At 71.9% G+C, this 55,748-nt stretch carries 54 protein-coding genes; 26 read left to right on the top strand and 28 right to left on the bottom strand.

All coding sequences use genetic code 11. The features are described from left to right. Positions 1 to 83 precede the first annotated feature (83 nt). The 10 genes from AC5L3Z_RS19125 to AC5L3Z_RS19080 all read right to left on the bottom strand — a co-directional run bounded on the left by AC5L3Z_RS19125 (position 84) and on the right by AC5L3Z_RS19080 (position 8,861). Entirely contained in the window at positions 84 to 812 is a 729-nt protein-coding gene (locus AC5L3Z_RS19125) for a RibD family protein (protein WP_494843831.1), read from the bottom strand. Beyond that, positions 809 to 1,465, bottom strand: a complete 657-nt coding sequence (locus tag AC5L3Z_RS19120; protein WP_494843829.1) for a GTP cyclohydrolase II — start codon at positions 1,463 to 1,465, stop codon at positions 809 to 811. Before AC5L3Z_RS19120 ends, AC5L3Z_RS19125 begins: the two co-directional genes overlap by 4 nt. 13 nt (positions 1,466 to 1,478) lie before the next feature. Further along, a complete protein-coding gene (locus tag AC5L3Z_RS19115; RefSeq protein WP_494843827.1) occupies positions 1,479 to 2,522 on the bottom strand; it encodes a lysylphosphatidylglycerol synthase domain-containing protein in 1,044 nt (347 codons plus the stop codon). A gap of 30 nt (positions 2,523 to 2,552) precedes the next feature. After that, a complete protein-coding gene (locus tag AC5L3Z_RS19110) occupies positions 2,553 to 3,374 on the bottom strand; it encodes a methyltransferase domain-containing protein (RefSeq protein WP_494843825.1) in 822 nt (273 codons plus the stop codon). Then, positions 3,371 to 4,405: a glycosyltransferase family 4 protein gene (locus AC5L3Z_RS19105; RefSeq protein WP_494843823.1), complete on the bottom strand. Its 1,035-nt coding sequence runs from the start codon at positions 4,403 to 4,405 to the stop codon at positions 3,371 to 3,373. Before AC5L3Z_RS19105 ends, AC5L3Z_RS19110 begins: the two co-directional genes overlap by 4 nt. 3 nt (positions 4,406 to 4,408) lie before the next feature. Then, entirely contained in the window at positions 4,409 to 4,807 is a 399-nt protein-coding gene (locus AC5L3Z_RS19100) for a 6-pyruvoyl trahydropterin synthase family protein (protein ID WP_494843821.1), read from the bottom strand. Positions 4,808 to 4,811: 4 nt separating this feature from the next. Next, entirely contained in the window at positions 4,812 to 5,789 is a 978-nt protein-coding gene (locus AC5L3Z_RS19095; RefSeq protein ID WP_494843819.1) for a zinc-dependent alcohol dehydrogenase, read from the bottom strand. 141 nt (positions 5,790 to 5,930) lie between these two features. Next, on the bottom strand, positions 5,931 to 6,725 hold the full coding sequence (locus AC5L3Z_RS19090) for an ABC transporter ATP-binding protein (RefSeq protein WP_494844162.1): 795 nt from the start codon (positions 6,723 to 6,725) through the stop codon (positions 5,931 to 5,933). Positions 6,726 to 6,768: 43 nt separating this feature from the next. Beyond that, positions 6,769 to 7,794, bottom strand: a complete 1,026-nt coding sequence (locus AC5L3Z_RS19085; protein WP_494843817.1) for a FecCD family ABC transporter permease — start codon at positions 7,792 to 7,794, stop codon at positions 6,769 to 6,771. Next, positions 7,791 to 8,861: a FecCD family ABC transporter permease gene (locus AC5L3Z_RS19080; protein WP_494844161.1), complete on the bottom strand. Its 1,071-nt coding sequence runs from the start codon at positions 8,859 to 8,861 to the stop codon at positions 7,791 to 7,793. Before AC5L3Z_RS19080 ends, AC5L3Z_RS19085 begins: the two co-directional genes overlap by 4 nt. A gap of 74 nt (positions 8,862 to 8,935) precedes the next feature. Here AC5L3Z_RS19080 and AC5L3Z_RS19075 point away from each other — a divergent pair, with 74 nt between their 5' ends. Continuing rightward, on the top strand, positions 8,936 to 9,967 hold the full coding sequence (locus AC5L3Z_RS19075) for an ABC transporter substrate-binding protein (RefSeq protein ID WP_494843816.1): 1,032 nt from the start codon (positions 8,936 to 8,938) through the stop codon (positions 9,965 to 9,967). A gap of 5 nt (positions 9,968 to 9,972) precedes the next feature. Next, positions 9,973 to 10,824, top strand: coding sequence for a siderophore-interacting protein (locus AC5L3Z_RS19070; protein WP_494843814.1), 852 nt, complete (start codon positions 9,973 to 9,975; stop codon positions 10,822 to 10,824). Here the strand turns inward: AC5L3Z_RS19070 and AC5L3Z_RS19065 are convergent. Then, positions 10,821 to 11,129 carry a hypothetical protein gene (locus tag AC5L3Z_RS19065; protein WP_494843812.1) on the bottom strand — a complete coding sequence of 103 codons (309 nt, stop codon included), beginning with the start codon at positions 11,127 to 11,129 and terminating at the stop codon, positions 10,821 to 10,823. The two genes, AC5L3Z_RS19070 and AC5L3Z_RS19065, sit on opposite strands and share 4 nt — an antisense overlap. Positions 11,130 to 11,250: 121 nt before the next feature. Between AC5L3Z_RS19065 and AC5L3Z_RS19060 the strand changes: the two genes are divergently transcribed. The 4 genes from AC5L3Z_RS19060 to AC5L3Z_RS19045 all read left to right on the top strand — a co-directional run bounded on the left by AC5L3Z_RS19060 (position 11,251) and on the right by AC5L3Z_RS19045 (position 15,002). Further along, the gene (locus AC5L3Z_RS19060) at positions 11,251 to 11,691 is read left to right on the top strand and encodes an EVE domain-containing protein (RefSeq protein WP_494843810.1); all 441 of its coding nucleotides are present in this window, start codon (positions 11,251 to 11,253) and stop codon (positions 11,689 to 11,691) included. Between the two features lie 44 nt (positions 11,692 to 11,735). Continuing rightward, positions 11,736 to 12,287: a PadR family transcriptional regulator gene (locus AC5L3Z_RS19055; protein ID WP_494843807.1), complete on the top strand. Its 552-nt coding sequence runs from the start codon at positions 11,736 to 11,738 to the stop codon at positions 12,285 to 12,287. Positions 12,288 to 12,311: 24 nt separating this feature from the next. Continuing rightward, complete coding sequence (locus AC5L3Z_RS19050) at positions 12,312 to 14,030, top strand: acyl-CoA dehydrogenase family protein (RefSeq protein ID WP_494843805.1); 1,719 nt, start codon at positions 12,312 to 12,314, stop codon at positions 14,028 to 14,030. Positions 14,031 to 14,153: 123 nt separating this feature from the next. Continuing rightward, positions 14,154 to 15,002 (top strand): ATP-grasp domain-containing protein, encoded by an 849-nt coding sequence (locus AC5L3Z_RS19045; RefSeq protein ID WP_494843803.1) that lies wholly within the window; start codon positions 14,154 to 14,156, stop codon positions 15,000 to 15,002. A 3-nt stretch (positions 15,003 to 15,005) separates the two neighbouring features. On the opposite strand, the gene AC5L3Z_RS19040 is transcribed toward AC5L3Z_RS19045, so the two are convergent. Both AC5L3Z_RS19040 and AC5L3Z_RS19035 read right to left on the bottom strand, forming a co-directional pair. Further along, positions 15,006 to 16,508, bottom strand: coding sequence for a hypothetical protein (locus AC5L3Z_RS19040; RefSeq protein WP_494843801.1), 1,503 nt, complete (start codon positions 16,506 to 16,508; stop codon positions 15,006 to 15,008). 153 nt (positions 16,509 to 16,661) lie between these two features. After that, positions 16,662 to 17,240 (bottom strand): TetR/AcrR family transcriptional regulator, encoded by a 579-nt coding sequence (locus AC5L3Z_RS19035; protein WP_494843799.1) that lies wholly within the window; start codon positions 17,238 to 17,240, stop codon positions 16,662 to 16,664. An 86-nt stretch (positions 17,241 to 17,326) separates the two neighbouring features. Here AC5L3Z_RS19035 and AC5L3Z_RS19030 point away from each other — a divergent pair, with 86 nt between their 5' ends. After that, positions 17,327 to 17,698 (top strand): DUF4267 domain-containing protein, encoded by a 372-nt coding sequence (locus AC5L3Z_RS19030; RefSeq protein WP_494843797.1) that lies wholly within the window; start codon positions 17,327 to 17,329, stop codon positions 17,696 to 17,698. An 83-nt stretch (positions 17,699 to 17,781) separates the two neighbouring features. On the opposite strand, the gene AC5L3Z_RS19025 is transcribed toward AC5L3Z_RS19030, so the two are convergent. The 3 genes from AC5L3Z_RS19025 to pgi all read right to left on the bottom strand — a co-directional run bounded on the left by AC5L3Z_RS19025 (position 17,782) and on the right by pgi (position 21,079). Continuing rightward, a complete protein-coding gene (locus AC5L3Z_RS19025; RefSeq protein ID WP_334614299.1) occupies positions 17,782 to 18,612 on the bottom strand; it encodes a sterol desaturase family protein in 831 nt (276 codons plus the stop codon). After that, positions 18,609 to 19,331, bottom strand: a complete 723-nt coding sequence (locus tag AC5L3Z_RS19020; RefSeq protein ID WP_494843795.1) for a FadR/GntR family transcriptional regulator — start codon at positions 19,329 to 19,331, stop codon at positions 18,609 to 18,611. The genes AC5L3Z_RS19025 and AC5L3Z_RS19020 overlap by 4 nt, the downstream gene beginning before the upstream one ends. Before the next feature lie 110 nt (positions 19,332 to 19,441). Then, on the bottom strand, positions 19,442 to 21,079 hold the full coding sequence (pgi, locus tag AC5L3Z_RS19015) for a glucose-6-phosphate isomerase (protein ID WP_494843793.1): 1,638 nt from the start codon (positions 21,077 to 21,079) through the stop codon (positions 19,442 to 19,444). 241 nt (positions 21,080 to 21,320) lie between these two features. Between pgi and AC5L3Z_RS19010 the strand changes: the two genes are divergently transcribed. Further along, a complete protein-coding gene (locus tag AC5L3Z_RS19010) occupies positions 21,321 to 23,255 on the top strand; it encodes an ABC transporter ATP-binding protein (RefSeq protein WP_494843791.1) in 1,935 nt (644 codons plus the stop codon). 1 nt (position 23,256) lies between these two features. On the opposite strand, the gene AC5L3Z_RS19005 is transcribed toward AC5L3Z_RS19010, so the two are convergent. Together AC5L3Z_RS19005 and ybiA are read right to left on the bottom strand one after the other, a co-directional pair. Then, on the bottom strand, positions 23,257 to 23,766 hold the full coding sequence (locus tag AC5L3Z_RS19005) for an NUDIX domain-containing protein (protein WP_494843789.1): 510 nt from the start codon (positions 23,764 to 23,766) through the stop codon (positions 23,257 to 23,259). A 126-nt stretch (positions 23,767 to 23,892) separates the two neighbouring features. Continuing rightward, the gene (gene ybiA, locus AC5L3Z_RS19000; RefSeq protein WP_494843787.1) at positions 23,893 to 24,450 is read right to left on the bottom strand and encodes a riboflavin biosynthesis intermediates N-glycosidase; all 558 of its coding nucleotides are present in this window, start codon (positions 24,448 to 24,450) and stop codon (positions 23,893 to 23,895) included. A 124-nt stretch (positions 24,451 to 24,574) separates the two neighbouring features. Between ybiA and AC5L3Z_RS18995 the strand changes: the two genes are divergently transcribed. Beyond that, entirely contained in the window at positions 24,575 to 24,940 is a 366-nt protein-coding gene (locus AC5L3Z_RS18995) for an ADP-ribosylation/crystallin J1 (RefSeq protein WP_494843785.1), read from the top strand. Between the two features lie 136 nt (positions 24,941 to 25,076). On the opposite strand, the gene AC5L3Z_RS18990 is transcribed toward AC5L3Z_RS18995, so the two are convergent. Genes AC5L3Z_RS18990 through AC5L3Z_RS18975 form a run of 4 tightly spaced genes read right to left on the bottom strand, consistent with a single transcriptional unit; the run spans position 25,077 to position 27,575 of the window. Beyond that, a complete protein-coding gene (locus AC5L3Z_RS18990) occupies positions 25,077 to 25,718 on the bottom strand; it encodes an SRPBCC family protein (protein WP_494843783.1) in 642 nt (213 codons plus the stop codon). Beyond that, entirely contained in the window at positions 25,718 to 26,080 is a 363-nt protein-coding gene (locus AC5L3Z_RS18985; RefSeq protein ID WP_494843781.1) for an ArsR/SmtB family transcription factor, read from the bottom strand. The genes AC5L3Z_RS18990 and AC5L3Z_RS18985 overlap by 1 nt, the downstream gene beginning before the upstream one ends. A 35-nt stretch (positions 26,081 to 26,115) precedes the next feature. Next, a complete protein-coding gene (locus AC5L3Z_RS18980) occupies positions 26,116 to 26,787 on the bottom strand; it encodes a peptidoglycan recognition protein family protein (protein WP_494843779.1) in 672 nt (223 codons plus the stop codon). Positions 26,788 to 26,843: 56 nt separating this feature from the next. After that, the gene (locus AC5L3Z_RS18975; RefSeq protein ID WP_494843777.1) at positions 26,844 to 27,575 is read right to left on the bottom strand and encodes a lysozyme; all 732 of its coding nucleotides are present in this window, start codon (positions 27,573 to 27,575) and stop codon (positions 26,844 to 26,846) included. Positions 27,576 to 27,850: 275 nt separating this feature from the next. On the opposite strand from AC5L3Z_RS18975, the gene AC5L3Z_RS18970 reads away from it, so the two are divergent. The 5 genes from AC5L3Z_RS18970 to AC5L3Z_RS18950 all read left to right on the top strand — a co-directional run bounded on the left by AC5L3Z_RS18970 (position 27,851) and on the right by AC5L3Z_RS18950 (position 31,475). Next, positions 27,851 to 28,393 carry a carboxymuconolactone decarboxylase family protein gene (locus AC5L3Z_RS18970; RefSeq protein WP_334522330.1) on the top strand — a complete coding sequence of 181 codons (543 nt, stop codon included), beginning with the start codon at positions 27,851 to 27,853 and terminating at the stop codon, positions 28,391 to 28,393. Between the two features lie 81 nt (positions 28,394 to 28,474). Continuing rightward, positions 28,475 to 28,825, top strand: a complete 351-nt coding sequence (locus AC5L3Z_RS18965) for a YciI family protein (RefSeq protein ID WP_494843775.1) — start codon at positions 28,475 to 28,477, stop codon at positions 28,823 to 28,825. Beyond that, positions 28,822 to 30,024 (top strand): RNA polymerase sigma factor, encoded by a 1,203-nt coding sequence (locus tag AC5L3Z_RS18960; RefSeq protein ID WP_494843773.1) that lies wholly within the window; start codon positions 28,822 to 28,824, stop codon positions 30,022 to 30,024. The genes AC5L3Z_RS18965 and AC5L3Z_RS18960 overlap by 4 nt, the downstream gene beginning before the upstream one ends. Before the next feature lie 191 nt (positions 30,025 to 30,215). Next, positions 30,216 to 31,223 carry a DUF559 domain-containing protein gene (locus tag AC5L3Z_RS18955; RefSeq protein ID WP_494843771.1) on the top strand — a complete coding sequence of 336 codons (1,008 nt, stop codon included), beginning with the start codon at positions 30,216 to 30,218 and terminating at the stop codon, positions 31,221 to 31,223. Positions 31,224 to 31,232: 9 nt separating this feature from the next. Then, positions 31,233 to 31,475: a hypothetical protein gene (locus tag AC5L3Z_RS18950; protein WP_494843769.1), complete on the top strand. Its 243-nt coding sequence runs from the start codon at positions 31,233 to 31,235 to the stop codon at positions 31,473 to 31,475. A gap of 10 nt (positions 31,476 to 31,485) precedes the next feature. On the opposite strand, the gene AC5L3Z_RS18945 is transcribed toward AC5L3Z_RS18950, so the two are convergent. After that, on the bottom strand, positions 31,486 to 31,914 hold the full coding sequence (locus tag AC5L3Z_RS18945) for a MarR family winged helix-turn-helix transcriptional regulator (protein WP_494843767.1): 429 nt from the start codon (positions 31,912 to 31,914) through the stop codon (positions 31,486 to 31,488). A 69-nt stretch (positions 31,915 to 31,983) separates the two neighbouring features. On the opposite strand from AC5L3Z_RS18945, the gene AC5L3Z_RS18940 reads away from it, so the two are divergent. The 5 genes from AC5L3Z_RS18940 (at position 31,984) to AC5L3Z_RS18920 (ending at position 41,086) form a co-directional block, all read left to right on the top strand. Next, a complete protein-coding gene (locus AC5L3Z_RS18940) occupies positions 31,984 to 33,786 on the top strand; it encodes an ABC transporter ATP-binding protein (protein WP_494844160.1) in 1,803 nt (600 codons plus the stop codon). Between the two features lie 73 nt (positions 33,787 to 33,859). Next, a complete protein-coding gene (locus AC5L3Z_RS18935; protein ID WP_494843765.1) occupies positions 33,860 to 34,546 on the top strand; it encodes a VOC family protein in 687 nt (228 codons plus the stop codon). A gap of 155 nt (positions 34,547 to 34,701) precedes the next feature. Further along, complete coding sequence (locus tag AC5L3Z_RS18930; protein WP_494843763.1) at positions 34,702 to 35,466, top strand: hypothetical protein; 765 nt, start codon at positions 34,702 to 34,704, stop codon at positions 35,464 to 35,466. A 72-nt stretch (positions 35,467 to 35,538) separates the two neighbouring features. After that, positions 35,539 to 39,963 (top strand): BREX system serine/threonine kinase PglW, encoded by a 4,425-nt coding sequence (pglW, locus tag AC5L3Z_RS18925; protein ID WP_494843761.1) that lies wholly within the window; start codon positions 35,539 to 35,541, stop codon positions 39,961 to 39,963. A 145-nt stretch (positions 39,964 to 40,108) separates the two neighbouring features. Further along, positions 40,109 to 41,086, top strand: a complete 978-nt coding sequence (locus tag AC5L3Z_RS18920) for a hypothetical protein (protein ID WP_494843760.1) — start codon at positions 40,109 to 40,111, stop codon at positions 41,084 to 41,086. 77 nt (positions 41,087 to 41,163) lie between these two features. On the opposite strand, the gene AC5L3Z_RS18915 is transcribed toward AC5L3Z_RS18920, so the two are convergent. Next, positions 41,164 to 41,955, bottom strand: coding sequence for an RNase H family protein (locus tag AC5L3Z_RS18915; protein ID WP_494843758.1), 792 nt, complete (start codon positions 41,953 to 41,955; stop codon positions 41,164 to 41,166). A gap of 630 nt (positions 41,956 to 42,585) precedes the next feature. After that, positions 42,586 to 42,975 carry a protein NO VEIN domain-containing protein gene (locus AC5L3Z_RS18910; protein WP_494843756.1) on the bottom strand — a complete coding sequence of 130 codons (390 nt, stop codon included), beginning with the start codon at positions 42,973 to 42,975 and terminating at the stop codon, positions 42,586 to 42,588. 180 nt (positions 42,976 to 43,155) lie between these two features. Between AC5L3Z_RS18910 and brig1 the strand changes: the two genes are divergently transcribed. Both brig1 and AC5L3Z_RS18900 read left to right on the top strand, forming a co-directional pair. Beyond that, entirely contained in the window at positions 43,156 to 44,034 is an 879-nt protein-coding gene (gene brig1, locus AC5L3Z_RS18905; RefSeq protein ID WP_494843754.1) for an anti-phage DNA glycosylase Brig1, read from the top strand. Then, the gene (locus tag AC5L3Z_RS18900; RefSeq protein WP_494843752.1) at positions 44,031 to 44,876 is read left to right on the top strand and encodes a hypothetical protein; all 846 of its coding nucleotides are present in this window, start codon (positions 44,031 to 44,033) and stop codon (positions 44,874 to 44,876) included. The genes brig1 and AC5L3Z_RS18900 overlap by 4 nt, the downstream gene beginning before the upstream one ends. Before the next feature lie 64 nt (positions 44,877 to 44,940). Here AC5L3Z_RS18900 and AC5L3Z_RS18895 read toward each other — a convergent pair whose 3' ends face one another. Beyond that, positions 44,941 to 45,984, bottom strand: a complete 1,044-nt coding sequence (locus AC5L3Z_RS18895) for an ADP-ribosylglycohydrolase family protein (RefSeq protein WP_494843750.1) — start codon at positions 45,982 to 45,984, stop codon at positions 44,941 to 44,943. Positions 45,985 to 46,254: 270 nt separating this feature from the next. Then, positions 46,255 to 46,548: a DivIVA domain-containing protein gene (locus AC5L3Z_RS18890; protein ID WP_494843748.1), complete on the bottom strand. Its 294-nt coding sequence runs from the start codon at positions 46,546 to 46,548 to the stop codon at positions 46,255 to 46,257. Between the two features lie 312 nt (positions 46,549 to 46,860). On the opposite strand from AC5L3Z_RS18890, the gene AC5L3Z_RS18885 reads away from it, so the two are divergent. The 4 genes from AC5L3Z_RS18885 (at position 46,861) to AC5L3Z_RS18870 (ending at position 53,311) form a co-directional block, all read left to right on the top strand. Next, entirely contained in the window at positions 46,861 to 47,100 is a 240-nt protein-coding gene (locus AC5L3Z_RS18885) for a winged helix-turn-helix domain-containing protein (RefSeq protein WP_494843746.1), read from the top strand. Positions 47,101 to 47,172: 72 nt separating this feature from the next. Next, positions 47,173 to 50,760 (top strand): BREX-2 system adenine-specific DNA-methyltransferase PglX, encoded by a 3,588-nt coding sequence (gene pglX / locus AC5L3Z_RS18880; RefSeq protein WP_494843745.1) that lies wholly within the window; start codon positions 47,173 to 47,175, stop codon positions 50,758 to 50,760. Further along, positions 50,757 to 51,965, top strand: coding sequence for a hypothetical protein (locus tag AC5L3Z_RS18875; RefSeq protein ID WP_494843744.1), 1,209 nt, complete (start codon positions 50,757 to 50,759; stop codon positions 51,963 to 51,965). Before pglX ends, AC5L3Z_RS18875 begins: the two co-directional genes overlap by 4 nt. Before the next feature lie 89 nt (positions 51,966 to 52,054). Then, complete coding sequence (locus tag AC5L3Z_RS18870) at positions 52,055 to 53,311, top strand: hypothetical protein (RefSeq protein WP_494843742.1); 1,257 nt, start codon at positions 52,055 to 52,057, stop codon at positions 53,309 to 53,311. A 457-nt stretch (positions 53,312 to 53,768) separates the two neighbouring features. Here the strand turns inward: AC5L3Z_RS18870 and AC5L3Z_RS18865 are convergent, their stop codons facing one another. After that, positions 53,769 to 54,455 carry a hypothetical protein gene (locus tag AC5L3Z_RS18865; RefSeq protein WP_494843741.1) on the bottom strand — a complete coding sequence of 229 codons (687 nt, stop codon included), beginning with the start codon at positions 54,453 to 54,455 and terminating at the stop codon, positions 53,769 to 53,771. Between the two features lie 298 nt (positions 54,456 to 54,753). Between AC5L3Z_RS18865 and AC5L3Z_RS18860 the strand changes: the two genes are divergently transcribed. Continuing rightward, on the top strand, positions 54,754 to 55,641 hold the full coding sequence (locus AC5L3Z_RS18860; RefSeq protein ID WP_494843740.1) for a hypothetical protein: 888 nt from the start codon (positions 54,754 to 54,756) through the stop codon (positions 55,639 to 55,641). The last annotated feature ends 107 nt before the right edge of the window (positions 55,642 to 55,748 follow it).

Raw genomic sequence — 55,748 nt, 5'->3', positions numbered from 1 at the left:
CACCCGCCCGCCACGACGGGTCGTGGTGGCGGCGCTTTCGTCTCGGCCGGTGGTACGGCCCGACACGGCGCGCGGTTCAACGGTCACGCATCGGGGCAGCGCTCCGAGAGGGCGTAGCGGGCCAGCACCACGTCGCCGATCTGGCGTACCTCGACCACCCGGGCCCGACGGCCCGGATGCCACGGGAAGGGGCCGTCGCCGACGAACCGGGGCGCCCGGCGGTCGCCGACGAAGAAGGGCGCGACCACCAGGTGCAGCTCGTCGGCGAGGCCGGCGGCGAGGAACTGCGCGTGCACCGTCCCACCACCCTCCACCATCAACCGCCCCACCCCGCGGCCGGCCAGGTCGGCCAGCACCCGGTGGAGATCCGGCGGGTCACCGGCGTCGACCACGGTGGCCAGCCCGTCGAGCAGCTCGGCGGTCTTCTCCACCGCCGGGCGGGCGCAGTACACGATCTTCTCCGCGTCGCCGGTGGTGAAGAACCGCGCCGCCGGGTCCAGATCGCCCTGCACGGTCAGCGTCACCTTCACCGGCGACGGGGGCAGCCCGCGCGCCACCCGGGCCCGCCGCGCTGACTCCGCCCGGACCAGCAGCCGCGGATCGTCCCGGCGGACCGTGCCCGCGCCGACCAGGATCGCGTCGCAGCCGGCCCGGACCCCGTCGACCCGGTCCAGGTCCTCGGCGTTGGACAGCAGCAGCCGCTGGTCGCTGACGTCGTCGATGCACCCGTCGATCGAGGTGGCGCAGCTGAGCAGCACGTACGGGCGGGCGCTGCCCGTCCCGGCCGGCGGGGGAGCCGACCCGCCCGTCACGTCAGCGACGGCTGGTCGGCGGTGCGGGCGGCGGCCCGGTCGGCCTTCGCGGCCAGGTAGTCCGCGTTGGCCGCGGAGACGTACACCCCGGTCGGCACCACCTCGGTCACGGTCACCCCGAGCCGGTCCAGCTGCTCGGCCTTCTCCGGGTTGTTGCTCAGCAGCGCCAGCCGCTCGACCCCGAGCACCGCCAGCATCTGCGCGGCGGCCCGGTAGTCCCGCTCGTCCTCCCCGTGCCCGAGGACCACGTTCGCCTCGTAGGTGTCCAGCCCGGCGTCCTGGAGCGCGTACGCGTCCAGCTTCGGGTAGAGGCCGATGCCGCGCCCCTCCTGTCGCAGGTAGAGCAGGAAGCCACCGGCCTCGGCGATGCGCTGCACCGCCTCGCGCAGCTGCGGCCCGCAGTCGCAGCGCTGGCTGCCGAAGACGTCCCCGGTCAGGCACTCGCTGTGCGGGCGGACCAGCGGCGCCGCCCCGCCCGCCGCGCCGCGGCGCTGCGCGGCCGCCCAGTCGCCGAGCCCGAACGCGAGGTGTTCCCGGCCGTCGACCAGCCCGTGGAAGGTGAAGACCCGGGCCGTCGTGGCGTACCCGTCGGGGAAGCGGAGCGGGACCGTGACCTGCGTGCGGACCGTCGCCACCGGCAGTGCTTCGTACAACTCTTCTCCTCGGTCAGGCGCCGCCGGCCAGCCCGGCAGCGGGTACCGCGGCGGAACCACGGTGGTCCACCGTACGAGCCAACCGCGCGGTGGTCCCAGCCGGACGCCGGCCGATCACCAGCACGGCGGCCCCCGGCAGCGCGGCGACCAGCACCAACGCCCCGTACACCAGCGCCGTGGAAACCCCCTGGGCGGCGCCCAGGCCGGCGGCTCCGAACGCCCACGCGGCCACCCCCTCGCGCGGTCCGAAACCGGCCACGTTGGCGGGCAGCGCCATCGCCAGCAGCGCCAGCAGGGTCAGCGGCAGCACCGTGGACAGCGCCGCGGTGGCGCCCGCGACGCGGGCGGCGAGCACGAAGGTCGCCAGGTGGCCCAGCACCGCGACGACCGAGGTCAGCAGCACCCCCAGCCCGGTGCGCCGGTGCAGCAGACCGGCCCGGACGTCGGCGGCGGCGGCCCGCAGGGCGCGCGCCCGCCGGGACGGCCCCGACCGGGGCAGCACCCGGACCAGCGCCACCACCACGATCCCCGCCACCACCGCCAGCGCGACCGCCACCGGCAGGTACGGCCGCACCGGGGACGGCAGCGCCAGCAGGATCACCACGGCGACGGCGACCAGCACCGCCTGGCCGGCGCCCCGTTCCCAGACCACCGCGCGGATGCCCCGACCCACGTCACCGGCGTCGCGGCCGTGCCGTACCGCCCGGTGCACGTCGCCGAGCAGCCCGCCGGGCAGGGTCGCGTTGAGGAAGGTCGCCCGGTAGCAGTGGGCGACCGCGACGCCGAGCGGCAGCCGTACCCCGAGGCCCTCGGCGACCAGCCGCCAGCGCCAGGCGCAGCAGACCGTGCTGAGCGCGCCGAGCGCCAACGCGGCCAGCACCGCCGGGGCGTCGATGCGGCGCAGCCCGTCGACGAACGGGCCGGTGCCCAGCCACCACAGCAGCGCCGCCACCAGGGCGACGCCGCCGAGGTTGTTCACCCAGGACCAGGTCGAGCGGGCGGGCGGCGGGTCGCCGGCTGCCTCTGGCACGCGGAGCCTCCTCGAGAAGATCGTCATCCTCTTCCACGTAGCGGCCGGTCCGCCGGTTCATTCCACCCCGGTGAGCAGGTCGTCGTGCCCGACGGTCACCGTCAGCTCACCCGCCGCCGCCTCGGCCAGCCGGCGGCGGCCGTACTGCGTCGCCCGGTCGGCCAACGCGGGATCCTGCTCGACGGCGGCGTCGAGCCAACCGGTGAACCACTCGGCGATCAGCTCGCCCTGCTCCGGGCCGAGCCGCCACGGGCTGGACCGGACGGTGACCGGCACCCCGTGCCGGGCGAACGCCGCCGCGCAGGCGGCTGCGGCGTCCGGCCCGAGCAGGGCTCGACCGTCGACGGTGCGGCGCTGGTGCGCGTCGAAGGCCGCCGCGACCGCCGCGTCGAGCGGGTCGGCCGGGGCGAGCGTCACCCGCCCCACCACGGAGAGGGTGAACAGGACCGGCCGGCCGGCGCCGACGCAGGCCGCCACGATCCGGTCGATCTCCTCGGCGGTCAGCATGTCCAGCAGCGCCGAGGCGGTGACCAGGTCGGCGTCGGCCAGGTCGGCGGCGGTCAGCCGGGTGATGTCGCACCGCCGGGTCCGGATGGTCACCGGGCTGCCGTCGGCCGCGGCGGGTGGTCGCGCGCCCGCCCGCGCCAGCAGGCCGGCGTCCCGGTCGTAGAGGACCCAGTGCTGCGGGCCGGGCAGCCGGGGGGCCAGCCAGCGCGCCATCGACCCGGTGCCGCTGCCCAGGTCGTGGACCACCAGCGGGCGGTCGGCGGGCAGCCGGACGCGGAGCCGGTCGACGAGGTCGCCGGCGCGGGCGGCGGCGTCGGCGGGCTCGCGCAGCCGCAGCCAGTCGGCGAACGGGTCGGTCGCGTGCGTGGTCATACCCTCACTCCGTCCAGGACGTGGGCGATCAGCGTGGAGGTGGCCGGCCAGCCGGTCAGGTCGCCGCGCCGGTCCCGCGCCGCGCGGCGCAGCCGGTCCCGCAGCGCGGGCTCACCGAGCCAGCGGCGCAGCGCCCCGGCCAGCGCGGCCGGGTCGTCGGGGGGCACCAGCAGGCCGGGCCGCTCCCCGTCGGGCGCCCGCCCCAGCGCCTCGGGCAACCCACCCACCCCGGTCCCCAGCACCGGGACGCCGCGGGCGAGGGCTTCGGTGACCACCATCCCGTACGTCTCGGCGCGCGAGGCGAGCACCAGCAGGTCGGCGGCGGCGTAGGCGGCGTCGAGCGCCGCGCCGGTGCGCGGGCCGTCGAGCCGGACCCGAGCGGCCAGCCCCGCCCGGTCCACCTGCCGGCGCAGCGCGGCCACGAAGTCGGGGTCGCGGGTGAGGGCGCCGACGCAGTCCAGCGTCCATGGCAGCTCGGCCACCGCGCCGAGGGCGCGCAGCAGCACGTCGTGTCCCTTGTGCCGGGTGACCGCCGCGACGCAGAGCAGCGCCGCGCCGCCCGGCGACCCGGGCGCCGGGTCGGCAAGGTCCACCCCGGGGTGGGCCACGTGCACCCGCTCCGGGCGCAGCGGATACGCCTCCAGCAGCCGCTGCCGGGTCCATTCACTGGTGGTCACCACCGCAGCGGCGCCGGCCAGCGCGGCGCCCTCGGCGGCGTCCTCCCGGGGCAGGTGCACCAGCACGACCAGCCGCAGCCGGCCGGCGTGCGCCGCCAGCACCTCCGGCACGACCGAGGCGACCAACCCGTCGAGCAGCACCAACGTGCCGTCCGGCAGGGCCGCCAGCACCCCGGCGAGGTGGGTCCGCGCCGGTCCGTCGGGGCGCGGCCAGTCCCCGGGTACGCCGTGCTCGCGCACCGTCCACCCGGCCTCGGCCAGCCCGGCGCAGACCCGGCGGTCGTAGCGGTTGCCGCCGCTGGGCGTCGCCGGGTCGTCGATGTCGCCCGGCAGGACGACGTGCACCACCGGCACGGTCTACAGCGACCGTTCGTAGCTGGCCCAGGCGATGTGCGACTCGTGCAGCGTGACGGTGATCCCGGTCAGGCCGCGGGCGCCCTCGCCGAGCCCGCCGGCGTGCACCCGCTCGGCCAGCCGGTCGGCGACCGCGCGGGCCAGCACCTCGGTGGTGGTGTTGACGCCGGCGAAGTCGGGTTCCTCGTCGAGGTTGCGGTAGTTGAGCGCGGCGAGGACGGCCTTCAGCTCCTCGGTGGCCCGGCCGATGTCGACCACGATGCCGTCGGCGTCCAGGTCGGGCCGGCGGAACGTGGCGTCGACGACGAAGGTCGCCCCGTGCAGCCGCTGCGCCGGCCCGAACACCTCGCCCCGGAAGCTGTGGGCGATCATCATGTGGTCCCGTACGGTCACGCTGAACATCACGTCACTCCCCGTCGTAGGTGATCAGGTGGCAGAGCGCGGGGAGGGTCCCCGTGGCCAGTCGGCCGAGCACGTCGGGCAGCTCCGCGAAGCGGGACTCCCCGGTGAGCAGCGCGTCGTACGCCGGGTCGGCGAGCAGCTCCAGGGCGAGCGACAGCCGGTCGGCGAAGCTGCGCCGGGCCCGGGCCGGCGAGACGGTGCCCACCTGGCTGCCCCGGATGGTCAGCCGTCCGGAGTGGAACGACCCGCCCAGGGAGAGCTCCACCGGCCGGTCGCCGTACCAGCTCAGCTCCACCACGGTGCCCTCCGGGGCGAGCAGGTCCAGCGACCGCTGCAACCCGGCGGCGGTGGCGCTGGCGTGCACCACCAGGTCCCGTCCGCCGGTCGCGGCGTCGGGCGGCGCGAAGCCCACGCCCAGCGCCGCGGCCACCGCCGCCCGGGCCGGGTCGGTGTCGACCAGCTCGACGCGCACCCCAGGGAAGCGGGCGAGCAGCGCCGCGACGGCGCAGCCCACCATGCCGCCGCCGACCACGCTGATCCGGTCGCCGACCATCGGCGCGGCGTCCCAGAGCGCGTTCACCGCGGTCTCCACGGTGCCGGCCAGCACCGCCCGCGCCGCCGGCACCCCGTCGGGCACCGGCGTCACCGCCTCCGCCGGTACGACGTACCGGGTCTGGTGCGGGTACAGGCAGAAGACGGTCCGCCCGCGCAGCCGCGCCGGGCCCGCCTCGACCACCCCGACGTTGAGGTAGCCGTACTTGACCGGGGCGGGGAAGTCGCCCTCCTGGAACGGGGCGCGCATCACGGCGTGCTGGCTCTCCGGCACGCCACCGGTGAAGACCAGCGTCTCGGTGCCCCGGCTGACCCCGGTGTGCAGGGTGCGGACCAGCACCTCGCCGGGGCCGGGCTCGGGCAGCGTCACCGGCCGGATCTCACCGAGACCCGGGGAGCGCAGCCAGAAGGCGCGGGCGTCGCGGGTCACGCGGAGTTCTCTCCTCACCTGGCCGGGCATCGGACCGTACGGCCCCGCGGGTGCGGGTGCACCGTCGGGGGCGTCGATCATAGACACGGCGGCGGGGCGGGCACGGTTCAGCGCGGTCCGGTGCGTCGCCGGACCGCCGACCTACCCGGCGCGGTCGGCCTGGTGGAGCCGGTCACCGGAGCGCCGGGCGGCGGGCACCACCAGCGGGGTGCCGGTCTCCGGGTCCTCGACGATCCGGCAGGCGAGCCCGAACACCTCCTCGACCAGCGCCGCGGTGACGACCTGCTTCGGGTCGCCGGCGGCGACCACCCGACCGTCGCGCATGGCGATCAGGTGGGTGGCGTACCGGGCCGCGTGGTGCAGGTCGTGCAGGACCGCCACCACCGTGCGGCCCTGCTCCGAGTGCAGCCGGGCGCAGAGCTCCAGCACCTCGATCTGGTGGGCGATGTCCAGCCAGGTGGTGGGCTCGTCGAGCAGCAGCAGGGGCGTCTGCTGGGCCAGCGCCATCGCGATCCAGGCCCGCTGCCGCTGGCCGCCGGAGAGTTCGTCGACCGGCCGGTCGGCCAGCGCGGCGACGCCGGTGGCCGCCATCGACTCGGCCACCACCCGTTCGTCCTCGCGGGACCACTGGCGCAGCAGCCCCTGGTGCGGGTACCGGCCACGGGCGACGAGGTCGGCCACGGTGATGCCGTCCGGCGCGGTCGCCGACTGCGGCAGCAGGCCGAGGGTACGGGCCACCGCCCGCGACGGCAGCGCGTGGATGTCCCGCCCGTCCAGCAGCACCGTGCCGGCGCGCGGGCGCAGCGTCCGCGCCAGGGCGCGCAGCAGGGTGGACTTGCCGCAGGCGTTCGGCCCGATCACCACCGTGAAGGACCGGTCCGGCACGTCGACCGTCAGCCCCTCGGCGACGGTGCGCCGCTCGTACGCCAGGGTCATGTCGACCCCGCCCAGCCGCGTTCCTCCGGACACGTGCTCCTCCTCAGATCCGTCCCGCGCGCCGCTGCGCGGCGAGCAGCCACACCAGGTACGCCCCGCCCAGCGCGCCGGTCACCACGCCGACCGGCAGCTGCTGCCCGGCGATCGCGCGCTGGGCGACCAGGTCGGCGGCGAGCAGCAGCACCGCCCCGGTCAGCGCCGAGGCCACCAGGTTCGGGCCGGGCGCGCGGGTCAGCCGCCGGGCCAGGTGCGGCGCGGTGAGCGCCACGAACGACACCGGCCCGGCGGCGGCGGCCGCCGCCGCGGCGAGCAGCACCGCCGTGCCGAGCAGCAGCTGCCGGATCCGGGACACCGGCACCCCGAGCGCGGTGGCCGAGTCGTCGCCCAGCTCGATCATCGACAGTGCCCGGCCGCCGAGCAGGACCACCGGCGTCAGCGCCGCGAGGACGGCCAGCAGCGGCCCGGCCTGGGCCCAGCCGCGCCCGTCGAGGCTGCCGGTGAGCCAGAGCACCGCCCGCGCGGCGTCCATCAGGGGCGCCCGGGTGAGCAGCCAGCCGTTGACGCCGGTGAGCATCGCCATGACCCCGATGCCGACGAGGACCAGCCGGTGGCCGGCGAGTCCGTGCCGGCCGGCGACGGCCCGGATCAGCAGTCCGCTGGCGACGCCGCCGGCCACCGCCGCGCCGGAGAGCGCGAGGCTGCTTCCGCCGGCCACCACCACGACGAGCGCGCCGGTGGCCGCCCCCTGGGTGATGCCGAGCACGTCGGGGCTGCCGAGCGGGTTGCGCAGCAGGGACTGGACGGCCGCCCCGGCCAGGGCCAGCGCCGCGCCGGCGCCGAGGGCGGTGGCCAGCCGGGGCAGTCGCAGCTCGCGGACGATGAACGTCTCGGCGGGGCTGCCCTGCCCGGCGAGGGTGCGCAGCACGTCGGCCGGGCTCATCGGGTAGTCGCCGCCGCCGACGGCGAGCACCGCGAGGGTGAGGACGAGCAGCGTGCCGAGGGCGGCGACGGCGAGCGACCGGGCACGCCAGCGCAGGGAGAGCCCGCCGGGGGTGCGCAGTACGGTCATCGGCGGACCACCAGCCGCAGGAAGAGCGGGCCGCCGAGCACGGCGGTGACCAGGCCGACCTGGAGTTCGCCGGGCCGGCCGAGCACCCGGCCCAGCACGTCGGCGCCGAGCAGCAGGACCGGCGCGAGCACCGCGCTGGCGGGCAGCAGCCAGCGCAGGTCCGGGCCGGTCAGCGCGCGGACCAGGTGCGGCACCAGCAGCCCGACGAAGACGATCGGGCCGCAGGCGGCGGTGGCGGCTCCGCAGAGCAGCGTGACGGCGACGATTCCCGCCGCGCGGACCAGGGCGGGTCGGGCGCCGAGCGCCCGTGCGGCGTCGTCGCCGAGGGCGAGCGCGTTGAGCGGGCGCGCGGCCGCCAGCCCGACCAGCAGTCCGGCGGCGATGAAGGGCGCCACGGTGCGGACGGTGGCGAACTCGGCGCCGGCCAGCGAGCCGACCGTCCAGAACCGCAGCCGGTCCAGCGAGGCGGCGTCGAGCAGCATCACCGCGCTGACGTAGGAGTAGAGCACCGCGTTCAGCGCCGCGCCGGCCAGCGCCAGGCGTTCCGGGGTGGCGCGGCGGCCGCCGCCGACGGCGTACACCAGGGCGGTGACGGTGGCCGCGCCGAGCAGGGCGAACCACAGCCAGCCCTGGACGGTGGCGACGCCGAGCAGCGCGGTGGCGGTGGCGACGGCGGCGGACGCGCCGGCGTTGATGCCGAGCAGTCCGGGGTCGGCGAGCGGGTTGCGGGTCAGCGCCTGCATCAGTGTCCCGGCCACGCCGAGCGCGGCGCCGGCGAGCAGGCCGAGCAGCGTGCGGGGCAGCCGCATTTGATGCACCACCGCGTGGTCGGGGGAGGTGGCGGAGACCAGGCCGTGCCAGACCTCGACGGGGGAGAGCTGCTTGGCGCCGACCGCGATGCTCAGGCCGGCGACGGCGGCCAGCAGCAGTACGGCGGCGACCAGACCGGCGGCGCGGGCGGCGTCACGGTGGCGGGCCGGGTTCACCGAGGACGCCGTGGCGGTGGGCGTGGTGACGGACAGTGTCGGCTCCACTCTGGTGCGAAACGACGCGCCGCCGGTTGACAGCGTCTTAGGTTAGGTTAACCTAACCCAGCCGTCGCGGATCATCGCGGTCCGGGCCCGATCGAAAGACGCCATCCATGCCTGCTTCCTCCTCCACCCCGTTCCGCCTCTCCCGCCGGGGCCTCTTCGCCGCCGGCAGCGCCGCCGCCCTGACCACCCTCCTCGCCGCGTGCGGTGGCACCGAGGACGCCGCGGCTCCGCAGGCGTCCTCCGGTCCCTGGTCGTTCACCGACGACCGCGGCCAGAAGGTCGACGCGGCGAGCACGCCGACCCGGGTGGTGGCCTTCACCGGGGTGGCCGCCGCCCTGGTCGACTTCGGACTCGACAAGCAGATCGTCGGGGTGTTCGGGGAAACCACCCGCCCGGGTGGCGCGGTCGACCCGCAGGCCGGCGACCTCGACGTCGACCAGGTCACCGTCCTCGGCAACGTCTGGGGCGAGTTCAACGTCGAGAAGTACGCCGGCCTCCGCCCCGAGCTGCTGGTCACCCACATGTACGACCCCGGCGCCCTCTGGTACGTCCCGGACGAGAGCCGCGACAAGATCCTCGCCCTGGCGCCCAGCGTCACCGTCACCACCGCCCGGGTGCCGATGACCCGGCCGATCGAGCGCTACGCCGAGCTGGCCCGCTCGCTCGGCGCCGACCTGACCGCGAAGAAGGTCACCGACGCCAAGGCCCGCTTCGACGCCGCCGCCGAGTCGGTCCGCCAGGCGGTCAAGGCCAACCCCGGCATCCGGGTGCTGGCCGCCTCCGGCAGCCCCGACCTGTTCTACGTCTCCAACCCCAAGGTCAGCACCGACCTGATGTACTTCGCCGAACTCGGCGTCGACATCGTGGTGCCGAACAAGCTCGCCTCGGGCGACTACTTCGAGAGCCTGAGCTGGGAGAACGCCGGCAAGTTCCCCGCCGACCTGATCCTGCTGGACAACCGGAGCACCGCGCTGCAGCCGAAGGACCTCGCCGCCAAGCCCACCTGGCAGCAGCTCCCGGCCGTGCGCGCCAACCAGGTCACCGGCTGGGACGCGGTGCCCCGCTTCTCGTACGCCGGCGCGGCGCCGCTGCTGGAGAACCTCGCCGCGGCCATCCGCTCCGCCAAGCGGCTCGGCTGACGCCGGTGACGACCGCGACCGTCACCCCCGTCGCCCTGCGCTACCGCTTCTACCGCGCCCGGGTCCTGGCGACCCGGCGGATCGGCGCCTCGCTGATCCGGGTCACCTTCGGCGGGGAGGAACTGGCCGGCTTCGCCGGCGGCGGCCGGGACCAGAGCGTCTCGCTCTTCCTGCCCCACCCCGGGCAGCCCGAGCCGGCCCTCCCGCTCGACGCCGGCGAGGACTGGTACGCCCACTGGCGGGCCGCCGACCCGGCGGTCCGCGCGGTGATGCGGTCCTACACGATCAGCGGGCAGCGGCCGGAGCGCGCCGAGGTGGACATCGACTTCGTCCACCACGGGGACACCGGTCCGGCGTCCCGCTGGGCGGGCCGGGCGCGGCCGGGGGACCGGGTCGTGCTGCTCGGCCCGGCGGTGGCGGACAACCGCAGCGTCTGCTTCCGGCCGCCGCCCGGCACCGAGCACGTGCTGCTCGCCGCCGACGAGACGGCGCTGCCCGCGGCGGCCGGCATCCTGGCCTGGCTGCCCGCCGGCACCACCGTCCGGGCGTGGCTGGAGGTGCCGTCGGCCGCCGACATCCGGGAGCTGCCCACGCGGGCGAGCGCCGAGCTGCGCTGGCTGGTCCGGGGGAGCACCCCGCCGGGCAGCGGCCTGCTGGTCGAGGCGGTCCGGGCGGCCCGGCTGCCAACCGGAGTCCCGTACGCCTGGATCGCCGGCGAGTCCGCGACGGTACGCGCGGTCCGCCGGCACCTGGTCGCCGAACGCGGCGTGGACCGGCGGCGGGTGACCTTCGCCGGCTACTGGCGGCGCGGCGTCTCGGAGGAGGAGCTGCGGGAGGCGAGCGCCGGAGAAGGCTAGGCGGCCTCGGCGGCCGGCCGGGAGCGGCGGCCCGGCAGGCCCGGCAGCGACTCCCGCCGGTCGTCCCGACGCGGGGCGGCGCTCTCCTCCGGCGTGACGCCGGAGAGCTCCAGGGCCCGCCGGCCGTTGCGCGCCGCGTCACACGGCCACTCCTGGTGGCCGCAGAGCAGGTTGTCGCAGCGTCCGGTCGCGTCCGGCTGGTGCGCGTCGACCACGTCGACGGCGAGCCGCCACAGCAGCGGGTCGGTCACTCCGGCGGGCGCGATGCCCGCGTCACGCGGCTGCGGTCGGTCGGTCTCGGACACAGTTTCTCCCTCGGTCGGTGCAGAGGAGAAAGTCTCCACCCACGCACCCGCTAAACCCCTGGTCGGAGTGGCCAACGCCACTGTGCGGATTCGACCCGCCCACCGCGGGCACCCTGGTCGGATGACGCAGCGACGAGTGACCCCGGAAGCGCTGGGCGCCTGGCTGGTGAAGGGCAACGCCGACGCGGTCGACCTGGCCGCCCGCTTCGCCGCCGACCCGCGGGTGACCAGCTGGTGCGTCCGCCCCGGTTACCGGACCCGGCTGATGCGCGCCGGCCAGCCGGTGCTGCTCTGGGCCAGCGGCAGCCGCGGCCGGCTGCCGTACGGGATCTGGGGGGTGGGCCGGGTCGCCGACGCGCCGGTGCCGGGTGGGCCCGGCGAGCCCTGGTCGGTGCCGCTGGAGCTCACCGTGCTGCCGGTGAGCGACCGGGTGCCGCGGGAGGTGCTCCGCGCCGACCACCGGTTGGCCGGCGTGGAGGTGCTCCGCCAGCCGCAGGGGGCGAACCCGTCCTGGCTGACCGTCGAGGAGTACGCCGCATTGCGCGAGCACCTGCCGGCGTGACGCCGGCCCTTGCTATGCAACTCGTTGCATAGCAAGATGCCCGCATGGCCCTCGAACACGCGATCCTGGTCTCCCTGCTGGAGCGACCGGCGTCCGGATACGAGCTGGCTCGCCGCTTCGACCGGTCCATCGGCCGGTTCTGGACCGCCACCCACCAGCAGATCTACCGCGTGCTCAAGCGGATGGAGGCCGACGGCTGGGTCACCGCCGAGGAGGTCGGGCAGGACGGCCGGCCCGACAAGCGGTGCTGGTCGGCGGCGGCCCCCGGCCGGGCCGCCCTCGCCGACTGGCTGCGCGCGCCCGTGCAGCCCGAGGCGGTCCGCCACGAGCTGGCCGTCAAGATCCGCGGGGCCGCCTTCACCGACCGGGCGGGCCGCGCGGCGCTGGTCGCCGAGGTCGAGCGCTACCGCGCCGACCACGAGGCCGTGCTCGCCAGCTACCTCACCGGCGAGCGACGTGACTTCCCCGCCCCCCGCCCCGCCGACCCGGTGGCGTCGCTCCAGCACGTCGTGCTGCGCGGCGGCATCGCCTACGAGCGGATGGTGCTGGCCTGGCTCGACGACGTCCTCACCACCCTGCGCGACCTCGACTGCTGACCCCACCTCGCCGAAGGGACCCCCATGGCCGACCCGCTGCTCAACCCGCGCACCTACGACCCCGCCCACCTCGACACCGAGTCCCGCCGGCTGCTGCGCGCCACCGTCGACTGGTTCGAGAGCCGTGGCAAGAAGGCACTGGTCGACAGCTACAACGACCACTCCTGGTACGGCGACTTCCTGGACTTCGCCGCCAAGGAGCGGCTCTTCGCCACCTTCTGCACCCCGGCCGCCGACGGCGGCGGCGACCCGGCCAAGCGCTGGGACACCGCGCGCAACGCCGCGCTCAGCGAGGTGCTCGGCTTCTACGGCCTCGGCTACTGGTACACCTGGCAGGTCACCGTCCTCGGCCTCGGCCCGGTCTGGCAGAGCGACAACGCCGCCGCCCGGGCCCGCGCCGCCGAGCTGCTCGACGCCGGGCACGTGATGGCCTTCGGCCTCTCCGAGCGCGGCCACGGCGCGGACATCTACTCCACCGACATGCTGCTCACCCCGGACGCCGACGGCGGCTTCCGGGCCACCGGCGGCAAGTACTACATCGGCAACGGCAACGTCGCCGGGCTGGTCTCGGTCTTCGGCCGCCGCGCCGACGTCGAGGGCCCCGACGGGTACGTCTTCTTCGCCGCCGACAGCCGCCACCCCGCGTACCGGCTCGTGCGCAACGTGGTGAACGCGCAGATGTACGTCAGCGAGTTCCGGCTGGAGGACTACCCGGTGCGCGCCGAGGACGTGCTGCACACCGGACGGGCCGCGTTCGACGCCGCGCTCAACACCGTCAACGTCGGCAAGTTCAACCTCTGCACCGCCTCCATCGGCATCTGCGAGCACGCCATGTACGAGGCGGTCACCCACGCCCACAACCGGGTGCTCTACGGCCGGCGGGTCACCGACTTCCCGCACGTGCGCCGGGAGCTGACCGACGCGTACGCCCGCCTGGTGGCGATGAAACTCTTCAGCGACCGGGCGGTGGACTACTTCCGCGCGGCCGGCCCGGACGACCGGCGTTACCTGCTGTTCAACCCGATGACCAAGATGAAGGTGACCACCGAGGGCGAGAAGGTGATCGACCTGCTCTGGGACGTCATCGCCGCCAAGGGCTTCGAGGCGGACACCTACTTCGACAAGGCGGCCCGGGACATCCGCGGCCTGCCCAAGCTCGAGGGCACCGTGCACGTCAACCTGGCGCTGATCCTGAAGTTCATGGCCAACTACCTGTTCCAGCCGGCCGAGTTCCCGCCGGTGCCCACCCGGCACGACCCGGCCGACGACGAGTTCCTGTTCCGCCAGGGCCCGGCCCGCGGGCTGGGCGCGATCCGCTTCCACGACTGGCGGGCCGCGTACGACACGCACGCCGGGGTGCCGAACGTCGCCCGGTTCCGGGAGCAGGCCGACGGGCTCTGCGCGCTGCTGGCCGCGCACGCCCCGAGCGAGGAGCAGCAGCGCGACCTGGACTTCCTGCTCGCCCTCGGGCAGCTCTTCGCGCTGGTCGTCTACGGCCAGCTGATCCTGGAGCAGGCCGAGGCGACCGACCTGGACCGCGACCTGCTGGACGAGATCTTCGACATCCTGGTCCGCGACTTCTCCGGCTACGCCACCGAGCTGCACGGCAAGCCGACCGCCACCGAGGAGCAGGCCGCCTGGGCGCTGACCCAGGTCCGCCGTCCGGTGCCCGACCCGCGGCGCACCGCCCGGGTCTGGTCCCAGGTCGAGGCCCTCTCCGACGCCTACGAGATGGCCCCCTGACGGACCGCCCGGCCCGGCCCAGCCCCGTTTGCGGCGTGTCGCGGTGTCGATTCGCTCGGACACCGCGACACGCCGCAAACGGGGCCTCCCCTCACGGAGTCGTGATGCGGAAGGATGCGGGCCATGCTGTTGATCGTCCCCGGCGACCCGCTGCGGCCACGCCGCGCCGACCCGCACTTCGCCCCCGAGGCGCGTGCGGCGCGGGAGGCCGGACACACCGTGGCGGTCGTTGATCACGACGCGCTCGCGGCAGGCGGGGACGCGACCCGGGCGGTTGCCTCGGTGGCGGTCGGTGACGACGCCGTCTACCGGGGCTGGATGCTCTCGGCCGACGCGTACGCCGACTTCGCTGCGGCGCTGGGGGCGCGCGGCGTCACCCTGCGCACCGCCCCCGAGCAGTACCGGAAGGCCCACGAGCTGCCCGGCTGGTACGCCGAGGCGGCAGCCGTCACCCCCGAGTCGCGGTGGACCGCCGGTGACGCCCGGGCCGACTTCGACCACGCGCGGGTCGAGCTGGGCGGCGGTCCGGCGGTGCTGCGGGACTGGACCAAGTCCGCCAAGCACCACTGGCACGAGGCCTGCTTCGTGCCCGACCTGTCCGACGCCGAGGCCGCCTGGCGGGTGGCGACCCGGCTGCGGGAACTGCGCGAGGGGGACTTCACCGGTGGCTTCGTGCTGCGCCGTTTCGAACGGCTCGCCTCCGCCGAGGTGCGCACCTGGTGGGTGAACGGGCGGTGCGTGCTGACCGGCCCGCACCCGGACACCCCGGACGAGCTGCCCGCCACCCCGGTCGACGTCTCCCGGGTCGCGCCGGTGATCACCCGGCTGGGACTGCCCTTCGTCACCGCCGACCTGGCGCTGCGGGACGACGGGGTGTGGCGGCTGGTCGAGATCGGCGACGGCCAGGTCAGCGACCGACCCACCGCCGTGGAGCCGGAACGCCTGATCGACGCCCTGTCGGCCGCGGGTTGACGGTCAGAAGTCCCGCCAGTCGTCGAGCCACTCGCCGGCGAGCGGCTCCGGCACTCCGGCACGGGCTGCCAGCCCGACGAAGGCTTCGGCCGCCTCCTCCCGCCGTACGGTGTCGATGATGCCGTGCTTGCGCTCAATCTGGTTGAGCCGGTCGACGAGCGACCGGAGCGCCCGCTCGGCGCCGGCCCGACGCGCGGCGTCCTGCGCCGGGAGCTTGTCGATCGCCCGGAGCGCCGTCGCGTACGCCCGGCATGCGGCGGCCCCGCCCCGGTCGTCGTCGTCCACCCAGTCCCGGAGGGGGTTGTCCAGGTTGGCCGCCAACCAGGTGTCGGCCTTGGCCCCTTGGAGCACCACCCGTACGCCGGTGCGGCGACAGCGTTCACGCAGCGGTGCGACGGCGGACCGGCGTAGTCCGTGCATGCTGAGGTGTCGTAGGGCGGGCAGCTCCGGCAGGGTGTCTTCGTCGACGCCGTAGCCGTCCACCAGGCTCAACATGGTCAGCGCGTCGAACCGGGCGAGGCCGTCGGCGTCGCGTAGCCCACCGGGTGGCCGTCGCCAGACGAGCGACAGTTCGCGCAGCTCGTCGAGGGCGGCGAGGCTGGCCGTGGAGAGCACCCCGCCGCCGTCGAGGGTGATCTCGCGGGTGCGGCGCAGACCGGACGGCACCACACTCTCCTCGGTGACGTTCCGGGCGACGACGTGCAGCCAACGACCCTCGTCGGCGGCGTGCACCGCGAGCCGGACGGTCGGCGCCACGAGCGTCAGGCCGTGCACGCCCCTGGGCAGCCGCAGGTCGCGCAGGTCGTCCCCGGCGAGGGTGACGTGCGTCAGCCCGGTACCGGTCAGGTCCACCTCGGCCGGGGCCGCGCGCCAGACCAGCGTGGAGATGACCGGCCGTGCCCTGAGGGCGGCGGTGAGGCCCCGGTCGGGCCCGGACCAGAACAGGGTCGTGCACCGGGCCAGCCGGTCCAGTGCCGACCAGTGCACCGGCCCGTCCACCGGTACCGCGAACGTCCCCGCCCCGGTCAGGTCGGCCCCGCCGACGGCTCCGCCGACGGTAACCGCTCCGCCGCCGAAGTCGACCTCGACCGGCCCGCGGGTGGCTGCTCGCCGGTAGGCCTCCTTCGCGTCCGTCGGCAGGTCGCGGTCCCACTGCCGCTGACGCACGACGTCGCCCGGAAGGCTGCGCCAACCGGTCCAGGAGTGGGGGCGGTCGCGTACGTCCGCGGGAACCGGCAGGGTGCCGAGCCGGACGAATTCGACGGGCGCCGGCCAGTTGCGGGACACCCGGTGATGCGCCGGGACGCCGTCATGCGCGTGGTGGTCGAGGACGAGCGGTGCCACGCCGGCGAGGTCCGCGAGCGCCGGCGGCTGCGCGGAGTGCCAGCGCAGTGCCAGCACGTCCACCTCGTCGCGGTCGGCGAAGGTCACCTGGCAGGCCCCGTAACCGCCGTCCGGCAACGGCATCACGGCGACGTCGCCCACCCGCAGTCCGTGATCGTCCACCCGGGGAACCTACTCGACCACGCCGCGGAACCGGAGCCTCGATCGTGACGGGACGGCGCCCGGGCGGTGGTGAGCAGGACCAGCGCGCCACGGTGGCGACCAGCGGCAACGGGCGCCGGGGTGGCCATCGGATGCTCCTCCCTGACGGTCAGCTCACCCTGGCGGGGCGAACCGGTCGACCAGGAGCGCCAACCGCCGCTCGTGTTCCTCCCGCCGCAGCCGGCCGTTGCGCATCAGCGTGACCAGCCCGTGCAGCCCACTCCAGAAGGTCTCGGTGAACGTCTCCAGGTCGTCGTCACCGGCGAACGGGCGCAGGGTCTCGGCCAGCTCGGCGAAGGCCCGGGCCAGCTCGACCGGCGTGTCCTGGCTGGCGAAGGAGAGGTCGACGGGCAGGTTGAATATCGCGTCGTACAGCGCGGGCCGGCGTTCGGCGAACGCGGCGTACGCCGTGGCGATGCCGGCCACCGCCTGCCGCGGATCGGTCGCGGCGGCCCGGGCGGCGGCGAGTTCAACGGCCAGATCGCCGCAGCCTTCCACAGCGACGGCCGCCATGATGGCGTCCTTGCCTCTGAAGTGGCTGTAGAGGACGGGCTGGCTGTATTCGATTTCGGCGGCGAGCCGACGGGTGGTGACCGCGTCCCAGCCCTCCGACTCGGCCAGCTCCCGGGCCGCGGCGATGATCGCCCGCTCCCGTTCCGCCCGCTCCCGCTCTCGGCGCGCCTGAATCGACATGAGCGAACTTTAGCACCGCTAGCCAATCTGCCGCCGCTCTGCTAGCTTCGCTCCCAGACCTAGCAGCGCTAGAAAACGGAGTCGAGATGCTTAGCACCGTCGCCTACGGGCTCGCCGTCGTCCTCAGCCTCTTCTGTGTCTTCATCGGTGCCCGATTCCTCCTGGCACCCGGGGCCTCGGCCGCCGGCTACGGCGTCCCGGCCAAACCGGACGGGGACCCCGCCTACCTCACGATCAAGGGCCTACGCGACCTCAGCTACGGCCTGCTCGGGCTCGCGCTGATCGCGTTCACCACCGCCGACGCGGTCGCGTGGTTCATGCTGGTCGTCGCGCTCAACCCGTTGGGAGACACCGTCGTCGTGCTGCGGCACGGCGGCACGAAGGCGGTCGCCTTCGGCATCCACTTCGCCACCGCCGTGGTCATCCTGCTCGACGCCGCCCTGCTGTTCGCCCTCTGAACTCGACGCGGCGGCAGGAGCTCGCGGCGTCCCGCGGCAGCGCCGCCGGGGACGCCGCCCGTACAGCGCGGGCCGGAGCCGCCTCATCGGGCGGGCTGCCAGCCGGGCCGGCCGAGCAGGTAGCCCAGCCGGTGCCGCCAGCAGGTGGCCGAGCGCAGGTCCGCCCAGATCGCCGCGTACTCGTGGGTGGCCACCCGCAGCGGATTGTAGGTGTCGATGTTCTTGGTCAGGCCGTAGCGGACGGCGGCGCGTTCGGGCTCGAAGCTGCCGAAGAGGCGGTCCCAGACGATCAGGATGCCGCCGTAGTTGCGGTCGAGGTACTCGGTGTTGGCGCCATGGTGGACCCGGTGGTGCGACGGGGTGTTGAAGATCCATTCGATCGGCCGGGGCAGCACGTCGATCCGCTCGGTGTGCAGGAAGAACTGGTACAGCAGGTTGATCGACTGCTGGAGGAAGATCATCCACGGCGGGATGCCGAGCAGCGCCAGCGCCAGCCAGAACGGCAGCGAGGTCATCGGCGTCGTCCAGCCCTGCCGCAGCGCGGTGGAGAGGTTGTAGAACGTGCTGGAGTGGTGCACCACGTGGGCGGCCCAGAAGAGGCGCACCTCGTGGTGGGTGCGGTGGAACCAGTAGTAGGCCAGGTCGTCGGCGAAGAAGAGCAGCACCCAGGTCCAGACGCTGGTGGGGGAGAGCTGCACCGGGGCGAGGGTCCACAGCCCCACGTAGAGGCCGACGGTGAGCAGCCGCCAGGGGGCGCCGATGAGCACGCTCCCGACGCCCATCGTCAGGCTGGTGGTGGTGTCGCGCAGCTCGTAGCCGCGTTCGTCGTCGTCGGGGGCGAACCGGTACGACAGCGCTTCCACGACGACGAGCAGCAGGAACGCGGGTACGGCGTAGAGCACGGCGGGGATCATGCTCGGCATTCCCTTCCTGGTGGGGTGGGGGAGGTGAGCGCTGCGGTGAGCAGCGCGTGGGCCTGCGCGGCGGCGTCGGCGCCGCGCCCGTCGGCGATCGCCTCGGCCAGCCGGCGGTGGCCGGTGACGTCCAGCAGCTCGGCGGCGCGGCGCTCGGGCGGTACCTCGCCGACGGCGACCGCCCCGGCGACCAGGCTGTTGAAGGACAGCAGGTAGGCGGTGTTGCCGGAGCCGTCGATGATGTGCCGCCAGAGCAGGATGTTGGCCTGGTGCATGGCGTGCAGGTCCGGGGCGAGCGCGGCGTACGCCTCGACGTCGCGGGTGACGCTGCGTTTCAGCTCGGGGCCGGCGCGCTCGGCGCAGAGCCGGGCGGCGTCCACGCCGACGCAAGCCCGCATCTCCAGCATGTCCCGCACCAGCGTCTCGACCGGGAGCACGTCGCCGGACTGCACGAGGGACAGCGCCAGGTCGAGACCGGCGTGCACCCGCCAGTCGAGCACCCGGGTCGCGCCGCCCTGGCTGACCCGGAGCAGGCCGAGCTGTTGCAGCCGGCGCAGCGCCTCGCGGACAGCGTGCCGGTTGACCGCGAACGCGGCGGCCAGTTCCCGCTCGCCGGGCAGCGGGTCGTCGGGGCGGTAACGGCCGCTGACGATGGCGTCGCGGAGCTGGCCGAAGACGTGGTCGGCGACGGAGCTGCGGGGGACGGGTACGAAGGCCACGCCAGAAGTGTGACCCCCGGCACATCAACCGGTCAACTGGTTGGACCAGTCTGCGTACCGAAAAAGGAACGGCGGCCGGGTGGTCCCACCCGGCCGCCGTCGCGTCGAACTCAGGCCCGGCCGCGCTCCCGGCGGTAGCGACGGATCAGCCCGGCGGTGGAGGAGTCCACGTCGGAGAGGTCCGGGGCGTCACCGGTCAGCTTCGGCGCGAGCTGGTTGGCCATCACCTTGCCCAGCTCCACACCCCACTGGTCGAACGGGTTGATGTCCCAGACCGCGCCCTGGGTGAAGACGATGTGCTCGTAGAGGGCGATCAGCTGACCGAGGGTGCCCGGGGTCAGCTTCGGCGCGATGATCGAGGTGGTCGGGTGGTTGCCCGGCATCACCCGGTGCGGCACCACGCTCGCCTTCGTGCCCTCCGCCTCGACCTGCTCCTTCGTCCGCCCGAACGCCAGGGCGGCGGTCTGCGCGAAGAAGTTCGACATGAACAGGTCGTGCATCTCGCCGAGGTCGTGGTTGGGCTGACTGAACGCGATGAAGTCGGCCGGGATCAGCAGCGTGCCCTGGTGGATCAGCTGGTAGAACGCGTGTTGACCGTTGGTGCCCGGCTCGCCCCAGAAGATCTCGCCGGTCGCGTGATCCACCGGGGCGCCGTCCAGGGTCACCGACTTGCCGTTGCTCTCCATGGTTAACTGCTGCAGGTACGCCGGGAACCGGTGCAGGTACTGCGAGTACGGCAGCACGGCGTGGGTCTGCGCGCCCAGGAAGTTGACGTACCAGACGTTGAGCAGGCCGAGCAGGGCCGGGAGGTTGCGCTCCACCGGCGTGGTCCGGAAGTGCTCGTCCACGGCGTGGTAGCCGGCCAGCAGTTCGCGGAACCGGTCCGGTCCGACGGCCAGCATCACCGACAGGCCGACCGCCGAGGGCAGCGAGTACCGGCCGCCCACCCAGTCCCAGAAGCCGAACATGTTCTCCGGGTCGATGCCGAAGTCACGAACCCGCTGCTCGTTGGTGCTCACCGCGACGAAGTGCTTCGCGATCGCCGCGTCGTCCTCGGCGTCCAGCCCGGACAGCAGCCACATCCGCGCCTGGTCGGCGTTCGCGAGGGTCTCCTGGGTCGAGAACGTCTTCGACACCACCACGAAGAGCGTGGTCGCCGGATCCAGGTCGTAGGTCTTGTCGTGGATGTCGGTCGGGTCGATGTTCGACACGAACCGGCAGGTGATCCCCGCGTCCCGGTACGCCTTGAGCGCCTCGTACGCCATCACCGGCCCGAGGTCCGACCCGCCGATGCCGATGTTGACCACGGTGCTGATCCGCTCACCGGTGTGCCCGCGCCACTGGCCGGAGCGGACCCGCTCGGCGAACGCCGCCATCCGGTCCAGCACCCGGTGCACGTCGGCGACCACGTCCTGGCCGTCGGCGATCAGGGTGGCGTCCCGGGGCAGCCGCAGCGCGGTGTGCAGCACCGCCCGGCCCTCGGTGGAGTTGATGTGCCGCCCGGCGAACATCGCGCAGATCCGGTCGGTCAGCCGGACCCGCTCGGCCAGCGCGGTGAGCAGGCCCAGCGTCTCGTCGGTGACCAGGTTCTTGCTGTAGTCGACGTGCAGGTCGGCGACCTCGCCGGTGAGCCGCTCACCCCGCTGCGGGTCGGCCGCGAACAGCTCCCGCAGGTGGGCGCCGCGGATCGTCTCGGCGTGCTTGCGCAGCGCCTGCCATTCGTCGGTGGTGGTCACACTCGCAGCCATCGGGTCGATCTTCTCCTTCACGACGGTTCGCCGGCGGCCCTCGTCGCACCCGCCGCCGGCTCGCCGTCCAGCCTGCCACCCGGCGCGGACCGGCGCGACGTGACGCGGCAGACCCGCCCGCGGGGGGTGGCCGACGACACGCCGCTGCGACACCTGTACGACACGCCGCTCACGCGGAGACACCGCGTAGTAGCCGACAGTAGGCTCGCTCTGCCCCTGCCACCTCGGCCCGGGAGGACCCATGGCGACGGTGATCGGCCCCCGCCGCTCGTCCGGACGGGACGCTCCGTCCGACGCCGACGAGCTGGAGCTGCCGGAGCTGGAGGACGGCCACTGGATGCACCGCGCGACCGAGTTCGCGCACACCAGCTTCCGGTCCGTCGCCCGGCGGCTGCCCCACCTGGTCCGGGACGCGGTCGCGCTGGCCTGGGCCACCAGCCGGCGGGACACCCTGGCGGCGATCGGCCTGAACCTCGCCGCCGGGGTGATGACCACCCTCGGGCTGCTCGCCACCACCGGCGTGCTGCGGGAGCTCTTCGCCGGCGGCCCGACCCCCGACCGGGTCCGCGCCGCGCTGCCGTCGCTGGTCCTGGCCGCACTGGCGGTGAGCGCCCGGGGCGCGCTCACGGTGGCCGCCGGCTGGGCTCAGGCCCGGCTGATCCCCCAGATCAACTACGCGGTGGAGCTGCGGCTCTTCGAGGCCACCACGGCGGTGGAGCTGGCCGCCTTCGACGACGCCGGCTTCGCCGAGGAGATGGATCGGGTCCGGGACCGGGGGATGGCCGAGGCGGCGTCCATCGTCGACCACACGGTCAACCTGATCACCGGGGTGGTCGGCGTGCTGGCCACCGCCGTGGCGGTCACCGTGATCCAGCCCGTGCTGCTGCCATGCCTGCTGCTCGCCGCGGTCCCCGAGGCGGTCACCGCGGTGCGGATGGCCCGCCGGCAGTACCTCGCCATGCTGGCCCGGATCACCCGCCACCGCCGGATGCGGATGCTGGCGCACCTGATGGCCAACCGGCACACCGCCGTCGAGGTGCGGGTCTACCAGATGCGCGACTTCCTGCTGGGCGAGTTCCGCCGCGTGATGGCCGTGGAGACCCGGGCCGAGCTGCGCCTGGTGCGGGCGCAGAGCGCCACCCGCGCGTTCGGCATGTCCGCCTCCGGCACCGCCGCCTTCGGGGTGTACGCCGTGCTCGGCGGGCTGCTGCTCACCAACGTGGTCGCGCTGGCCGCCGCGGCGACCGCCCTGCTGGCGCTGCAGTCCGCCCGGTCCAGTCTCGGCAGGGCCGTCTTCGCCACCAACAACCTCTACGAGGACGCCCTCTACTACCAGGACTACCGGGACTTCCTCGACCGGGCGCGGGGGCGGATCGCGGCGGGGCAGGGCCGCCCGGCGCCCGGGTTCGACACCATCGCGCTCGACCGGGTCAGCCTCCGCTACCCGGATACCGACACCCCGGCGGTGGACGAGGTCACCCTGACCGTCCGCCGGGGCGAGGTGGTCGCCCTGGTCGGTGAGAACGGCTCCGGCAAGACCACCCTGGCCAAGCTCATCGCCGGCCTCTACCGCCCCACCGGCGGGGTGATCCGCTGGGACGGCGTCGACGCGGCCGAGCTGGACCCGACGCAGATCGCCGCCCAGGTGGCGGTGATGACCCAGGAGTACTGGAGGTTCCCCTTGACCGCGGGGCAGAACATCCGAATCGGCCGGCACGACCGCCCCGCCGATCAGGGCGGCCCGACCGTCGAGGACGCCGCCCGGGCCGCCGTGGCGCACGACATGATCGCCGGGCTGCCGTTCGGGTACGACACCCTGCTCGACCGGGAGTTCAAGAACGGCCACGACCTCTCCGGCGGCCAGTGGCAGCGGCTGGTCGCCGCGCGGGGCCTCTACCGGGACGCCCCGCTGCTGATCTGCGACGAGCCCTCCGCCGCCCTCGACGCCCGGGCCGAACACGCCCTCTTCCAGCACCTGCGCCGCCGCCCCGACCGCACGGTCGTGCTGATCACCCACCGGCTGGCCAACGTCCGGCACGCCGACCAGATCTTCGTGATGGACCACGGCCGGCTCGTCCAGCAGGGCAACCACGACGAGTTGATGGCCGCCGACGGGCTCTACCGGGAGCTGTTCGACCTCCAGGCCAGCGGCTACCTGGCCGGCACGCCGGACTAGGTCAGCGCCGACGGGCGAAGAAGTCGGCCATCGCCCGGGTGTGGGTGGAGAACGCCAGCTCGACCGGCTCGGTGAGCACCAGCCACTCCGTCGCCTCCTCGGTGGGCGCCGACGGCGGCAGCTCCTCGGCCGACCGCTCCGGCAGCTCGCCGAAGACCATCATGGTGCCGCCGGCCGGAGCGCCGTGCACCGCGAAGAGCCGCGCCTCGTCGGCCGCCCCGATCAGCCCGGTCTCCTCCCGGAGCTCCCGGACCAGCGCGTCGGCCCACTCCTCGCCGTACTCGATGAAGCCGCCGGGGAGCGCGAGCAGGCCGCGGGCCGGCTCGATGTCGCGGCGGACCACCACCAGGCCCACCCCGGCGTCGGTGCGGACCGGCAGCAGCGCCACCGCGACCGGCAGCGGGTTGCGCCACACCGTCTCGCCGCAGGCCACGCAGACGCGGGGCCAGCCGGCGTCCGCCGGGTAGGCGGCGCCGCAGAAGGAGCAGTGCGAGTACGGAGAGCCGGTCATGTCGCCGCACGTTACCGCCCCGGGCCGCCCCGCGCCCGGTCCTCCCGTCCGCCGGATGCCCACCAGGTGCGGCATGTCGCGGTGTCCGGCGGCCCGGACACCGCCACCTCGTGCGAACGGTGTCGATCAACGGCCCCGCAGCTCGTCACGCGCCTGCATCAGGGCGAAGCCGAGCAGGTTGAGCCCCTGCCAGCGGGCCGGGTCCTCCGCGCGCGGGTCGTCGGCGGCCAGCCCGACGCCCCACACCCGGTCCACCGGGCTGGCCTCCACCAGCACCCGCTCACCGGTGCCCAACAGGTACGCGCGCAGGTCGTCGTGCTGGCCGAACTTGGCGACGCTGCCCGCGACCACGATGTCGTAGCGCCGGGCCTCCCACACCACCTCGTCGAAGCCGCGGACCTGGCGGCCGAGCGTCTTGGCCCGGTGTGGATGGGGCGCGGCGAGGATCCGCTCGGCCATCTCCTCGTCGCCGAAGAGCGCGGCCTTGTGCCACATCATCCAGTGCTCCGCGGTGACGAAGCGACGGCCGTCCACGGTGAACGGCGCCGGCCACCACTGGCTCAGGCAGCCGTGGCCGATGCCGCCGTCGCGGCGGGGCTGGTGCCCCCAGAAGCAGAGGTACTTCACGCGCCGCCCCTGAGCGAGCAGGGCGGTGAGGTCGGCGACGGTGCGTGGCGGCGGCATGCTCGACAGTCTCGCCCGGGACCCCGACAGCTCGCCTCCGGGTTTCCGGCCGACTGCGAAACCGGCTCGCGCCGTCGGCCGGCCCCTCGGTAGCCTCGCGCCGAACCGGAACGAGGTGGGGACCGTGCACGGGACGACGACGTTGTGGCGGCCGACCGGGCCGCAGGAGCTGGCGCTGGTCGAGGCGTCCGGCTGGACGGCGTGGCCGCCGCGCCTGCCCGACCAGCCGATCTTCTACCCGGTCCTCAACGAGCAGTACGCCGTCATGATCGCCCGGGACTGGAACGTCCCCGCCTCCGGCGCGGGCTTCGTCACCCGGTTCGAGGTGGACCGCGAGTTCGTCGCCCGCTACCCCGTCCGGCAGGTCGGCGGCCGGGACATCCTGGAGCTGTGGGTGCCGGCCGAGGAACTGCCCGAGTTCAACCGGCACATCGTCGGCCGGATCGAGGTCGTGCACTCCTTCGGGACCGCCCCGGCCGCCGCCGACTGACGGCCGCCCCGGCCGCCGCCGACTGACGGCCGCCCCGACCGCCGCCGATCGACGGCCCCCCGGGGCGCCGTCGATTGACGGCCACGCCGGGCCGCGCGCAGGCGGCCCGGCGTACCCCGGTCGGCGGGGCCTGCGGTCAGGCGGCCGGCGCGCCGGTGTAGAAGGCGGTGGTGCGACCCGTCGCGGCCCGCGCGGCCTCCGGGTCGGTGCCGGCGGCGACGCTGGCCTCACCCCAGCTCTCGCTGCTCAGGGTGACGAACCGCCGACCCTCCTCGGAGCCCATCCACGCCTCGGCCTGCTCGGGTGCGATACCGCCGCCGTCGGCGGCCAGGTGGGAGGCGAGGCCGAGCAGGCCCAGGTCCCAGCCCACGCCGACCGCGCCCGGACCGAACTCGGTCCAGCGCTCGTCGTCGACGTGCGCGACGTGTTCCAGCTCGAACCGGGTGCGCCCGTCGCCCTCCGGGGTGAGCCGGACCTCGATCCAGCTCACCTCGTCGCCGTACTCCCAGGTGGCGCCGAAGCTCTTCGGCGGGTCGCAGCGCTGGACGGTGCCGCCCGCGTTGCCCTCGAGCTGGTAACGGCCGTGCAGCCGCAGCTCCCCGGAGACCGGCAGGAACCACCGGGGGATACGTTCGGGGTTGGTGCACGCGTCCCAGAGGTCCTCCAGCGACGTGTCGTACGTCTGGCTGATGGTCATCACCCGGGCCTCGCCGGCCTCCAGGGTCCGGCTGCCCACGGTGCGCCGCACGGCGCTGATCTGGTGCGTGACGTCGGTCATCAGGTTCTCTCCTCGGTCGATTGCTGCGGTGGGTGCAGGCGCCGTTCGCGTCTGCCGCGCGCCAACTCGGTGGCGAGGGCGTCCAGGGCCGGCGCCCAGAACCGGCGGAAGCCGGCCAGCCACTGGTCGACCTCCCGCAGCGGGCGCGGGTCGACGGCGTAGAGCCGGCGGGCGCCCTGCGGCCGGACGGTCGCGAAGCCGTTGTCCCGCAGCACCCGCAGGTGCTGCGAGACGGCGGGCTGCGAGATGCCGTACTCGCGCTGGATCACCGCGCAGACCTCCCCGGCGCTGAGCTCGCCGTCGGCGAGCAGTTCCAGGATGCGGCGGCGGACCGGGTCGCCGAGGACGTCGAAGGCGTGCACGGACCCTTTCTATCAGCCGAGGCTTATATAAGCAATCAGCCCAGCCGTGCGGCCACCGCGGCGCGCAGCTCGGGCAGCCGGCCGTGCAGCAGGCCCGGGCACTGGGTGTTGTTGAAGTCCTTGTGCCCGTATATCTCGGTGGGCGCGATCCCGTACTGCTGGCAGGTGAAGGCGCAGAAGACGATCAGGCTGTTCCAGAGCGCCACCGGAGGCTGCACGGTGAGGTAGGTGCCGTCGTTCTCGATGCCGATCGCCTGGCTGTTCTGCCCGACGCAGTGCGCGCCCTGCACCATGGTCCGCCCGTGCAGCAGCGCGTAGAGGCTGCCGTGCCGGCCCTCGGTGAGGTGCCCGCCCCGGCTGTTGGTGAAGTGCTGCCCCGAATCGAGCCAGCCGTTGCCGTCCATGTGCAGGTTCTGGATGTCGCGGGAGTTCGCGTACGCCCTGGCCAGGCTGTAGTCGGTGGTGTTCGGGAACGCCGTGTGGTGCACGATGATCTTGTTGGGTCGGCTCTGCACCACACTGACCGGGGACGACGGGGGTCGGGCGCCCCAGGTCGCGCAGTTGGCGATCACGGGCTGGTCGACCCGGGTGGCGACGGCGCGGGCGTCGCTGCCCCCGCCGAACTGGGTCAGGGCGGAGGCGCCGGCGGCGGCGCCGAGCAGGACCGCGCCGCGCAGCGCGGCCCGGCGGGACACGGGTACGGACATGGGGCCCTCCTTCGGTGGGGGCGGCGACGGACCGGGCGGCCCGCCGCCGGTGGCGGTCAGCAGGGTCCGTTGCAGGCCAGCACCCGGAGCCGGTCCAGGGTGCCGTTCCAGACGTTCTGGTCGCCCGGGAAGACGCCCGAGGACGCCCACTGCCAGAAGGAGTACGTCGGCCAGCCCGCGGGCAGGGTGCCGACCGTGCTGGCGTACCGGGCGATCCAGAGCGGGTTGTTGGCGGCGAACTGGGAGGTGTTGCCGGTGCAGGTGGCCCACCAGTCGGTGGTGGTGTGGATCGTGGCCCACCGGCCGGTGCGCGCGTGGTACTGGCTGACGAAGGAGGCGATCCAGCTGCGCATGGCGCTCTGGCTCAGCCCGTAGCAGGTCGCGCCGTACGGGTTGTACTCGATGTCGAGCGCGCCGGGCAGCGTCCGGCCGTCCCTGGACCAGCCGCCACCGTGGTCGACGAAATAGTTGGCCTGGGTGGCGCCGCTGCTGGTGTCCGGGCGGGCGAAGTGGTACGCGCCCCGGATCATCCCGACGTTGTAGGAGCCGTTGTACTGCTGGGCGAAGTACGGGTTGGTGTAGGAGGTGCCCTCGGTGGCCTTGACGTACGCGAACCGGGCGCCGTTGGTCCAGGCGGCCGACCAGTTGACGTTGCCCTGGTAGCTGGAGACGTTCATGCCGGGCAGGCCGGCGGGGGCGGCGCCGGCGGCGGTCGCGCCGAGGCCGACGGCGACGACCGCGGTGACGGTCGCTAGGAGCGCGGCGGTGACCGCGCGGAGACGGTTCATCTTTCCTCCCTGGGGGCTGCCGCACCGGGCGGCGGGAGTGACGAAAGGAACTGTCAGTATTAGGTCACGCCGCGTAGATAGTTTTCAATATGCAGAGTCAAGATTGTCTATGGGATTCAGTCGGCGGTCGCGGCCGGCCGGCACCGCGCCCGGGTACCGCGGTCCGCCCCGGCCACACCTGACCGTCCGGCCATGGATCGGCGTCGACGTACCCGCCAGAATGGCGGTGCCGGCCGTCGGGCGCGGTAGGCACGGCCAACGGAAAGGGTGACCGCATGGCGCACATCGACCTCGGCGTGGACGAGCGGCGCGAGCCCGGCATCGTCGGTCTGCTGCGGTACCGGCCGGAGACCGCCGGGCCGCTGATGGAGCTGGCCGAGGTGCTGCTGCGCGGGCCGAGCAGCCTCAGCCGCGGTGAACGCGAGCTGATCGCCGCGTACGTCTCGGCCCGCAACGGGTGCGACTTCTGCCGCGCCTCGCACTCCGCCACCGCCGGTGCTCAGCTCGACGACGGCCCCGACCTCGTCGACCGGGTCCTGGCGGACCTGTCCACCGCCCCGGTGCCGGAGAAGCTGCGCGCCCTGCTCCGGCTCGCCGACACCGTCCGCGAGGACGGGCGCGCGGTCACCGGCGCTCTCGTCGACGCCGCCCGTGCCCATGGCGCCACCGACCGGGAGGTCCACGACACCGTGCTGATCGCCGCCGCCTTCAGCATGTACAACCGCTACGTCGACGGGCTCGGCGCGGCCACCCCGGACGACCCCCGGGCGTACGCGATGTCCGCCCAGCGGATCCTGGCCGCCGGCTACCGCGCCTGAGGAAATCCGTCGCCGGAGTGTCGATCCGCCCGCCCGCCGATCGTGTGGAGAGTGAAAGCCGATCCACACCAGGAGGACGACATGAAGCAGTACCTGCTGAGCATCTACCACCCCGCCGGCCAGGGGCAGCCGGACCCGGAGTTCCTGGCCGGGGTCATGCGGGAGCTGGGCGCCATCCGCGAGGAGCTGGAGGCGATTGGCTCGTGGGTCTTCGGGCAGGGGCTGCACGCCCCGGAGACCGCCACCGTGCTGCGCCCGAAGGACGGCGAGGTGCTGGTCACCGACGGCCCCTTCGTCGAGGGCAAGGAGTACCTGGGCGGCTTCACCATCATCCGCGCCGCCGACCTCGACGCCGCCCTGGACTGGGGTCGCCGCTACGCCCTCGCCACCACGCTGCCGATCGAGGTCCGCCCCTTCCAGGGCGACGGGTGACGGTCGACGTCGAGGCGACCTTCCGCGCCGAGTACGGCCGGTCGGTCGCCGTGCTGGTCCGCGTCCTCGGCGACATCGACCTCGCCGAGGAGGCGGTCCAGGACGCCTTCACCGAGGCGGTGCGGCGGTGGCCGGAGACCGGGCCGCCGCCCAGCCCGGCCGGCTGGATCATCACCACCGCCCGCCGCCGCGCCATCGACCGGTTGCGGCGGGAAGCCTCGCGGGCGGACCGGCACGCCCAGGCCGCGCTGCTGTACGCCGGGGAGCCACCGGCCGAGGAGGGACCCGTGCGCGACGACCGGCTCCGCCTGATCTTCACCTGCTGCCACCCGGCGCTCGCCCCGGCCGCCCGGGTCGCCCTCACCCTGCGCCTGCTCGGGGGCCTGAGCACCGCCGAGATCGCGCGGGCCTTCCTCGTCCCCGAGCCCACCATGGCGCAACGCCTGGTCCGCGCCAAGGCCAAGATCCGCGACGCCGGGATTCCGTACCGGGTGCCCCGCGACGCCGACCTGCCCGAGCGTCTGCGAGCCGTGCTCACGGTCGTCTACCTGATCTTCAACGAGGGGTACACGGCCAGCGCGGGGGATCGGCTGGTCCGCGTCGAACTCTGCGTCGAGGCGCTGCGCCTGGGCCGACTGCTGGTCGACCTGATGCCCGACGAGCCGGAGGCGCTGGGCCTGCTCGCCCTGATGCTGCTCACCGAGGCACGCCGCCCCGCCCGGGTCGCCGCCGACGGCACGCTGGTCCCCCTCGCCGAACAGGACCCCACCCGCTGGGACGCCGCCCTGATCGCCGAGGGGCAGGCCCTGGTGCGGCGCTGCCTGCGCCGCAACCGCCCCGGCCCGTACCAGCTCCAGGCCGCCATCAACGCCGTGCACAGCGACCCCCCGACCGACTGGAACCAGGTCCTCCAGCTCTACGACCAGCTCCAGGCGCTCGCGCCCGGCCCGGTCGTGGCGCTGAACCGGGCGGTGGCCGTCGCCGAGGTGCACGGGCCGGCGCTCGCCCTCGCCCTCGTCGACGACCTGGACCTGCCCAGCTACCACGTCTACCACGCCGTCCGCGCCGACCTCCTCCGCCGCCTCGGCCGAGCGCCGGAGGCCCGCGCCGCCTACGGCGCCGCCCTGACCTGCACCGCCAACCTCGCTGAGCAGTCCTACCTCCACCACCGCCGCACCCAACTGGAGGCTCCACGGTGACGCGCTCATCTTGATCGTCTGGCGTTTTCGGACGCGACACGCCGTGGTCCCGGGCGGAAACCATCAGACGATCACGGGTTCCCGATAGCACGAGTGGGAGGCGGCTGGGAGGTTGTCCACAGGGGCGGCTGGTGTCCACAGCGGGGGTGGGGCGGACCGCGCGGTTGGGGGATGCTCGTCAGTCTGGGCCGGTGGATCCCGTGCTGAGAGCGCTGCTAGACCGGAGAGACGGTCTGCTGACCCTCAAGATCGCCACCCAGGTGGTTCCGGAGTCGGCCCTGCGGCGCGCATGGCGCTCCGGCACACTGCTGCGCGTGCTGCCCGGCGTCTACGTCGACGCCGAACTGGTGCGCCGGGATCCGGCCGACGAGCTGCCGGGCTCGGCGCTCCGGTCGGCGCAGCCGCACCCGGCGCGTCGCGGAGGCGCCGAAACTCTCGGCCGCCTCGACGGCGCGATGAGGAGACGGGCGGCGATCGCCTACCTCGACGGACGGGGCGCGCTGAGTCAGCTGACTGCCCTCGACGTGTGGAACCTGCGCCGGCAACCCGACGCGGAGCCGGTGCACGTGGACGTGCCAGCGGACTCGGGCCTGCGCGGTCGGCCGTACGTCGTGGTGCATCACCGGCGTGGCTTCCGGATGGACTCGCCGCAGGTGGTGACCCGGGCGGGGGTGCCGGTGGTCCGGCTGGAGCAGGCGTTGGTCGACTCCTGGCCGTTGCTGCCGGCCGTGGAGCGCCCGGCACCGGTGATCCGCGCCGTCAACGACCGCCGCACCACGCCGCAGCGGGTCTTCGCCGCCCTCAGGACCGCGCCGAAACTCGCGGCCCGGGCCGAGCTGCGGACCCTGCTCGACCGGCTCGACGTGGGCTGCCGCAGCCCGCTGGAGATCTGGGGCCACGACCACGTCTTCAACCACCCGGAGATGCCGCGGTTCCAGCGTCAGGCGAAGGTGACGATCGGTGGCCGCGTGATGTACCTCGACGTCTACGCGGAGGCCGAACGGGTGGCCTTCGAACTCGACGGCGCCACCGCCCACGGCGACCCCCGACAGCGCGAGATCGACCTGCGTCGGGACGGGCTGCTCGCCACCGTCGGCATCCTCGTGGTGCGCTTCGCCCACCGCCGCCTGGTCCACGAGGTCGACGAGGTACGCCGCGAGGTGCTGGCGATCCTGGCCACCCGCCGTCCCGGCGCGTGACGCCGTCCGGTGCCGTTGGAGCTGGGCCGCCGGATCGACTACATCCTGGTCCGTTGTCTCGACCACGGGCCGACGCTGCGGGTGGCCCACTGCCGCCTCGCCTTCGCCGAGCCGTCCGAGCCGTCCGAGTCGGGCGAGCGGATCGAGCCGCCCGAGATGGGTGGCGAGCGGGATGAGGGGCGGGTGGAAGAGGGACGGGGCGTCTGGGCCAGCGACCACTTCGGGGTGGTCGCTGACCTCACGATCGACTGACCGGGGGCGGTCAGTCCAGCAGGGTGCGGAGCAGGCGGGTCAGGTGGTCGCGGTCGGTGGGGGAGAGGTGGCCGAAGAACCGTCCCGCCTCGGCGTCGCGGGCCGCCTCGATGGCGGCGCCGACGCGCGTACCCTCGTCGGTCGGCGCGACCAGGGTCGCGCGCCGGTCCGCCGGATCGGGCCGGCGCTCGACGAGCCCGCGCTCCTCCAGGCCGTCGACCACCTCGGTGGCCGAGCGGGGGGCGATGTGCAGGTGGTCGGCGAGCGCGCTGAGCCGCTGGGCGCCGTGCCGGGTGAGGATGCCGAGGGCTCGGGCGTGACCGGGGTTGATCTCCCACGGTTCGAGGGTGCGTCGGGACTGGTGGCGCAGGCGTCGGGCCACCGTCCAGAACAGCTCCGGCAGGCTCTCGTCGGGCGCGTCGGGTTTCTCGGCGGTCACCGGAATACGGTAGCAGCCCGTGCTGTTGCTACCTCATAATGAGGTAACCTCAGCAACTTGGAGGTCCACTTGGACACCACCCCCACCCGCCGGGAGGGCCGCGGCGGCACCCCCCGCGCCGTCACCGCCGCCGAAAAGGCCCAGGCCCGCGACGTGTCGCTGCGGCGCATCGGCCGGCTCTTCACCGCGTACCGCTGGCAGTTGGCCGCCGTCACCGCGATCATCGTGGTCTCCTCGGTGGTCGCGATGGCCTCGCCGTTCCTGCTGCGCGCCGTGATCGACCGCGCGCTGCCCGCGCGCGACCTGACCCTGCTGGCCTGGCTGGTCGGCGGCATGGTCGCGGTCGCGGCGGTGACCGCCGTGCTCGGCGTGGTGCAGACCTGGATCTCCACCCGGGTCGGCCAGCAGGTGATGCACCGGCTGCGCACCGACGTCTTCACCCACCTGCACCGGCAGTCGATCGGCTTCTTCACCCGCACCCGCACCGGCGAGGTGCAGTCCCGCATCACCAACGACATCGGCGGCATGCAGAGCGTGGTCACCTCCACCGCCACCTCCATCGCGTCGAACCTGACCACCGTGGTGGCCACCGCCGTGGCGATGGTGGCGCTCTCCTGGCGCCTGTCGCTGGTGTCGCTGGTGGTGCTGCCCCCGGCGATCCACCTGACCCGCAAGGTGGCCCGGATGCGCCGGGAGATCACCGCCCGGCGCCAGCGCGAGCTGGCCGACCTCAACGTCACCATCGAGGAGGGGCTCTCGATCAGCGGCGTGCAGCTCAGCAAGACCCTCGGCGCCGGAGCCGCGCTCACCGACCGCTTCGCCGCCTCCTCGGCCCGCCTGGTCGACCTGGAACTCCGCTCCGAGCTGGCCGGCCGCTGGCGGATGGCCTCGATGACCGTCATCTTCGCCGCGATCCCGGCGGTCATCTACCTCGGCGCGGGGCTGCCCGGCACCGCCGGCACGCTGAGCATCGGCACCCTGGTCGCCTTCACCGCCCTGCAGGGCGGGCTGTTCCGGCCGCTGATGGGGCTGCTCAACGTCGGCGTCACGCTCACCGCCTCGCTGGCGCTCTTCGCCCGCATCTTCGAATACCTCGACCTCCCGGTCGAGGTGGACGACCCGGCGTACCCGGTGCGGATCGACCCGGCCCGGGTCCGCGGCCACCTGCGCCTGGAGGACGTCACCTTCAGCTACCCGGGCGGCGACACCGCCGCCGTGGCCGGGGTCACCCTCGACGTGCCCGCCGGCACCAGTCTCGCCCTGGTCGGCGAGACCGGCTCCGGCAAGAGCACCCTGGCCGCCCTGGTCACCCGGCTGCACGACCCGGACAGCGGCCGGATCACCATCGACGGCGTCGACCTGCGCGACCTGCGGCTGACCGACCTGGCCGCCGTCGTCGGCGTGGTCAGCCAGGAGACCTACCTGCTGCACACCACCGTGCGGGAGAATCTCCGGTACGCGCGCCCCGACGCCACCGACGCCGAGATCGAGGACGCGGCCCGCGCCGCGCAGATCCACGACCTCGTCGCCGCACTCCCCGATGGGTACGACACGATGGTCGGCTCCCGCGGCCACCGCTTCTCCGGCGGGGAGAAACAGCGCCTCGCGATCGCCCGCACCCTGCTGCGCGACCCGCGCATCCTGGTGCTCGACGAGGCCACCAGCGCACTGGACACCGAGACCGAGCGGGCGGTCCAGCGGGCCTTCGACGCGCTGGCGGAGGGGCGGACGGTGGTCACCATCGCGCACCGGCTCTCCACCGTCCGGCACGCCGACCAGATCGCCGTGGTCGACCACGGCCGGATCGTCGAGGCCGGCACCCACGAGGCGCTGCTCGCGCGCGAGGGCCGCTACGCCACCCTGGCCGCCTGACTTCGGACCACCGCTGCGAAATACCCGAGATCCGAACCGCGAGTCGGCCGTCCTCCGTAGGTAGAGTGGCGCGGTGCAGAGTGGAGTGCAGGCGCAGGTGCCGGTGCTGTACGTCGCGGACGCCGACAGCGCCCGGCGGTTCTACGAGCTGTTCGGCTACTCCGAGATCCGCACCGGCGGCGACGGCGAATCGCGCTGGTCGTACCTGCAGTGCGGGGAGCTGACCCTGCTGCTGGCCGCGGTCACCCCCCGGCTGGTCACCGTCGAGCTGCCGCTGCTGATCTACCTGTACGTCGAGGACCTGGCGACGACCGTCGAGCGCCTCACCGCCGCCGGGCTCGCCGTCGAGCGGGTCGGCTATCCCGAACACGCCCCCGGTGGGGAGTGCCGCACCACCGACCCGGACGGCAACGTGGTGCTCTTCGGGCAGCGGCGGGCCGTACCGGAACAGGCGCGGGTCCCGCAGCCCGGCACCGAGGCCCGGTTCTCGCTGATCCGCGAGGCGGCCGAGGCGGTCAGCCGGCGCGGTGGCGCACCGGCCCGGTGCCAGATCGGCGCCCCGCGGGGCGAAGCCTGCCCGGCGCCGGCCGAGGTCAAGCTGGCCGACTCGTGGGGCGACACCGTGTGGGGCTGCATGGCCCACGCCGACGAGGCCCTGCTCAACGCGCGGGGCGCGTTCCTGGCCACCGAGGACGGGCAGGGGCTGGGGGAGTTCCTCCGGGCCCGGCAGGCGCATCCGGAGCAGACCACGCAGGGCTGAGCCGGCCCACCGGCCGGAGCCGAGAAGGACGCCGGCGACCACCCGGAGCTCTGGCCGCCGTACCCCGGCCCGGCTGCCCCTCCTGCTTATGATCATGCGCTGGTGACTGCTGCCTCAGTCCAGTCGCCCGATCCACTGCGCGAGGAGGTCTGCACGTGCCGAAGAACGACGGTCCATCCATGGCGGGGCGGTTCGAGGATGCCTGGCTGGACCTGGAGTCGCACCTGAGGCAGCGGTGGCGCCAGCAGACCGGGCAGTGGCAGGGGAGCGGGCTGGACGCAGGCAAGCTGACCGCCTGGGCGCGGGAGCAGCGCATCCTGACCAGCGACCAGGAGACGTTCCTGGACCGTTGTCGAGGCGTGCGCAATGCCTATTCGCACGTCTCGTTCGAGGGCTACCGGGGGCCCGTGGCGTATCCGCCGAAGGAGGTCGTCGAGAGGTTGGAAAAGATCCTCGGCGGCATTCGTCATCCTAAGGCCGTCGGGGACCTGGCCCGGGAAGCCCTCACCTGTTCATCGACCACGCCGCTACGTGAGGCGTTGAAGATGATGCGTCGGAATGACTTCTCCCAACTGCCTTACCAGCATCACAGCGGGGATTGGTTCCTGGTCACCCGGGAACAGGTGGGCCGGTGGGCGGAGGCGCACGCCGACGATGACGGCCTGGCGTTGCTGAATCTCGGCGTCCCCGTGTCGTCGTTGGCGGACGATCCTGAGGTCGGGCCGGTGGTGCCACGGCGACTGGCGGCATCGGCGCCGTTGGCGAGAGCACTGGCGGAGCTGGAGGATGCGCTGCACCGCCCGGACGAGACAAACGGCGGATACCCCCTCGTGCTGGTGACGTCGAAGGGGGAGCGAGCTCCGGTTCGTGTGCTGGCCGTCGATGACCTCCCCTCGGCGTACCGCGAGTTGGGCCGCTGACGCCGTGACGGTGAGATCGACGAGCCCTGTCGGTCGATCACCGCATGACCCCGTGGGCCTAGGATCTTCCGCATGCAGGAGGGTCGGTGGACGACGATCACGCCAGCGCAGTTCGCGCACGAGCGGGAGGCGCTGGCGCACGTCCAGGCACTGCTACCGGACACCGAGCCCTACCGGGCCTGGTCGAACTTCACCTTCACCGCCCAGACCGGGCACCCGTACGAGGTCGACCTGCTGGTCGCCGCCCCGGGTGGGCTCTACCTCATCGAGATCAAGAGCCTGACCGGCCGGCTGATCTCCAGCGGGTCCAACTGGATCCTCACCAAGCCGGCTGGCACGCGGACCTTCGACAACCCGCTGCACCTCGCGGACCTCAAGGCCAAGAAGCTCAAGTCCCTGCTCCAGGTCGCCGCGACCCAGCGCAAGGGGCCGCCGGTGAGGATCCCATTTGTCCAGGCGGCGGTGTTCCTGTCCAAGCCCGGCCTGCATGTCGATCTCTCCGAACACCACCTGCACAACATCTACGGACCTGAGCCGGCGCCGGGGCACCAGCCCGGTCCACTGCCCACCATCACCTCGCTGCTGCAGCGCTCCCCGCAGGACGAGCGCCACCGGGTCACCAAGGAGTTGTCGTCGGCCCTGCCCGACCTGCTCAGCGCCGTCGGCATCGCCCGTAGCCGGAAGCACTACCAGGTCGGCTCGTGGGAGTTGGAGACCCGACCGTTCGATCTCGGCCCCACCTGGCAGGACCACTACGCCCGGCACCGGGACCTCGAGCGGGAACACCGCCGCATCCGCATCTACCTGGTCGAGCGGAACGCGGTGCAGACCGAGCGGGCGAGCATCGAGCGGGCTGCCCGGCGCGAGATGGTGGCGCTGCACGGCATCAACCACCCGGGCATCGTGCGGGTCGATTCGATGGAGTCGCACGAGGCCGGCCCGGCACTGATCTTCCGGCACGACCCGCGGGCGATGCGGCTGGACCACTACGTCGCCCAGTACGGCGGCAAGCTCGACCCGCTGAGCCGCCTGGCGATGATCCGCCAGCTCGCCGAGGCGGTCGCCTACGCGCACCGCCGCCGGCTGCACCACCGCGCCCTCTCCGCCCGCAGTGTGCTGGTCAGCCCCGGGCCGAAGCGGCGCGGGGGAAGCGAGGAGGAGGCGTGGCTGGTCCCGCAGTTGCAGATCAGCGACTGGCAGGCCGCCACCCGCGCCGCCGACTCGGCCGGCGGGAGCAGCGGTGATCCCGTCACCCTGTCGTCGCACGCCGCCTCGCACATCGAGCTCTCCGCCGAGGCGTACCTCGCGCCGGAGCTGACCGCGCCCCGGCCGGACCCGGTCGCCATGGACGTGTTCGGGCTCGGCGCGCTGGCGTACCTGATCCTCACCGGGCAGCCGCCCGCGGCGAAGCGTCAGGAGCTGCTGGCCCGGATCGCCCGCGACAACGGCCTGCGCCCCTCGTCGACGGCCGACGGGATCACCGAGTTCGCCGACGAGCTGATCCAGGCGGCCACCGCCCCGATCCCCGCCCAGCGCCTCACCACGGTCGCCGACTTCGTCGAGATGCTGCAGGTGGTCGAGGAGGAGCTGACCGCGCCGCCGAAGTCGGTGCACCCGGAGGAGCCCGAGCCGGAGGAGACCGACCCGCTGGAGGCCCGCGGCGGCGACCGCGTCGGTGAGTGGTCGGTCAGGAAGCGGCTGGGCACCGGGTCGACCTGCCGGGCGTTCCTCGCCCACAACGAGCGCACCGGCAAGGACGAGGTGCTCAAGGTCGGCCTCTCCGACGAGAAGGGCGCCCGGCTCGCCCACGAGGCCCGGGTGCTCGGGCCGCTCACCGACTCCCGGGTGATCCGGCTGGCCCGCCCGGAGCCGCTGCAGATCGCCAACCGCACGGTGATCGTCCTGGAGCACGCCGGCGAGCTGACCCTGGCCCGCAAGCTGCGCGACGACGGCCGGCTCACCGTCGACGAGCTGGAGACCTACAGCGACTACCTCTTCGGCGCGCTCGACTACCTGGAGGGCGAAGGCGTCTACCACCGGGACATCAAGCCGGACAACATCGCCGTCCGCGTGCGTCCCAACCGCACCCGGCAGCTGGTGCTCTTCGACTTCTCCCTGGCCGGGGTGTCGGTCAAGGAAATCGCCGCCGGCACCCCGCGCTACCTCGACCCGTTCCTCGGCACCGCGAGCCGCCAGGTCTACGACAAGCACGCCGAGTGGTACGCCCTCGCCGTCACGCTGCACGAGATGGCCTCCGGTGAGCTGCCCGTCTGGGGCGACGGCGGCACCGAGCCGCAGCTGACCGAGGGTCCGCCGGTGCTCGCCGCGGAGGCGTTCGACCCGGCGATCCGCGATGAGTTGGTGGACTTCTTCCACCAGGCCCTGCACCGCGATCACCGTCACCGGTTCGCCTCGCTGAAGGACATGCGCGACGCCTGGCAGCAGGTTTTCCGCCGGTCCGACGCGAGCACCCCGGTCGGCACCGACCACCCGGAGATTGAGGCCGACGAGCCGGACGAGAAGGCCGCCGAAGCTGCCCGCGAGGAGGCCGCCGGCAAGGCGACCCGGGCGACGGCCCTGGAGGCCGCCGGGCTCACCCCGCGCGCGGTCTCCGCCGCGCACCGGCTGGAGGCCACCACCGTCGGGGAGTTGCTCGCCGTCGCCAACCGGTTCGCCACCCTGCCCGGCCTGGGCGCCCGGACGCGTAAGGAGCTGCAGCGTCGGGTCAAGGAGTGGCGCACCCGGCTGGGGGAGCGGGAGACCATCCCCACCTCGGCCGCCGCCCGCAAGGCGGCCACCGCCGAGGTCGCCACCGAGACGTCCGCCGGGGACGGTGAGACCGATCCGGTACGCGTCGGCCTCGACGCGATCGCCACTCTGCTCGTGCCGGCGAAGAACGGCCGCAACGCCGCCGAGGTCGAGGCGACCCGCCTCCTGCTGAACCTGCCGGACGAATCCGGTGCCCTGGCGGCGCTGCCGCTCTGGCCGCAGCAGCCCCTGGTCGCCACCGCGGTCGGGGTGACCCCGGGCCGCGTCGCGCAGATCCTCGGCAAGCAGCGCAAGCGCTGGCACGGCCTGCCGGTGGTCGACAGCGTGCGTACCCAGATCATCGAGCTGTTGCGCGACGGCGGCCGGGTGATGGGCGTCAGCGAGCTGGCCGCGGCCCTGCTCATCAGCCGTGGTTCGCTGCGCACCGGCGACGCGCTGCGGCTCGCGGTCGCGGTGGCCGCGGTGCGCGCGGCCGTGGAGGTCGACCCGCTCGCCGACGAGCCGCGGCTGTTGCTGCGCCGGCACGCGCGGGCCGACATCGACGGCAAGCCCCATCCGCGCGGCGACCGCTTGCTGGTCGCCCTCGAGGCCGGCGAGGACGACGCGCCGGACACGCCTGCCGCGCCGGCCCTGCTGGACTACGCCGACGCGCTGGGCAAGGCCGCCGACAAGCTCGCCGCGAGCGAGGTGCTGCCCAGCGCCGCGACGGTGCTGCGTACCCTCGCGGCGGTGACCGCACCGGGTGGCGCGGCGGACTCGATCGACGAGCGGCGGCGGGTGCTGCTCGCCGCGGTGGCCTCGGAGCGGGCCGCCGCCACCGCGCGGCTCGAGCTCTACCCGCGCGACCTCGACCCGGTACGCGCACTGCGACTCGCGCAGGCCGGCGTGGTGCCACCGGCCACCACGACCGAGGGACGGCGCGGGCTGACGCCGGAGCACGTCGTGCAGCGCGTCAACGCGCGCTTCCCCGAACTGGAGCCGCTGCCACCGCGCCCCAAGCTGGACCGACTGCTCGCCGAGGCCGGCTTCGACCTGCGCTGGGAACAGGGTCGGTACGTCCCGCCGCCCCCGCGGGCCGGCTCGTCCTCAATGTCGATCATCCAGCGGCGTCCGTCGGCGACGACCGCGCCGAGTCGCTGGGCGGCCGAGTCACCCGAGCTGGCGGAGGCCATGCGGGCCGAGGAGCGGCTGACCGGCGCCCGGTCCGCCGGAGGGTTCCGGGCGCTGACGGTACGACTCAGCCGGTACAACCTGGCCCGGGAGGAGTTGGTCCGGCGCTTCGACGCCCGGCCGGTCAACGTGGCCGCCCGTTTCCTGGACCACCTGCACGCCCTGGTCGACGCCAATCCCAAGCCGACCTGGGAGACGGTCCTCGGGGCGGACAACGCCGAGCCGAACACCCGACCGGCGATCAAGCTGGGCGAGTACGTCGAGCGGGCCTGGCAGCTGGCCGCGCCGGAGCTGCGGACTGAGCTGTCGGCCGAGACGGGGCCGGTGCTGCTGCACGACGCGGCGGTGCTGGCGCGCTACCGGGCGATGGAGCGGCTCTACGAGCTGGCGGATGCGGCGCGGGGTGGGGCGGGGGGCGTGTGGCTGCTCTGCCCGATGGAAGACCCGGCGCTGCTGCCGAAGCTGGACGGTGCGGTGGTGAGGGTGGGCGACAACGAGTGGATCGGCCTGCCGGACGCTTGGGTCGTCAACGCTCACCGAAGCGCTGCTCAGGTCTGACGCGACCTGTCCGGCGATTCTTGTTCTCTTGCCACGGGTCAGTGACTGATCGGTCGATTGGCGTTGATCACTGTGGCTGGTGTGCTCTTCCGATCTGACAGGAGACGCGCAGGGCGCACTCTGCAGACGGATCGGGGGAGTCCGCATGATGGTTCAGCCCAAGGATCGATTCAGTGCGCGTTGCCGTACGGCGCGGTTTCCCACATTGGTCTCGCGCAGCGGGGTACTCGAGTTCACGACCGACGACCTTGCGCACGCCCTCTTCACCACAGGGCGGGCACCTGGCGATCAGGTTTCCCACGGCTTGGCCTCCGTATGGGAGTTCATTCACCGGGTTTCGCTCATCCCTGGCTACATCCGGCGGTCTGACGGCGGTGGACTAGTCAAGTCTGCATTGGCTTGGGATCTGGATCGCTCGGAGAAGGTGTCGCTTTCGTACGCCCTCGGGCAGGCGATGACGGGCATCTTCTGCCGGAAGAAGCTCGGGGTGAGATTCCTGCTGCACGTCGACAGGTATGCCAGTAGGTACGGCGTGACGTTCGGCGCCACCAGAAAGAGAGCCGATCTCATCGGCAGGTGCGCTCAAGGATGGGTGGTCGCTGAGGCTAAGGGAAGATCGAACGCCATGGAACCCGCCCTGCCCCGTACCCTGGTTGCACAAAAGCGTTCGGTCAAGTCGATCGCTGGTGAACGTCCGTGGCTTGCCCTGGGTTGTGTCGCCTCCTTCCCACCGCAGGCGTACGAGTTGTCGATCGATGCGATTGATCCGGATGAAGAGGAGATCGAGGCGGTTGACCTTAGCCTCGAGCTGGACAGGTACACGCTGGCCTACTACGAACCGTTCCTTGCTGCCGTCTCGGCGGGCGTGCTCGACGACGATCAGGACCAGCGCTACATCACGTCCAGACTAGACCTGCTCAATCTGCGTGTCGGCCTGCGTCGGGATGTAGCCGAACGGCTGCAGCGAGCTCGGGAAGGAGAGTTCCAGGGCCTCTACGAATCAGTAACCGTAATGCTGGAGGAGGGCGACGAGGCCCAGCGCGTAGCTGAGCCCTTCCGTGACGGCACGCTGATGGAGACCAACTGGACCGACGCTATCGCCCTCAACGACTGGCGGTTCTAGCGATTCTGTCAGCCATCCACCCGCTCCACCAGCGTGCCGTTTGGTGGACTCGACCAGCGGGCCCTAACGTTTCTTGGTCATCGGCGAGGCTCAGTAATGTGGCGGGTCACCGTGCTGCGGGCGATGGTGCGGGCATCGGAGTGAGCCGTCTGCGTGGAAATCCTCCCTGTGGCCCAGAGGCGAGCGATCTTGGCGAGCGCGTCGGCTCCCTCGTTGAGGGGATGGCCGGTGTGGGCTTGCACCTTCTGCACGCTGACTCGGTCGGTGTTCGCCGCTACAAGGCGTGCCAACTGCAGAATGGTCGCCGTTCGCTCGCTGGCCCGGTCCAGCGTGTACCCAGGTGGCATCCGTTCACTGCCGTCGCGCCAGAGTTCGATCAGTTCCAGAGCGTCGAGAGAGTCGGTCAGGATACGGACCGGATGCTCCGGGATCAGCCGAAGTAGCGCCCGCCAGATCGCGCGCAGTTCGGTCTGCAGGACCTGCTGGCCGACGATCCGGGGAGGAATACTGCTTGCACCAAGACCGTAGTGTCCGCTGTCGGCCACGTAACCCCAGCAGATCGGACGGTTTCGGATATGTCCGTCGAGCTTCTTATACGAACCATCGGTTGCGAGGACCACAGGTGCCCCTGGCTCCGTCAGGAAGTCCTCGACAGTGGCCTGGTGTGAGTATGAGTCCCTGCTGACGTCCCTGCCTCGGCCAAACTTGACCTCACCTGGCTTCGCGGGCCGTCCCGGCACCGGCGCCGCACAAACGGACCCGACGAACTTCTCAATGACCCGATCCGGGTGTCGCCACGTCCCTCCATGCATCACCGCGACGTGGCGGCAGTTATCGCAGATGCAGGCTTCCGGCTCTTGCTCGGTCATTCGGGCTGGCTCCTTCACGCGCCGTCGGGGCACGGGTGAGCATAGGGCCGACGCGCCAGGAGCGTGATCTTGCCCCGACAAGGCCGGTCCTATCAGGACGGCGTGCATTGCTGGCGCGGACTCTTGCCGGACTGTCACTAGGGATAACGAGTTGACCAGGAGGGGTGGTCGGCGGGTGCAGCAAGTGCAGGCCGAGACATCGATGGGTTTAGTGATTAGGTTGCGGGCGAGGCTGTCGGCGACACAGGTCAACTCCAGTCGGGAGACCAGATCAACCGGGAGCGCGTCAAGCCGTGCGAGATGCCAAGGAACGTTGTCCGCTACCTCTGCGGCATAGCCGCCTACCCCGGCGGAGCGGCGAACAGCAGAGCCTCTCCGCGAGGACCGGCTCTACGAGCCGGCCGACGCGGCATGCGGCGGGGCCGGGGACGTGTGGCTGCTCCGTCCGATGGCGGACCCGGGGACGCTGCAGAAGCTGGAGGTGCGGACGTACGTGTGGGTGACAGCGAGTAAATCGCCCTACCGGACGCCTGGGTCGTCAAGGCCCATCAACGCGCCGTCACGGCGTAACTCGTAGGCTGAATCGCTGGCGCCGTTCGTGGCGAGTACGTCAGGTTGCAGGTCCAGGATTCAGGCGGGTGCGTCGTAGTCAGCAACGGGCCACGGGAGCGTGTAGTACCGCTGTTCCTTCGCCCGTCCTAGCAGTTTCTGGAGGCGTTCGCCCCCGAGCATCTTGAGAGTGAACTGGCTGGGATCGCCTTGACGGACGTTCTCCACCACGTAGATCCAGAAGTCGGGGTTCTGAAGGGCCTCCTCGACCTGGCGGACTTCGAGCCACAGATCAGTGCCCCTGGCTGACTTTCCGTAAGCCTTCACCTCGATCATCAGAGGTGGACTCGCCACGTCACCTGCAGCTCCGGTTCCCCTCACGTCGCATGCCGTCCGTCCGGCTTGACGCTCTCTCATGATCACGTAGTCGATCGCAGCTGTCTCAATTGCTCGGTTACCGATGATCTCCATCGCTCGCCCCCACAAGAACCGTTGTGCAGGCACGGTAGTTCGCGGTCGCCACCAATGGAAGGACACCGAAGGTGCTGGCAGCAGGCCACGACGCGGAGTTTAGGGCCGTCCCCTCGACACTCGCTGAAGTCTTGGCGCTGCGCACCTGCCTTCGCCCAGATCCACCGATAGCCTTCCGGCATGACGACATCGGCGCGGGAGCGTGTTGCGGCCTTCTGGGATACCCACATCGCGGCGTGGCTGAGCGGCGATGATCCAATGCCGTCGCCGCTTCCGCAGTGGTTCGAGTCCTACAAGGGCATCGGGCCGGGGAAGCCGACCCTCGATGGCTTCCCGGAGCCGTACCACGGCGATCTCCTCTGCTTGAAGCACACGCCCCGGGTGGTAGTGCTCGGGCTGAACCCGGGGGAGTATCGCTGCCAGTTTCAGTCAAGGGGCGGCATCTTCGCGAAGGAGATCAAGAAGCACGGCTCCTACAGCAACTGGGCGACGACCGGCCCCTACAACAGGTCGCCCTGGGAAGACGAGATGGGCATCAACCGCTACTACCAGGCGCGGGTGCGGTTCACCCGCAACTGGCTCCAGGACCCGAACGCCGACCACACGGATCTGCTGATCTTTGAGAGCTACCCCTGGCATTCCAAGTCTTTCAGGGGCCGTTTTGAGCCACCGCGGGAGGCCATCGAGCAGTTCGTCTGGCAGCCGATCGCTGAGCTGCCGGTGCGCGACGTCTTCGCGTTCGGCAAATCCTGGCATGTTCTCGCCGAGGCGCTCAGGCTGACCGAGACAGGCGCCTTCGACGCAGGCGGCCCGGGATACAGCTCCTCGGCTGCGGGCCGGAAGGTGCGGACCCATGCGCTCCCCTCCGGTCAACGGCTGGTCGTTGTTTGGCAGCCCGGGTACGCCGGGCCGCCGAGCGCCAAGGAGACCGCCTTCCTCCGCGGTGCGCTCGTCCGAGGGGCGAGTGATGTCCCTAACGAAACCCCACCCCGTCCCAGGGCGGGCGCGTCCAGCAATCCGGCCTTCATTCCGACCTCGGCCGGCCAGCCGTCACCATGACCCTCGCCAGCGACACCGTCGCGACCGCCAGACGTATCGACGAACTCGGTCAGTACATGGGCGAGCATGTCTTGTCGCCGTCCGGGACATGCGTCTGCCGGAGGCTCGGCAGCTGCCGACAGACCGTGCTGGGCGGCCGAGGTAGGGCGCCACGACCGGAGGCGGCCTTCGCCGCCGGCCAGTTGTCGCACGTCGGCCACCACTACGACCTGGTGCTGGACGGGGTGCCGGCGCGCACCCTGGTCATCGCGATGGAGACCGGACGGGCACGGGAGGGCGTCACGCTGAAGGAGCGCCACGCCGAGGTGATGCAGTCGGCGAGTCTGGTGTTCACCGCCCGGAACCCGCACATGCGCGGTGTCACCAGCGCCTTGCGACTCGCGGTCGGCCGTGATCCCGGGGCCGACCGGGATGGTGAGCATATCCACCTCGACGGCGCCCGCTCCCCGGTGCACCTCTTCGATGCCTACGCCATGGCCAACATGCGGTTGTGTTCCGCGGTGGTCAGCGGCACCAGCAAGTCGCTGGGCAACCCGACGATGAGCCAGAACTGCGCCCCGCACATGGCGGCCACAATCAAGATCCTTCAGCCCACCCTGTGCATCGTTCAGGGCGTCGAGGTCCACAAGGCGCTCACCCCGCTCGTGAGCCGCCGTCGTCAGCTCGCACCGCACCTGGAGCAGGCGCGGATCGCCGGCGTTGACACGCTCGTCGCCGCGTTCACTCATCCGTCCGCCATGAGGTTGACCGCCCACTGGGGTCGGGTGACCAGCGCGCCGTACCTGTACGAGACGGTCGCACCGACCATCAGAACCGCGCACCGGCTGATCAGATCGAGATGATGTACCTCGATCGGCATTACGAGCGGGCAGTCAAGGTGGCACGGCGACCATAAGCGCGGATGGGCTACCAGCCCGGGTACCGGTCCCACCAGTGCGGGTCAGTCGGCGGTTCGTATCCGTTGCCGGACGGGCCGTCGACGAACTGGGTCACCAGGTCTCGCGCGAGAATGTCGGCGACCCAGACCAGCTCCAGTCGGGAGACCAGGTCGACCGGTAGCGCGTCCACGCCGTGCGCGGCTCCCAGGAAGGCACCTGTGGTGGCCGCGACGTGGCGGCCATGCGGGACGGCTGCGGCGCACAGGAGGGCCTCTCGGATCTGCTCGCGCGCGGGGAAGGAGGCCGCCACGTAGACGGCCCCGGCAAGCGCGGATGCCGCGCGGGCGTCGGGGGCGAGCCGGGCCAGCTCATTGGCCTCAGCCGGCTTCGCGCGAGCGGCAGCCAACGCCTTGGCCAGCAACGGTAGCCGAGCAGGCCGCTCAGAGGAGGTCTCGCACTCGCGTTGGGCCCGTTGCACCGCCTCCTCGACCCGTTGCCCGGTACGGCAGTGCGCCACGATCGTGGCACCAATGGCGGCAGCGTCCATCGCCTCGGCGGCGTGAGTGATCGCAGCGACATCCGCCGCGAACGGGCCGGGCGGTGATCCCCACCAGTCGCAGAGGCCCGCTGGCAGGCTTCGGGTCAACCCGTGCGCGCCGACACTGGTGCCGACTGGTTTGTCAACCAAGCCCATTTCCTGGCTTTGCAGGGCGGCGATGGTGGCGGGCGCTGAACCGCGCCGAACAGACAGGTCCGGCACCTGGGCCAGCCAGCCGTCCGGCCAGGACTCCTCCTGCCACCGCTTGATCCCCGGGATGCCCTGCATCGCGGCCCAGCGCGTGTAGGCATGCCAGACCATGCCGGCCGGGTGGGTGTTGCCCTTATGGGCATCTCGAACGTGGCCGCGGATGATGCCTTCGACGGTGAAGCAGGCAAGCTGACCGGCGCTGGTGGCCCGCAGCGTTCCGCTGGCCGGTACGGCGCCGCCCGTCGCGCCGATCGCGTCACCGAGCATCAGCCCGAGCATGCAACCCCGAGCGGTCGCAAGCTGCTCCGCCGTCGCCTTGGTCATTCCGCGAAGCATAGGGTCGGGCTGCGCGGGACCGTCTCGGGGCCGGGGTGCTGGTGGCGGGGCGGAGTCCGGCGAGTTGGACGTAGACCTCGCGCTTGGCGGTCGCCTCGCCGCGCCGGTTGAGGACGTAGCCGGTCAGCCAGATCCAGCCGTGGTACGTCGGCTGGCCGGAGACCGACACGACGCGGAAGGTCAGGGCGCGGTCCCCGGCGAACTGCACCGAGGCCCGGCCGTCGATGGTGAGCAGGTCGCCAGGGGAGGGCCGCACGGTCACCAGTGACCGGAGTTGCGGGGGTGATCCTGCGGCGGCCGGCACTCCCGCGCGTGCAGGGTCTGCCAGTCGCGCAGCGCCCGCTTGATCCGGTCGTTCTCCTGGCTGAGCTGCCGTACCGCCTCGACGAGGTCGGCCAGCTCGTCGGCCACGCGGGCCTGGAACTCGCGTACCTCATCGGGGTCGACGCCGCGCCGGCGCGCGGCGAACTCGCGGGTCCGCACCTCGTGCGGCGTCAACCGGCCCGGGTGACCGGCCGGGTAGGGCTGGCCACCTCGATACACCTGAGCCACGACGATCCTCTCTGCGGGCAGGCGGGAGCGCGGAAGCTCCCGGCAGGGGGTGTGGGAAGGGCGGGCCGTCCGCGCGGGGGCCGCGGGCGACCGCCCGCTCGGCCGCCGCAGCTCAGATCAGCGGTACGACGGCAGAGCAGTCCGACGGGTCGGGACGGGCACACGGACCCGCCCCGACCAGGGGATGAGCCGAACTCGTTGCCACGCGAGGAACGGCTCGGAATCAACATAGCTAGGCATGTCAGATGAGTCAACGTCGCTTGTTAGGCGCGTCGCGGTGTGATCGAATCGGATCGCTACGCGAGGAGTGCCATGCGAGAAGTGCCGGATTACTGGCGCATCGCCGACGATGTGATCGCCGACGTCAGGTCCAACAAGTTGAAGCCGGGGGACAGGCTGCCCTCGATCGCCGAGCTGCGCGAGAGCTACGGTGTCAGCCACGGGACCGTGCAGATGGCCTATGCGCGGCTGGAGGCGTTGCGGGTGATCCGTCGGCAGCAGGGCAAGGGCGTCTTCGTCACGGACCCAAAGACCTGGATGCGGGAGCCGTAGGTAGCGACCCGTCGGCCGAAATGGTCCTTACGGGTAACACCGTCACGCGAGCGGGACGACTAGAGTCGTCGCGTGATCGACCGGAAGCTGCTCTTGTCCGACCTGCAGAAGCAGGTCAAGAACCTCGAAAAGGACCTGCGGGCGCAGGCCGAGTCGGTCGAGGAGGTGCGCCTCCGCCTGCGTGGTGAGTACGACCACGCCTTCAAGGTCGGGCGTACCGCCGCCACCTGGGCGGCCTGGCGGGACGAGCGGGTGACCCAGGTCGCCGTCGCGTGGGTGCTCGGCACCGTCTTCGTACGCTTCTGCGAGGACAACGGCCTGCTGCCCGACCCCTACCTGGCAGGGCCGAGGGACCGGCTGGTGCTGGCCGAGGAGGCCGAGGCGCAGTTCTTCCGCGACCGGCCCGAGGAAACCCTGCGTGGCTGGCTGGAGCAGAGCTTCGACGCCATCGCCAGCACCCAGGCCGGCAAGTCGCTCTTCGACAAGCGGCACAACCCGCTCTACCAGATCCCCCTGTCGCACGACGCGGCCAAGGAGTTAATCGGCTTCTGGCGTCGACGCGGCGAGACCGGCGGTCTGGTCCACGACTTCACCGACCCGGAGTGGGACACCCGCTTCCTCGGCGACCTCTACCAGGACCTCTCTGAGTACGCGAAGAAGACGTATGCACTGCTCCAGACGCCGGAGTTCGTCGAGGAGTTCATCCTCGACCTGACGCTCACCCCAGCGATCGACGAGTTCGGCCACGACGTGGTGAAGATGATCGACCCGACCTGCGGCTCGGGTCACTTTGTGCTCGGCGCCTTCCACCGGCTGCTCCAGCAGTGGGAGCAGCACGCCCCCAACCGCGACCTCCACGAGCGTGTGCGCCTCGCTCTTGACGCCGTACACGGCGTCGACATCAACCCCTTCGCAGTAGCCATCGCCCGCTTCCGTCTCCTGGTCGCCGCACTATGCGCATGTCACATCAAGACCTTCGCCGACGCGGCCGGCTACGCCTTCCCGCTGCACTTGGCCGTTGGCGACTCTCTCCTTAAGGCTCGTCAGCTTGACCTATTCGGCGATTCTGATGACCTCGCTGAATTCAATTATGCCACCGAAGACGTTCATGAGCACCCGGGTCTTCTCGAAGAGGGGCGCTATCATTCCGTTGTCGGAAACCCGCCTTACATTGCAGTCGCAGATAGCAAAGCCAGCGATATGTACCGGGCGCTGTACAACGCTTGCGCCGGAGCCTACACTCTTTCGGTGCCGTTTGCGCAGCGGTTCTTTCAGCTGGCAAAGCGGCGGGATGGGAATGGTTGCGGAGCCGGCTATGTAGGGCAGATCACGGCCAATTCATTCATGCGGCAGAATTTTGGCAGGAAGTTGATCGAAGGCTTTCTTGCGAATGACGTCGATCTGACTCATGTAATTGATGCATCCGGCGCTTACATTCCTGGACATGGGACTCCAACTGTGATCCTTGTAGGACGGCCGAGGGGCGCTCGCCGACCCAGCGCCGTTCGAGTGGCCCTCGGAATCAGCGGCGAACCTAGCGCGCCTGAGATTCCCAGCCAGGGAAGAGTTTGGCAGGCGATTACCACCCAAATCGGGAACCCGGGCTCATTGAGTGAGTGGATTGAGGTCGCTGACCTACCTCGTGAGCGTCTGTCTTCACATCCTTGGAGCCTGAGCGGCGGTGGTGCAGGTGACGTGAAGTCATTGCTGGACTCGTCGCCCGGCCCAAGGTTTGCGGACATTGGCGAAGCGGGGACGAGTGCCGTGCCGAGAGAGCACGAAGCCTTCGGCGTTGGTCGCGGCCCTCTCGTAAGGTCAAAGGTTCCTGGCCGGTACCACCGAACGCTCTTGGGTGGAGAAAGCGTGCGGGACTGGAACTTCACTCATGAAGACATTGCCTTGTGGCCGTACAACATGGAGACGCGGCAGCCAGCACCCGACTCCGCCATCGAGAAGTTCCTGTGGCCGGCCCGAGTCGTACTCGCACGACGAATGGTATTTGGGCAGACGCAGGTAGAGCGAGGACTGCCGTGGACGGCCTACTCCATGTTCTTCGTTCGCCGCTTCGGTGGCCTGTCTATCAGCTTCCCAGTGGTCTCAACCGCAAACAACTTTGCTCTCGACCGCGATAATCGAGTATTCAAGCAGTCTGCTCCAGTCGTCAAGTTGAACGAGGGGGCACAGGAGGATGACTACATCCGGTTGCTTGGGGTGCTCAATAGCTCGACCGCCTGTTTCTGGCTCCAGCAAGTCAGCCACAACAAGGGAGAAGGCGGTGGGGCGCGCGTCGACGCAGGCTATGCAGCCATGGGAAGCGAAGCTTGGAAGAACTGCTACGAGTTTACCGGTACCAAACTGCAGGAGTTTCCGCTCCCCTTGGCGTACCCGGCGGAATTGAGCCAGGAGATTGACGGCTTGGCGCAGCGGCTTGCCGCGGTGACCCCGGCGGCGGTCGCGGCCTCCGGTGTGCCCACCCGCGAGCGGCTGGCTGCCGCTCGCGACGAGTGGCATTCGGTCCGGGCGCGGATGGTCGCGCTGCAGGAGGAGTTGGACTGGCAGGTCTACTCGCTCTACGGGCTGCTGGACGAGGAGTTGACCGCCCCGGCTGGCTCGGTGCCGGAGTTGAAGCTGGGGGAGCGGGCGTTCGAGATCGTGCTCGCCCGCAAGGTGGCCGCCGGTGAGGCGGAGACGCAGTGGTTCGCCCGGCACGGGTCGACGCCGATCACGGAGCTGCCGGCGCACTGGTCGGATGAGTACCGGGCGGTGGTGGAGCGGCGGATCGCGGTCATCGAGGGCAACCGCAACATCGGGTTGATCGAGCGGCCGGAGTGTAAGCGGCGCTGGGCCAGCGAGGGCTGGGACGCGATGCAGGCGAAGGCGCTGCGCGACTGGCTGCTGGACCGGTGTGAGGCGCGGGAGCTGTGGTACCACCACGTCGACGGCCTGGAGCAGCCGCGCCCGCTGACCACCGCGCAGCTCGCCGACGAGCTGCGGCGCGACGACGACGTGCTCACCGTCGCCAACCTCTACGCGCCCGGTCAGGATCTCGGCAAGGTGATCGCCGACCTGGTCGCCGACGAGCACGTGCCGCACCTGGCCGCGCTGCGCTACAAGGACTCCGGCCTGAGCAAGCGGGCCGACTGGGAGCAGGTGTGGGACCTGCAGCGGCAGGAGGACGCGCTGCCCGACGAGGCGGCGAAGCGGGAGTTCCGCAAGCAGATCCCGGTGCCGCCGAAGTACACCTCGGCGGACTTCCTCAAGACCAGCTTCTGGAAGCACCGGGGCAAGCTCGACGTACCCAAGGAGCGGTTCGTCTCGTACCCGGGAGCCAGCCGCGACGGTGACCCGTCGTTGCTGGTCGGTTGGGCGGGCTGGGACCACCGCGAGCAGGCCCAGGCCCTCGCGACGCTGATCGTGGCGCGCGAGCAGGAGGACGGCTGGGCCGCCGACCGGCTGTTGCCGCTGGTCGCGGGGTTGCGGGAGATCCTGCCCTGGGTACGCCAGTGGCACGGCGAGTTCGACCCGGAGTGGGGCGCCTCGCCGGCGGACATCTACGCCGGCTTCCTCGCCGAGACCACCAACCGCCTCCACCTCACCGACGAGGCGCTCACGTCGTGGCGGCCCGCGAAGGCGACCCGCGGCCGTAAGGCCAAGGCATGACGACCGAGTCAGTGCCAACCGGCTTGTGGTCGGCGGACGACGTCGAAGAGCTGACCGAGATGCTGGCGGGCCGCCGGTCCCGGCTGTGGCAGCTCACCCAGCCGGCCGACCTCGCGGCCTGGGTGTTCGCCGACCCGGAGCCGGCGCCGCTCGACCCGCCGCCGGCTGGCGTCGACGGTGACTGGGCCGACGGGCTGGACGAGCCGCAGCGCGCGGCGTGGGCGCTGGCCGGATGGGTGGCCCGGATGACGGTGCCCGAGGCGGCACCGACCGCCGGCAAACACTGGCTGCTGTCGCGGGTGAACGAGGGCCATGGTCCGTTGCTGCGGCTGACGGTCGGAGTGCTGGAGACCCTCGGTGTGTACGAGTCCGGCGAGGAGGTGTGGCTGCGGGTGGCGGGAGCACCCATCGTCCTCGCCATGGACGCGGGCGCGGTGGACCTGGAGGAGTGGGGCCGGCGCGGTATCGACATGCAGGAAGACCGGACGAAGACCCTCGCCGAGGAGAAGCTTTTCCTCACCTGCCCGGACATCGACACGGCGCTGTGGTTGCTCCGGCAGCGGCCGGTCATCGCCGCCGCCCGGATGCTCAACGCCTGGGTGGCGGCCGGCCCATTCTCGTTCGAGAGCCGTTACCGGCCCGAGGTCGCCGGTCGAGCCTGGCGGGCCGCCGAGACCCTGCTCGCCGGTGCGGCTCCGGACGAGACCGGCGGGGAGCGGGGCTTCGACCGGGAGTACGCAGGGTCGGCGGTGCCTGGCGACCTGCCGGCGCAGCGGTCGTTCGACGCGGACGCCTACCGGTCCGGGGTGAGTGAGCACGATCGGCTGTGCCAGGCGCTGATCGACCACCTCGCCGCGGAGGGCGTACAGGTCGGGGCGGGGCTGCACGGCGTACCGGTGGATCTGGCCTGGCGGGACGCCGACGGGCGGCAGTTCATCGCCGAGGTTAAGAGCGTGGTCGGGGACAACGAGGTCGAGCAGCTCCGGCTGGGCCTCGGTCAGGTCCTCGAATACCACCATCGCCTCGCGGCGCGCGGAATCGTTGCGACGCCCGTCCTGGTCGTATCGAAATGCACGGACCCGGCTTGGCCGGCTATCTGCGGTGACAACCACGTCATCTTGCTACAGGGTCAGGGCACCCCGGATTGGACGGCTGCCCTGACCAAGGGCCGCCAGCCGGACGCCGGTGTCGCTACCACCGTTTAGGTGGACGTCGGTTTGGGAGAGGACAATACGTGACCATTGATAGCAAGGTGCCCGTGCCAGTATGGACACTCGCTACGGAGCCCGTGAGCGTGCCGGACGTGCTGGGCGGTGAGGGCATGACACCGGCCCGACTGGCGGAACTGAGAACAGTCCTGGCAACCCTTGCGGGTTCTCCGATCGCCACGCTGGAAGCGCATCCGATATCCACCAAGCGCGAGCGGAACGGTGGGATTGCGCTTCATGCAGCCAGTCCGCTCGCTCAGCAGTTGTCGCACCTCGTTGCGCAGACAGCGAAGTCAGCGTCCCCGTCGCTGAACATCGCCGCTACCGGTGACATTCTCTACCGAATGGTGGTACCGGCGAAGGTCGCCGCGCAGGTCGGCAAAGGACTTGTCGCGCCCATGTCTGCGAAGGCGGTTGCTGGAGGTATTCACGGAGCGTTGGTCAACTCCACCGGCCGCATCGCAGCCAGCGCCACATTTGTGCCCGTTGCCGGCAAGGCCGCTGTGGCGGGTGCGGCAACCGGCTCGGCCACCACAGCTGGTGTGGCCGCGGCCAGCGCCGGAGCGTTGACCGTGGCCGCGCCACTTGTGCTGATGGCCGTCGCGGTTGGCGTCAGCGCCTACGCTGATCGCCAACGCCAGGAAGCGATCGAGCGCATCACCGACCTCCTGGAGCAGTTGCAGGAAGACAACCTCGAGAGCGAACGCAACGCGTTGGACGGTTGTCGTGACGCGATCGACAAGGCGACGTCGGTTCTCCTCGACCAAGGCAGAATCGGCCTGTCGTTAGGACTGGATTCCTCGTCGTACGCGATCAACACGGCGATCGAAGGAGCCAAGCGTCGGCTCACAAAATGGCAAAATGCGCTAGCTGCGCTGCCCGACGGCCCGGTTGAAGTTGCTGCGTTGACGAAGCCGTTCCCCGGCATCAATGAGGATGGCGGCGCCTTCCGGGCGCACGTGGAGTTTGCGCGACTCGCCATTGCTCTCAAACGCCGAGTGCTCGTGCTCCAAGCGGTTGAACACGCTCAACGGGAGGGAACCAACAATCCGTTCAGGAGCTTCATCGGGACATTGCAGGACGACGAGCGTCGCGTCGACGAGTTGGAATCAGGCATCAACTCGGTCCTGCTCCGCCTGTCGACTCTCGAGTTGAAGCGTCCCGGCGGTTTCCTCAGCATCATGTTCACGCAGGGCGAGGTCGACGATCTACTCGAAGCCGCATATCGCCTTCGCGCCTTGGGCGATGGCCTCAACGTGGGAGTCCACCAAGCTGACGTTGCGATTGAGATCGAACGAAGCAGCGACGGATCGCTCGTAGTGTTTCCTGCAGTCGCTGCCTAACCGGACGGCGCGCGCCCGAGGACGGCGCACTACCGTAGGCGGCACCCCGGGAGTGTTCGGCGGAGATCCGCGGTCCGCCGCGTGTCCGTGGCGGCAGGTCGGCCAACGGCTGGGGTCTGGTGCTCTGTGCCGTCGCCGTCGTCGTGGTGCTCGGGATGGTCGTCGATTTCGTGGCGCGGCATCCGTACTGGTCGGCCTTCCTCGCGAGCCTCGTCGTTGCGGGGGCGGCCGCGGTGGGTCTTACCGTGTCGAAGCAGCGTGCCCGCGAGCGGGCTGACCAGGCCCAGGAACGCATCTGCTTCACTCCGAGGCCGACCCGCTCGGCAAGTGGGGCTCGGCCCAACAGACCCACTCCGAACAATGGGAGGCCGCTATCCGGGAGGCCGGGAACAACTGGGGGCTCGAGGTCACCCGCCCACACCTACGTATGCTGGTCCCGATAAGGTCGCCGGAAAGGCTAGCGGGCGGCTGCGGCCATGTATCGGTCCACCTGCTTGTCGAGCAGGTCAGCTACGACATCGGCGTCGGCACTCATGAGGCCGCCGGCACCTGTCGAGATGAGCGTCGGCCCCACGACGGCAAATCCCTGCAGGACAGTCGCACTCTGCGTCTCGATGCGTACCCCGAGGCTGTCATCGCCCGTCTTCGGCAGGTTCATCAGCGCGTAGGTGAGCTTCTGGCCCTCCGAGGAGTCCTTCTTGCAGGTTTCCAGCGTCTCGGCCATCTTGGCGAACGAAGCCTTTGCCTGGTCGGCGGTGGCGTACTGCCGTAGGGCGATCACCGCAACTTCGGTCTTCAGGCCGCCACCCTTCTGGTACGAAGCGGAGACCTCGATCTTCGCCGTGTACGGCTGGCGGTAGTTGCAGAAGGTCTTGTCAGGACCGTCCTCGTCTTTTGATGGGTCCTCGCTGTAGCCGGCCGGCATCTCCTTGAGCGGAAGCAGCGCCTTGGCAAGTGCGGTCTTGTCGAGAATCTTGTAGCTCGGCGCCGCCGGAGTGGCGGCAGCGGCCGCGGACGAGGCGGTGACCGTTGAAGTCGCCGGCTGCGGTGCGGCAGGACCACCGCCGCCACCGCCACAGCCGACGAGCGCCGACATCGTGGTGACAACGGTAGCGACGAGCACGGTGGTGCGGGCGACGGTCATCAGGGCATCCCTCTACCTGGCGGAGTGACGGCTGACGCAGCTTAGTGGGTGCGACCGATAAGGTAGCCGCGCCCTTCCGCGCAGCTCTTCGACATCCTTGACGACCATCGATCTTTCGACAGACTCATCGGATGGGCTTGTTCGAGATCAACGCCGACGGGGAACTCGTTCCCGTGCCGTCCTCCACCTTCGCCGCCGAGCAGATCCTGGAGCGCGCGGACCTTCAACGCGCCCTCCGCGAGCACATCGCCGCGCTCGGGGAGGACTTGCTGGTCGTGAGGAGTTCGGTGACTTCGAGGTGCGCCGAAGAATCGACCTGCTCTGCGTCGACCGCGGCGGCCGGCTCGTGGTCGTGGAGCTCAAGCGCACCGAGGACGGCGGGCACATGGAGCTCCAAGCGCTCCGGTATGCCGCGATGGTCTCGGCTATGACATTCGAGCAGCTCGTCGAGACGTACCAGCGGCACCTCACCCAGACCGACCCCGAGAACGCCGACGGCGCGCGGGAGCGCCTCGCCGAGTGGCTGGACGAGGCCGGAGGCGACTCCGCCGTCATTCATCGTCAGGTCCGGATCATCCTCGCCTCCGCCGGCTTCGATCCCCAGATCACCACGACCGTGCTTTGGCTGAATGACATCTACGGCTTGGACATCACCTGCATCCGCCTGACGCCGTACCGGATCGGGGAGAGGAGACTCCTCGACGTGCAGCAGGTCATCCCGCTGCCCGAGGCCGCGGAACTCACCGTTCAGTTGCGCCGCCGGGAGACCGCCGCACGAGCCGCTGAAGCGAGCAGCGGCCGGGACCTGACAAGGTATGTGATCATCACGCCGTCCCGGAGGACGGGGGCGTTGCCGAAGCGCAGAGCTCTGCTGGCACTCATCAGCGCGATGCACGAGGCCGGTGTGGACGTCGCCCAGATGTCGGAGGTGCTCCCCGGATGGCCGCGGCTGCTACCGGTCGACGGCATCCTCATCGGTGAGGCACACCAGGAAGCCTTCGTTCGGGCCCACGGAAGCGGCCGTCAGCTTGAGCGATGGTTCTTCGAGAGCCCCATCCATCGAGACGGCAGAACCTGGGTGCTCTCGAAGATGTGGGGCGCGGACACGGTGGATGCTCTCGATGCTCTTCTCAACCTCGCGCCGTCGCCCGGATACGACTACGAGCCGGTCGCGGCGCAGTCGTGACCTTGCCGCACGTTTCCCCGACGGCCTAGCTGTTCTGTCCATGGACGTTGGTGACGCGTCCGGGATGTTGAAAGGGTGAGGACCTCCCGAGTAGGTGTGGAGCTACC

It is taken from the genome of Micromonospora sp. LZ37 (genome assembly GCF_059359015.1).
The sequence above is the reverse complement of the archived record's forward strand: the minus strand, read 5'-3'. Positions and strand labels throughout refer to the sequence as shown.

Excerpts from the sequence above, each read along its gene's own strand:
- AC5L3Z_RS18975 (WP_494843777.1), bottom strand. The coding sequence starts at position 27,575 with ATGAACCGTCTCCGCGCGGTCACCGCCGCGCTCCTAGCGACCGTCACC.
- AC5L3Z_RS18885 (WP_494843746.1), top strand. The coding sequence starts at position 46,861 with ATGCGAGAAGTGCCGGATTACTGGCGCATCGCCGACGATGTGATCGCC.
- AC5L3Z_RS19050 (WP_494843805.1), top strand. The coding sequence starts at position 12,312 with ATGGCCGACCCGCTGCTCAACCCGCGCACCTACGACCCCGCCCACCTC.
- AC5L3Z_RS18895 (WP_494843750.1), bottom strand. The coding sequence starts at position 45,984 with ATGACCAAGGCGACGGCGGAGCAGCTTGCGACCGCTCGGGGTTGCATG.
- pglW (WP_494843761.1), top strand. The coding sequence starts at position 35,539 with ATGCAGGAGGGTCGGTGGACGACGATCACGCCAGCGCAGTTCGCGCAC.
- AC5L3Z_RS19060 (WP_494843810.1), top strand. The coding sequence starts at position 11,251 with ATGACGCAGCGACGAGTGACCCCGGAAGCGCTGGGCGCCTGGCTGGTG.
- AC5L3Z_RS18900 (WP_494843752.1), top strand. The coding sequence starts at position 44,031 with ATGACCCTCGCCAGCGACACCGTCGCGACCGCCAGACGTATCGACGAA.
- AC5L3Z_RS19025 (WP_334614299.1), bottom strand. The coding sequence starts at position 18,612 with ATGATCCCCGCCGTGCTCTACGCCGTACCCGCGTTCCTGCTGCTCGTC.
- AC5L3Z_RS19110 (WP_494843825.1), bottom strand. The coding sequence starts at position 3,374 with ATGACCACGCACGCGACCGACCCGTTCGCCGACTGGCTGCGGCTGCGC.
- AC5L3Z_RS19035 (WP_494843799.1), bottom strand. The coding sequence starts at position 17,240 with ATGTCGATTCAGGCGCGCCGAGAGCGGGAGCGGGCGGAACGGGAGCGG.
- AC5L3Z_RS19055 (WP_494843807.1), top strand. The coding sequence starts at position 11,736 with ATGGCCCTCGAACACGCGATCCTGGTCTCCCTGCTGGAGCGACCGGCG.
- AC5L3Z_RS18910 (WP_494843756.1), bottom strand. The coding sequence starts at position 42,975 with ATGGAGATCATCGGTAACCGAGCAATTGAGACAGCTGCGATCGACTAC.
- AC5L3Z_RS18920 (WP_494843760.1), top strand. The coding sequence starts at position 40,109 with ATGATGGTTCAGCCCAAGGATCGATTCAGTGCGCGTTGCCGTACGGCG.
- AC5L3Z_RS19045 (WP_494843803.1), top strand. The coding sequence starts at position 14,154 with ATGCTGTTGATCGTCCCCGGCGACCCGCTGCGGCCACGCCGCGCCGAC.
- AC5L3Z_RS19090 (WP_494844162.1), bottom strand. The coding sequence starts at position 6,725 with ATGACCCTGGCGTACGAGCGGCGCACCGTCGCCGAGGGGCTGACGGTC.
- AC5L3Z_RS19085 (WP_494843817.1), bottom strand. The coding sequence starts at position 7,794 with ATGACCGTACTGCGCACCCCCGGCGGGCTCTCCCTGCGCTGGCGTGCC.
- AC5L3Z_RS18980 (WP_494843779.1), bottom strand. The coding sequence starts at position 26,787 with ATGTCCGTACCCGTGTCCCGCCGGGCCGCGCTGCGCGGCGCGGTCCTG.
- brig1 (WP_494843754.1), top strand. The coding sequence starts at position 43,156 with ATGACGACATCGGCGCGGGAGCGTGTTGCGGCCTTCTGGGATACCCAC.
- AC5L3Z_RS19075 (WP_494843816.1), top strand. The coding sequence starts at position 8,936 with ATGCCTGCTTCCTCCTCCACCCCGTTCCGCCTCTCCCGCCGGGGCCTC.
- AC5L3Z_RS18990 (WP_494843783.1), bottom strand. The coding sequence starts at position 25,718 with ATGACCGACGTCACGCACCAGATCAGCGCCGTGCGGCGCACCGTGGGC.
- AC5L3Z_RS19030 (WP_494843797.1), top strand. The coding sequence starts at position 17,327 with ATGCTTAGCACCGTCGCCTACGGGCTCGCCGTCGTCCTCAGCCTCTTC.
- AC5L3Z_RS19010 (WP_494843791.1), top strand. The coding sequence starts at position 21,321 with ATGGCGACGGTGATCGGCCCCCGCCGCTCGTCCGGACGGGACGCTCCG.
- AC5L3Z_RS18965 (WP_494843775.1), top strand. The coding sequence starts at position 28,475 with ATGAAGCAGTACCTGCTGAGCATCTACCACCCCGCCGGCCAGGGGCAG.
- AC5L3Z_RS18970 (WP_334522330.1), top strand. The coding sequence starts at position 27,851 with ATGGCGCACATCGACCTCGGCGTGGACGAGCGGCGCGAGCCCGGCATC.
- ybiA (WP_494843787.1), bottom strand. The coding sequence starts at position 24,450 with ATGCCGCCGCCACGCACCGTCGCCGACCTCACCGCCCTGCTCGCTCAG.
- AC5L3Z_RS19115 (WP_494843827.1), bottom strand. The coding sequence starts at position 2,522 with ATGACGATCTTCTCGAGGAGGCTCCGCGTGCCAGAGGCAGCCGGCGAC.
- AC5L3Z_RS19100 (WP_494843821.1), bottom strand. The coding sequence starts at position 4,807 with ATGTTCAGCGTGACCGTACGGGACCACATGATGATCGCCCACAGCTTC.
- pgi (WP_494843793.1), bottom strand. The coding sequence starts at position 21,079 with ATGGCTGCGAGTGTGACCACCACCGACGAATGGCAGGCGCTGCGCAAG.
- AC5L3Z_RS18865 (WP_494843741.1), bottom strand. The coding sequence starts at position 54,455 with ATGACCGTCGCCCGCACCACCGTGCTCGTCGCTACCGTTGTCACCACG.
- AC5L3Z_RS19005 (WP_494843789.1), bottom strand. The coding sequence starts at position 23,766 with ATGACCGGCTCTCCGTACTCGCACTGCTCCTTCTGCGGCGCCGCCTAC.
- AC5L3Z_RS18875 (WP_494843744.1), top strand. The coding sequence starts at position 50,757 with ATGACGACCGAGTCAGTGCCAACCGGCTTGTGGTCGGCGGACGACGTC.
- AC5L3Z_RS18915 (WP_494843758.1), bottom strand. The coding sequence starts at position 41,955 with ATGACCGAGCAAGAGCCGGAAGCCTGCATCTGCGATAACTGCCGCCAC.